This window comes from Clostridium sp. K04, assembly GCF_019734375.1.
In the GTDB taxonomy this organism is placed as follows: domain Bacteria; phylum Bacillota; class Clostridia; order Clostridiales; family Clostridiaceae; genus Clostridium; species Clostridium saudiense.
Genome location: NZ_JAASHD010000024.1, coordinates 1 through 57,671, shown reverse-complemented (window position 1 = coordinate 57,671; position 57,671 = coordinate 1). Strand labels below are relative to the sequence as shown.

Annotated in this window: 62 protein-coding genes; 37 read left to right on the top strand and 25 right to left on the bottom strand. The window is 26.1% G+C overall.

Going from position 1 to position 57,671, the window contains the following annotated elements:
• Positions 1-30: 30 nt before the first annotated feature.
• From HCG70_RS11225 to HCG70_RS11145, 17 genes are all read right to left on the bottom strand, one after another.
• Positions 31-699, bottom strand: a complete 669-nt coding sequence (locus tag HCG70_RS11225) for a PBECR4 domain-containing protein (RefSeq protein ID WP_221697772.1) — start codon at positions 697-699, stop codon at positions 31-33.
• Positions 700-1,146: 447 nt separating this feature from the next.
• The gene (locus HCG70_RS11220) at positions 1,147-1,722 is read right to left on the bottom strand and encodes a hypothetical protein (RefSeq protein ID WP_221697771.1); all 576 of its coding nucleotides are present in this window, start codon (positions 1,720-1,722) and stop codon (positions 1,147-1,149) included.
• A 127-nt stretch (positions 1,723-1,849) separates the two neighbouring features.
• Positions 1,850-3,730, bottom strand: a complete 1,881-nt coding sequence (gene ltrA, locus HCG70_RS11215; RefSeq protein ID WP_186860815.1) for a group II intron reverse transcriptase/maturase — start codon at positions 3,728-3,730, stop codon at positions 1,850-1,852.
• A 695-nt stretch (positions 3,731-4,425) separates the two neighbouring features.
• Positions 4,426-4,761, bottom strand: a complete 336-nt coding sequence (locus HCG70_RS11210) for a hypothetical protein (RefSeq protein WP_221697770.1) — start codon at positions 4,759-4,761, stop codon at positions 4,426-4,428.
• A 57-nt stretch (positions 4,762-4,818) separates the two neighbouring features.
• Positions 4,819-5,112, bottom strand: coding sequence for a hypothetical protein (locus HCG70_RS11205; protein ID WP_221697769.1), 294 nt, complete (start codon positions 5,110-5,112; stop codon positions 4,819-4,821).
• A gap of 451 nt (positions 5,113-5,563) precedes the next feature.
• Positions 5,564-6,496: a GNAT family N-acetyltransferase gene (locus tag HCG70_RS11200; RefSeq protein WP_221697768.1), complete on the bottom strand. Its 933-nt coding sequence runs from the start codon at positions 6,494-6,496 to the stop codon at positions 5,564-5,566.
• An 82-nt stretch (positions 6,497-6,578) separates the two neighbouring features.
• Positions 6,579-7,883: a ParB N-terminal domain-containing protein gene (locus HCG70_RS11195; protein WP_221697767.1), complete on the bottom strand. Its 1,305-nt coding sequence runs from the start codon at positions 7,881-7,883 to the stop codon at positions 6,579-6,581.
• Positions 7,884-7,951: 68 nt separating this feature from the next.
• Positions 7,952-8,701: a ParA family protein gene (locus HCG70_RS11190; protein WP_221697766.1), complete on the bottom strand. Its 750-nt coding sequence runs from the start codon at positions 8,699-8,701 to the stop codon at positions 7,952-7,954.
• Positions 8,702-8,779: 78 nt separating this feature from the next.
• A complete protein-coding gene (locus HCG70_RS11185) occupies positions 8,780-8,998 on the bottom strand; it encodes a hypothetical protein (protein ID WP_221697765.1) in 219 nt (72 codons plus the stop codon).
• Between the two features lie 421 nt (positions 8,999-9,419).
• Positions 9,420-9,935, bottom strand: coding sequence for a hypothetical protein (locus HCG70_RS11180; protein ID WP_221697764.1), 516 nt, complete (start codon positions 9,933-9,935; stop codon positions 9,420-9,422).
• A gap of 69 nt (positions 9,936-10,004) precedes the next feature.
• Positions 10,005-10,163, bottom strand: coding sequence for a DUF3970 family protein (locus HCG70_RS11175; RefSeq protein ID WP_221697763.1), 159 nt, complete (start codon positions 10,161-10,163; stop codon positions 10,005-10,007).
• Positions 10,156-11,361: an exonuclease domain-containing protein gene (locus HCG70_RS11170; RefSeq protein WP_221697762.1), complete on the bottom strand. Its 1,206-nt coding sequence runs from the start codon at positions 11,359-11,361 to the stop codon at positions 10,156-10,158. Before HCG70_RS11170 ends, HCG70_RS11175 begins: the two co-directional genes overlap by 8 nt.
• A 142-nt stretch (positions 11,362-11,503) precedes the next feature.
• Positions 11,504-12,106 carry a Type 1 glutamine amidotransferase-like domain-containing protein gene (locus HCG70_RS11165; RefSeq protein WP_154820764.1) on the bottom strand — a complete coding sequence of 201 codons (603 nt, stop codon included), beginning with the start codon at positions 12,104-12,106 and terminating at the stop codon, positions 11,504-11,506.
• Positions 12,107-12,237: 131 nt separating this feature from the next.
• A complete protein-coding gene (locus tag HCG70_RS11160; protein WP_221697761.1) occupies positions 12,238-12,498 on the bottom strand; it encodes a hypothetical protein in 261 nt (86 codons plus the stop codon).
• 75 nt (positions 12,499-12,573) lie between these two features.
• Positions 12,574-13,548 (bottom strand): hypothetical protein, encoded by a 975-nt coding sequence (locus tag HCG70_RS11155; protein ID WP_221697760.1) that lies wholly within the window; start codon positions 13,546-13,548, stop codon positions 12,574-12,576.
• A 329-nt stretch (positions 13,549-13,877) separates the two neighbouring features.
• A complete protein-coding gene (locus HCG70_RS11150; protein WP_055291723.1) occupies positions 13,878-14,261 on the bottom strand; it encodes a hypothetical protein in 384 nt (127 codons plus the stop codon).
• A gap of 19 nt (positions 14,262-14,280) precedes the next feature.
• A complete protein-coding gene (locus HCG70_RS11145; protein ID WP_221697759.1) occupies positions 14,281-15,462 on the bottom strand; it encodes a ParM/StbA family protein in 1,182 nt (393 codons plus the stop codon).
• A 323-nt stretch (positions 15,463-15,785) separates the two neighbouring features.
• Here HCG70_RS11145 and HCG70_RS11140 point away from each other — a divergent pair, with 323 nt between their 5' ends.
• On the top strand, positions 15,786-16,274 hold the full coding sequence (locus HCG70_RS11140; protein WP_221697758.1) for a hypothetical protein: 489 nt from the start codon (positions 15,786-15,788) through the stop codon (positions 16,272-16,274).
• Positions 16,275-16,301: 27 nt separating this feature from the next.
• On the opposite strand, the gene HCG70_RS11135 is transcribed toward HCG70_RS11140, so the two are convergent.
• From HCG70_RS11135 to HCG70_RS11120, 4 genes are all read right to left on the bottom strand, one after another.
• On the bottom strand, positions 16,302-17,417 hold the full coding sequence (locus tag HCG70_RS11135; protein WP_221697757.1) for a replication initiation protein: 1,116 nt from the start codon (positions 17,415-17,417) through the stop codon (positions 16,302-16,304).
• 731 nt (positions 17,418-18,148) lie between these two features.
• Positions 18,149-18,529, bottom strand: coding sequence for a JAB domain-containing protein (locus HCG70_RS17800; RefSeq protein WP_367881833.1), 381 nt, complete (start codon positions 18,527-18,529; stop codon positions 18,149-18,151).
• Between the two features lie 147 nt (positions 18,530-18,676).
• On the bottom strand, positions 18,677-19,195 hold the full coding sequence (locus HCG70_RS11125) for a helix-turn-helix transcriptional regulator (protein ID WP_221697755.1): 519 nt from the start codon (positions 19,193-19,195) through the stop codon (positions 18,677-18,679).
• A 319-nt stretch (positions 19,196-19,514) separates the two neighbouring features.
• Entirely contained in the window at positions 19,515-19,886 is a 372-nt protein-coding gene (locus HCG70_RS11120; RefSeq protein WP_221697754.1) for a helix-turn-helix domain-containing protein, read from the bottom strand.
• Between the two features lie 235 nt (positions 19,887-20,121).
• Between HCG70_RS11120 and HCG70_RS11115 the strand changes: the two genes are divergently transcribed.
• The 33 genes from HCG70_RS11115 (at position 20,122) to HCG70_RS10955 (ending at position 52,275) form a co-directional block, all read left to right on the top strand.
• Positions 20,122-20,541: a hypothetical protein gene (locus HCG70_RS11115; RefSeq protein WP_221697753.1), complete on the top strand. Its 420-nt coding sequence runs from the start codon at positions 20,122-20,124 to the stop codon at positions 20,539-20,541.
• A gap of 151 nt (positions 20,542-20,692) precedes the next feature.
• On the top strand, positions 20,693-21,580 hold the full coding sequence (locus HCG70_RS11110; protein ID WP_221697752.1) for a hypothetical protein: 888 nt from the start codon (positions 20,693-20,695) through the stop codon (positions 21,578-21,580).
• Between the two features lie 419 nt (positions 21,581-21,999).
• Positions 22,000-24,843: a SpaA isopeptide-forming pilin-related protein gene (locus HCG70_RS17685; RefSeq protein WP_221697751.1), complete on the top strand. Its 2,844-nt coding sequence runs from the start codon at positions 22,000-22,002 to the stop codon at positions 24,841-24,843.
• A gap of 4 nt (positions 24,844-24,847) precedes the next feature.
• Positions 24,848-26,686 carry an isopeptide-forming domain-containing fimbrial protein gene (locus HCG70_RS11100; protein ID WP_260457813.1) on the top strand — a complete coding sequence of 613 codons (1,839 nt, stop codon included), beginning with the start codon at positions 24,848-24,850 and terminating at the stop codon, positions 26,684-26,686.
• Positions 26,687-26,708: 22 nt separating this feature from the next.
• Positions 26,709-27,521 (top strand): class C sortase, encoded by an 813-nt coding sequence (locus tag HCG70_RS11095; protein ID WP_221697750.1) that lies wholly within the window; start codon positions 26,709-26,711, stop codon positions 27,519-27,521.
• A complete protein-coding gene (locus HCG70_RS17680) occupies positions 27,502-28,221 on the top strand; it encodes an LPXTG cell wall anchor domain-containing protein (RefSeq protein ID WP_221697749.1) in 720 nt (239 codons plus the stop codon). Before HCG70_RS11095 ends, HCG70_RS17680 begins: the two co-directional genes overlap by 20 nt.
• A 2-nt stretch (positions 28,222-28,223) precedes the next feature.
• Positions 28,224-28,958: a class B sortase gene (locus HCG70_RS11085; protein ID WP_221697748.1), complete on the top strand. Its 735-nt coding sequence runs from the start codon at positions 28,224-28,226 to the stop codon at positions 28,956-28,958.
• 175 nt (positions 28,959-29,133) lie between these two features.
• Positions 29,134-29,283 carry a DUF6906 family protein gene (locus tag HCG70_RS11080; protein WP_166484756.1) on the top strand — a complete coding sequence of 50 codons (150 nt, stop codon included), beginning with the start codon at positions 29,134-29,136 and terminating at the stop codon, positions 29,281-29,283.
• A gap of 409 nt (positions 29,284-29,692) precedes the next feature.
• Entirely contained in the window at positions 29,693-30,046 is a 354-nt protein-coding gene (locus tag HCG70_RS11075; RefSeq protein ID WP_221697747.1) for a hypothetical protein, read from the top strand.
• Between the two features lie 110 nt (positions 30,047-30,156).
• Entirely contained in the window at positions 30,157-30,315 is a 159-nt protein-coding gene (locus tag HCG70_RS11070) for a hypothetical protein (RefSeq protein WP_221697746.1), read from the top strand.
• 46 nt (positions 30,316-30,361) lie between these two features.
• On the top strand, positions 30,362-30,715 hold the full coding sequence (locus tag HCG70_RS11065) for a hypothetical protein (RefSeq protein WP_221697745.1): 354 nt from the start codon (positions 30,362-30,364) through the stop codon (positions 30,713-30,715).
• Positions 30,716-30,748: 33 nt separating this feature from the next.
• Positions 30,749-31,216 (top strand): hypothetical protein, encoded by a 468-nt coding sequence (locus tag HCG70_RS11060; protein ID WP_221697744.1) that lies wholly within the window; start codon positions 30,749-30,751, stop codon positions 31,214-31,216.
• Between the two features lie 117 nt (positions 31,217-31,333).
• Entirely contained in the window at positions 31,334-32,020 is a 687-nt protein-coding gene (locus HCG70_RS17425) for a hypothetical protein (protein WP_260457812.1), read from the top strand.
• 30 nt (positions 32,021-32,050) lie between these two features.
• Positions 32,051-32,386 (top strand): hypothetical protein, encoded by a 336-nt coding sequence (locus tag HCG70_RS11050; RefSeq protein ID WP_221697743.1) that lies wholly within the window; start codon positions 32,051-32,053, stop codon positions 32,384-32,386.
• 314 nt (positions 32,387-32,700) lie between these two features.
• A complete protein-coding gene (locus tag HCG70_RS11045; protein ID WP_221697742.1) occupies positions 32,701-32,871 on the top strand; it encodes a hypothetical protein in 171 nt (56 codons plus the stop codon).
• A 5-nt stretch (positions 32,872-32,876) separates the two neighbouring features.
• Positions 32,877-33,164: a hypothetical protein gene (locus HCG70_RS11040; protein ID WP_221697741.1), complete on the top strand. Its 288-nt coding sequence runs from the start codon at positions 32,877-32,879 to the stop codon at positions 33,162-33,164.
• Positions 33,165-33,401, top strand: coding sequence for a hypothetical protein (locus tag HCG70_RS11035; RefSeq protein WP_221697740.1), 237 nt, complete (start codon positions 33,165-33,167; stop codon positions 33,399-33,401).
• Between the two features lie 42 nt (positions 33,402-33,443).
• Complete coding sequence (locus HCG70_RS11030) at positions 33,444-35,738, top strand: VirD4-like conjugal transfer protein, CD1115 family (RefSeq protein ID WP_221697739.1); 2,295 nt, start codon at positions 33,444-33,446, stop codon at positions 35,736-35,738.
• Between the two features lie 12 nt (positions 35,739-35,750).
• Entirely contained in the window at positions 35,751-38,576 is a 2,826-nt protein-coding gene (locus tag HCG70_RS11025; RefSeq protein WP_221697738.1) for a pLS20_p028 family conjugation system transmembrane protein, read from the top strand.
• Positions 38,576-38,848 (top strand): DUF5592 family protein, encoded by a 273-nt coding sequence (locus HCG70_RS11020; protein ID WP_055276923.1) that lies wholly within the window; start codon positions 38,576-38,578, stop codon positions 38,846-38,848. The genes HCG70_RS11025 and HCG70_RS11020 overlap by 1 nt, the downstream gene beginning before the upstream one ends.
• 45 nt (positions 38,849-38,893) lie before the next feature.
• Positions 38,894-39,553 carry a hypothetical protein gene (locus HCG70_RS11015; RefSeq protein WP_221697737.1) on the top strand — a complete coding sequence of 220 codons (660 nt, stop codon included), beginning with the start codon at positions 38,894-38,896 and terminating at the stop codon, positions 39,551-39,553.
• A gap of 96 nt (positions 39,554-39,649) precedes the next feature.
• Positions 39,650-39,916 carry an ATP cone domain-containing protein gene (locus HCG70_RS11010; protein ID WP_221697736.1) on the top strand — a complete coding sequence of 89 codons (267 nt, stop codon included), beginning with the start codon at positions 39,650-39,652 and terminating at the stop codon, positions 39,914-39,916.
• Positions 39,917-39,995: 79 nt separating this feature from the next.
• The gene (locus tag HCG70_RS11005) at positions 39,996-41,891 is read left to right on the top strand and encodes a VirB4 family type IV secretion system protein (RefSeq protein WP_221697735.1); all 1,896 of its coding nucleotides are present in this window, start codon (positions 39,996-39,998) and stop codon (positions 41,889-41,891) included.
• A 1-nt stretch (position 41,892) separates the two neighbouring features.
• Positions 41,893-42,606, top strand: coding sequence for a hypothetical protein (locus HCG70_RS11000; protein WP_221697734.1), 714 nt, complete (start codon positions 41,893-41,895; stop codon positions 42,604-42,606).
• Positions 42,607-42,673: 67 nt separating this feature from the next.
• Entirely contained in the window at positions 42,674-43,828 is a 1,155-nt protein-coding gene (locus tag HCG70_RS10995) for a bifunctional lysozyme/C40 family peptidase (protein WP_260457811.1), read from the top strand.
• Positions 43,829-43,911: 83 nt separating this feature from the next.
• Entirely contained in the window at positions 43,912-44,742 is an 831-nt protein-coding gene (locus HCG70_RS10990) for a hypothetical protein (RefSeq protein ID WP_221697733.1), read from the top strand.
• A gap of 300 nt (positions 44,743-45,042) precedes the next feature.
• Positions 45,043-45,450, top strand: coding sequence for a hypothetical protein (locus HCG70_RS10985; RefSeq protein ID WP_221697732.1), 408 nt, complete (start codon positions 45,043-45,045; stop codon positions 45,448-45,450).
• Positions 45,451-45,458: 8 nt separating this feature from the next.
• Positions 45,459-46,592 (top strand): MobP2 family relaxase, encoded by a 1,134-nt coding sequence (gene mobP2, locus HCG70_RS10980; protein ID WP_221697731.1) that lies wholly within the window; start codon positions 45,459-45,461, stop codon positions 46,590-46,592.
• A 22-nt stretch (positions 46,593-46,614) separates the two neighbouring features.
• A complete protein-coding gene (locus HCG70_RS10975) occupies positions 46,615-46,824 on the top strand; it encodes a hypothetical protein (RefSeq protein ID WP_221697730.1) in 210 nt (69 codons plus the stop codon).
• A gap of 58 nt (positions 46,825-46,882) precedes the next feature.
• Positions 46,883-48,841 (top strand): ImmA/IrrE family metallo-endopeptidase, encoded by a 1,959-nt coding sequence (locus tag HCG70_RS10970; RefSeq protein WP_221697729.1) that lies wholly within the window; start codon positions 46,883-46,885, stop codon positions 48,839-48,841.
• Positions 48,842-48,944: 103 nt separating this feature from the next.
• Positions 48,945-49,466: a hypothetical protein gene (locus HCG70_RS10965; RefSeq protein ID WP_221697728.1), complete on the top strand. Its 522-nt coding sequence runs from the start codon at positions 48,945-48,947 to the stop codon at positions 49,464-49,466.
• A gap of 40 nt (positions 49,467-49,506) precedes the next feature.
• Complete coding sequence (locus tag HCG70_RS10960) at positions 49,507-49,890, top strand: hypothetical protein (RefSeq protein ID WP_221697727.1); 384 nt, start codon at positions 49,507-49,509, stop codon at positions 49,888-49,890.
• A gap of 549 nt (positions 49,891-50,439) precedes the next feature.
• Positions 50,440-52,275, top strand: coding sequence for a hypothetical protein (locus HCG70_RS10955; protein WP_221697726.1), 1,836 nt, complete (start codon positions 50,440-50,442; stop codon positions 52,273-52,275).
• 804 nt (positions 52,276-53,079) lie between these two features.
• Here HCG70_RS10955 and HCG70_RS10950 read toward each other — a convergent pair.
• The 4 genes from HCG70_RS10950 to HCG70_RS10935 form a co-directional block, all read right to left on the bottom strand.
• Positions 53,080-53,238, bottom strand: coding sequence for a hypothetical protein (locus HCG70_RS10950; protein ID WP_221697725.1), 159 nt, complete (start codon positions 53,236-53,238; stop codon positions 53,080-53,082).
• Between the two features lie 21 nt (positions 53,239-53,259).
• On the bottom strand, positions 53,260-53,985 hold the full coding sequence (locus tag HCG70_RS10945; RefSeq protein ID WP_221697724.1) for a DUF2726 domain-containing protein: 726 nt from the start codon (positions 53,983-53,985) through the stop codon (positions 53,260-53,262).
• Between the two features lie 236 nt (positions 53,986-54,221).
• Positions 54,222-54,770, bottom strand: coding sequence for a hypothetical protein (locus tag HCG70_RS10940; RefSeq protein WP_221697723.1), 549 nt, complete (start codon positions 54,768-54,770; stop codon positions 54,222-54,224).
• A gap of 57 nt (positions 54,771-54,827) precedes the next feature.
• Positions 54,828-55,007, bottom strand: a complete 180-nt coding sequence (locus tag HCG70_RS10935) for a DUF4177 domain-containing protein (protein WP_221697722.1) — start codon at positions 55,005-55,007, stop codon at positions 54,828-54,830.
• Positions 55,008-55,292: 285 nt separating this feature from the next.
• Between HCG70_RS10935 and HCG70_RS10930 the strand changes: the two genes are divergently transcribed.
• The 3 genes from HCG70_RS10930 to HCG70_RS10920 all read left to right on the top strand — a co-directional run bounded on the left by HCG70_RS10930 (position 55,293) and on the right by HCG70_RS10920 (position 57,593).
• Positions 55,293-55,799 (top strand): hypothetical protein, encoded by a 507-nt coding sequence (locus tag HCG70_RS10930; RefSeq protein WP_221697721.1) that lies wholly within the window; start codon positions 55,293-55,295, stop codon positions 55,797-55,799.
• Between the two features lie 108 nt (positions 55,800-55,907).
• A complete protein-coding gene (locus HCG70_RS10925; protein ID WP_221697720.1) occupies positions 55,908-56,780 on the top strand; it encodes an Rpn family recombination-promoting nuclease/putative transposase in 873 nt (290 codons plus the stop codon).
• 219 nt (positions 56,781-56,999) lie between these two features.
• Positions 57,000-57,593, top strand: coding sequence for a recombinase family protein (locus HCG70_RS10920; RefSeq protein ID WP_221697719.1), 594 nt, complete (start codon positions 57,000-57,002; stop codon positions 57,591-57,593).
• Positions 57,594-57,671: the final 78 nt, after the last annotated feature.

The window sequence follows — 57,671 nt, the reverse complement described above, 5'->3', positions numbered from 1 at the left end:
TATTATTGAACTAAAAATATTAAAGCTTGTCTAATTTAAATTTTCAGAATCTATTGCAACTAAATCTGAAATATCATCATCAAATAAATTATTAAAGATTTCTTTAAAAGGACTATCAAATTCTTTTAATTCATCAATATTAAAATTATCTTTGGCTATATATTCGATAGTTGAATATTCTTTATCACTAAAATTTTTAGATAACATTAATACAATTCTAGCAGAGTTTGAACGTACTTTAGTGTTACAACTTAAACAAGTATTTGGAACTAAATCAGATTTTTCATCAGGAACAAAACCTAAAGCTCCACGAACATTTCCAGCTAAAACTTCAGTAAGCAATCTAGGAGAACAATCTTCTAAATAATGTCCTATCATTCTAACAGAATTTTTAAATTCCATCAAAGTAGGTAGAACAGCAAGTTTAAGTTCTGTAGTACCATCAGTTCTAGGTTCAAAATCATTAATAGATAATTTTTTAGTTGTTGCTTTTGTGTAAAAATGTTTAGAAGAAAGATTGGTCTTAACACCAACAAGGTGTAAAAATTGTTTTTTCTCAAATTTTAATTCCCAAAAGTTATAAGGTTCATTTCTATTTTTAGAAACTATAAGAAAATTTTTGTTAACTAAATTTTTCTTATAAAGATTAGCAGATTTAATTATAGTTTTTAAAACATCATCTTTATTTAGTTTTGCCATATATCCCCCTGTATAAAAAATGGAGTATCTGTACTAAGTACATATACTCCAAATTAACTGATTTTTCTGTTGTCTGCCAACGGCGTGCAATTAAATCACGCAAATCTTTTAGGTTGTTCTGTTGCCTACCAACGACGTGCAATTAAATCACGTAAATCTTTCAGATTATTATGGTGTCAGTACACCCAAAAATCTATTTATATTATAATTATAGCATTACTATAATTATAGTCAACAAAATGCTCAAATTTCTTTATAAAAAATATAAATAAATTGTCCAATTTTTTTCAATAAAAATTATAAATAAAATGATTAAATTTTCTTCAAAAAATTTAATCAGAATACATAAGAAATCTTTTAAAAAAGATTAATCAAAATAGAGAAAATTTTTTAAAAAAATTTTCTCTAAAAATTAATAGGCATAGTTATCTATGACTATTAATTTTTTTAAGCTATTGCCCATATCCCACGTTCTATATTTTTAAATAAATTAGGATTAATTTGAAGGGTTTGCCTTACTTTAGCTTTCCAATTTTGATTATTAGATGTTTTTTTATAACCTTCTAATTTTTTATAGATATTTTCTAAATTAGATTTTCCACCTAAACTTTCCATTACAGAAGCTACAAGGTCTTTCCAAGTTATATTTAAGCTATCCCTTAAATCTATTTTTCCTTGTTTAGTAATCATATAATCTAAAATTAAAGGTTCATCTTTTCTAAGTATTAAACAATATTCATGTGCTATTCTTATGAAATTTTCATTATAATATTTTCTACTGTCGCTCATACAATTAAATTGTTCTTTTATAACTATTTGTTCAACAGTTCCTAGTTTATTCATATCAAGGAGCATTGAGTAAAGCCTTTTATTTTTCTTAATATCAGCCATTAATATAGCCATTCTTCCTCCAACTTTTAAACTAGCGTATTGTTTTGCCAGGCAATAATTAATAGCTTTTATAAATTCTTGATAATCTTTGATATGTGATAAATCATTCTTTAAAGGGGTATCTCCATACATATGACCACTATATTTGATAATAACAATAGGTAACAATCATCTTCAGCATTACCTGTTAAGAGTTGTTTTCCCCTGTTTCACACCGGACGTGCGACTTTCATCGCATCCAGCGTTCCATCAATTTTATTTAATTAACAATTAGCTTTTTCCTATATTTTATTGCGTTTTTGATTGCTTTGTCTGAAAATCCATATTGGCTTATCTTTTCATGTATTAGCTTATTGCATTTACTATGTGTCGATAACAGGTTTTGAACTTTGTTTATTTGTTGTAAGGGAAGGTTTGTGCTTATATGGTGACAGTGAAATTTATCTCCGTTTATTATAGGCTCTCCGCAAATTTTACATCTTCCTTTATCTCTATTGAAAGCATACATTCTATTCATAAAGTACTCATAATTATATATTTCCTTTGATTTGTCATACTTATTAAATTTAATAATTTCAGGAACTTGTAAGATTTCTTCCATTCTAGCTAATGATAGTTGCTTACGTGTTCTTTTTAAATGCAACTCTCTTCCTTTACTAGAAAACGGTGTTTCTTCCTGGTTCTTGTTGTAAGTTTTCTGATATTTACAAAATGCCGGTGATGTTATACCTATTAATTGTTCATTAGGTAATTTGATTGCCGGTATCCATGTTGAATAGTTAGAATGTAATGCTATCAAGTTATTTACTTCACGTGCAGGTTTGAAGATAACTCCTTTTCTCCTTAATGAGTTCATTGCAACTGTCGTTATTCTTCTATGGTATTTAGCTAAACTAAAATATACCATATTGGCTGCACTGTAATAATTTATAATACCCCTTATCTTAGAGTTTATTTTGCTAATACTTTCAATTAAGTTCTCTTTAGTCATTGGTAGTCTTAACATTTTAATGTCTTGAATAATTTCTAGTAATTTCTTATCAATTCTTTCTTGTTGTGGTCTTACGACTGGCTTATATCCTTTTCTCATGCTAGGCTCTTTGATTACCTTGTAAGTGAATCCAACAAAATGTATTGGCTTCTCTTTGATGTTAGTTATCAACGTCTTTTCATCTGATAGTTTTAGCTTTAAATTAGTTTCTAAGAATTTTGAAATTCTGTATTTCCATTTTTCAGCGTGTTCTTTACTATCAGTTAGGAGTATCCAATCATCTGCATATCTTATCAGATATGCAGGTTTAAGGTTTGAGTACCTGTGTAAAGATTGATATTGATTTCTTTTACTTGAATAATTATTTTGGGTAACTTTGTTTTCCCATTCCCTAGTAATCCATTTATCCATTTGGTGTAAGTAGACATTTGCTAGAATTGGACTTATGATTCCACCCTGTGGTGTTCCTAATTCATTTTTCTTACATTCATCCATTATTCCAGCTTTAAGCATTTCTTTGATAATCATTAATATTCTTCTATCTGCTATACCCATGTGATATAGCTTCTTAATTAATATTGTATGATTAACATTATCAAAGAATCTACTTATATCCCCTTCAACTATCCAGTAGTAACCTATTCTGTGGACTTGGTCTTTAACTCTTTCTAAAGCCATATGAGTATCTCGCCAAGGACGAAATCCATAAGAGTGTTGAAAGAATTGAGCTTCGAGAATTGGTTCAATAATTAATCTTACACATTCCTGAACTATCCTATCTTTAATCGTTGGAATTCCCAATGGTCGCTTTTCTTGTTTTCCGGGTTTAGGAATCCATTTCCTACGCACCATATCAGGTTTATAGTTTGTAAAACTATTTTGAATATCAGTTACAACCTCATAATAATCTTTTTGTAAGTAATCTTTATCAATAATCTTTTGGTCTATCCCTGGAGTTTTCGAGCCTTTATTTGCTTTGATATTATGGATAGCAGTCATTATGACAACTTCACTAGACATTATTTCTACCAGTCCTTTAAACTTAGGTATTTCTTTAGATTCAATGCACTTGGATGTTATCCTGTACATTTCATCTTGAATTTTCTTTAGTTCTGTTTCGCTTTTAGGTGCTTTGAATTTTTGAGCCATAAACATTCCTCCTTTCGGATTTTGTTTAGGTTTTAGTCAGGTATGCACAACGGCTTCCTCAAAACTTGCTAATTTGTTAATTATAAAATTGACTATGCCCCTTCGCCATGTAATAGGCTTTCCCTATCTCGAACTACTACGGGCTGCTGCCACCTGATTTCAATAGTCATTTCCTACTATTTAGATACATCACATTCTATTATGCTTAGCATTATCTATCAGGCTTCTTTTGTTCCCTATAATCTAGCTTTACATATTACCTTAGTGTCCGTGTCTACTCCGTCAGCCATTCTTTTATCCTCTGTAGGTGGATTAAGAACTCATATCCTTTTTGGATATAAGCAGTAACAAGGAGAACATAAGCCTTTACTGCGACTGAAATCCCCTTCGGGATTATAAATCTTCAGTTCGATTTACCCTACTTCACGAAGCGTGCCTTCCACGATTCTTCCTAGCTATCAAGCAAATAGCTCCAATACACATAGTAATTTTTTAGCACCCCACATTACTTCTCTACCATCTCAGGTCGATTTTCACGTGTCTTCACCGAGCTTCATACCAACTATTAATAGAAATGGTCAGCATGTCGGAGGATTAGGTTTTAGTGTACCTACATTTACACCATTCAGGATTTTCACCTGTAATTTCAATTATAGAGTTCATGAATTCCTATTATAAGAATTTCATGTCTGCTTTTAGTTCTTGTTTCCAAGAGTGTTGTGCAGAAACAAAACGCACATATCCCAATAAGGTGGATGCCAATATATGAAATTATTTCTTTCTTTAATATCATTTTCTATCAAGTCAAATTTTGAACTTTCTCCTTGTAAGCCATTTAAGTCATAACAATTAGTTACTATATTTAACTCTCTACCAACATCAGCAGTTGTGAAGCTTCCACTCATATAATCACTTATTTCATCAAACTTATAAACTGAATGTAAATCTATTAATAATTTTCCTGTAACATTTCCCCTATATTTATTATTTCCGTACTCTCCCCTATTTGGATAAGAAACTATACTTTTCATTTTGACATCTCCTTTACTTATTATTTATAAAAGGTGTTCCCGAAGAACACCTTTTGATTAGTATTCTTCAGGAAGTAAGATAGTGATTAATAAACTTTTTATTGAATAATCATACTCACTCATAATCCAAATTTTATGTTTATTTATCATATAAACTCCCATAAATATATCTTCATACTTTGAATTGGGATTTTTTAATAATTCATTTTGAAATTCTTTATCTTCATTACATAAAATTCCCCAATCATCAGAATGGAATTTTAATAAAGCTGACATCAAATCTTTATCTTTAAATTCTCCACTTTCAATTAAATAATTAATTCCATTTGTCATAACTACTCTTAACTTCATAGATAGCACCATTCCTTTCATGTTGTTGTTTTTTTGTTGAGCCTAAGACTACATATAGAAGTGAGTTGTAAAGGAAAATGAAGTAAAAATTTTTGGCTGCTATTCCTGGTAAGGATCATGGCCGACAAAAAATTTTATGGAATGGCTTTACAACTTGAATGGAGATATGATAGGCTGGTACATCAAAAAAACAAGATAAAAAAAGAAGTCCTTTGGGGACTTCTTACCTATTTGGATGCACTCCATCGGGACCCGATTATAGCAAAAAGAAGCTTAGATATTCTTTGCTTTAGATTGGTCGCTCGGATAGATGGAACAATGTAAAGTAGTAGAATATCTTAGCTTATTGAAGCGTTATAATTGGGTGATGGGATTAGTGCCTGGAAAAATAACATACTTTTAAAATAAAAATATTTATTATTTAATTTATTAATCTTTATAATTATTAACTTTATAAGTTTTTAATTAACTTATAGCCTTCAATAGTAAAACCATTTTTCTCATAAAAATAGATTAAGCGGTCTTTATGTTCAAAATCTACAGGAGATAAGCTACCTTTTAATTTTGTAATACCATGTTTTCTAGCAGTATTCTCCATAAGTTCTAAAGCTTTGCTACCAAGACCTTGTGAATGATTATTAGGTTGCATATCTATTATGTAAATATAATCACTATTTAACTTATAATCAAATATTCCTTCTTTTCCATATTTAGAAAATGCAGTTATTGTTCCATGCTTATCAAAAGAATTTTTACTATCTAATATATTTACTAGAATTATTTCATTACCAAGTTTATCTATCATTTCTTCTTGGGAAATATCAACATTAGACAACCTATAAGAATATTTAAAATATTCTACATTATAAAGCAAATTATCAATATCTTTATATTTCATATAAATTTGAATATCTTCTTGTAATTCGAGGTTTTTTGAAATAAAGTTTTCTTCTAAAGAAGAAAACTTTATTTCATCAACATAGTGATAAATTCTCCAAGTTAAATCTTTTTGATAAATCCATATTTTAGGACCAGCAGATTTAATATTATATATATCATTAAAACTTATTCTGTAAGCATCTCCTTTTCTTTCAAGTTCTAGTGTAATACTATTAGATACTCCAGTAATTTTATAAGATTTTAGAATATAACTATATTCCATAGTACCAATCATGTCTTTATTAATTGCTAAGTTTATTTCTTGTTCAAGTGAACAATATAAAATTTTATCTAACCATTTAAAATCATTTTCTAAATTTATTTGGCTATCATGTTTATTATTTTTAAAATCATCAATAGCAACATTTTGTGTTACATAAGTGTTATCTATATTTTTCTTGTTATTAATATTATCCTTTATTATATTAATTATATCTTTTATCATTAATATCAACTCCCTTTTATTTAATAGTATATTATAATATTTCAATTTGAAGTTAAAGTGTTCCCGAGGAACACTTTAAACTTTATTTTATTTCATCTTTCAAAGTTCTAAGAATTGAAGTAGCCATCATAGTTTTATCAAGTTGTTCTAATATATCATCAGTTATAACAATTTTATTATCTTTCATTTTTCTATGTTGTTTAAGGATAGATACTAAACCTTGATACACGCTTTTTAAATCTGCTACTAATTTATAATTTTCTTTAAATTCATCAGATTTATCTTTATTCTCTTTAGACTTTGCTTTCATTTCTTCTAATTCTTTTCTATAACGTTCCTTTTCTTCTTTATTAGAATTAGCTTCATTTTTTATATTTTCAATTTCTGCTAAATATTTATTATCTAAATCTTTTTTAAGTTCTTCTCTTAATTGATTTTCAAGCGCCTTTATTTCTTCCTCCGACTTATTTTCACTTTTATCTAATTCACTTTTTAATCTTAAAACTTCATCACTTATAAGTTTCTTACTTCTAAGAGCTTCGTCTTTCTCATTCTCTATTCTTTTTATCTCAACTGATTTTTCATTTTCTATTTTTCTTATTTCAACTAACTTTTCATTTTCTAACTTTTTAAGTTCATCAGCTTTTTCTTGTTCAAGTTTCTTTAGCTTTACTTTTAACTCTGTAGCTTCCTCCTTACTAATTTCAACTTTATTATTTATTATATCTAAAATTACCTTTTGATTTTCTTCACTTAAACTTGCAAATTCACTTGCATTAGCGATTGTAAGTCCACCACTTTTTAATATTTCACTAAGTTCGGGAATAAGATTTTTATTTATTCTTTCATATCTTCCTACTTGTGTTGGAGATAATTTTAAGTCATTGGCAATTATTTCTCTTATCTTTCCTGGAACTTTCTCACCATTTTTCTTTTTAGTTCTATATAGTTCAGTAAGTCTTTTTACTTGTTCAAGTTTCTCTATTTCTGTTAATTCTCTTGTTTGAGCATTAGCTTGAATAAGAATAATTTCACTATCAATATCATTTGCTTCAATAACCTTACAAGGAACTAAAGCAAATATTTTATTACCTTCTTCAACTAATTTTGTAAGAGCTGTATATCTTCTCTCACCACTTATTAACTCATATTTTCCATTATCTAATTTTCTAACTACTAAATTATGGTTTAATCCATTCATTTTTATATCTTCTGCCAATTCATCTACATTAACTATTTCATAGAAATTTTTCTTATTTCTTTCAATATCTTTTATATCTATATATTGAACATTGAAGTTGTTTTTAGCTTCAATTTCATTTGCTTTCTTAACATTTTGTGATACTTGATTTAACATTCCCTCGCTTAATGAAAATTTCTTACTCATATTTATAACAACCTTTCTTTATTTAACTACTTTTTATTGGGGGGTGTCCCCGAAGGACACCTACATTTTTAAAACACTTCTTTACAAAGTTCCTTATAATTAATACTTGCCCTAGCCTTTTTATTGCTGAATACTACTGGACAATCAAAGGTACTTTCAACTACCTTAACATTTTGTTTTATTGTAGTATTAAACATCTTATCTCCTAGTAGATTTTTAAGTTCTTTCTTTATAAGCCTATTTACTGTTGTTGCACTATCCATTGTTATAAAACAACCTTTAAAATTAAGATTTGGATTAAATTCGTCTTTCATTTCTTCAATACTTTCTAGTAAATATTCAAGTCCATCAAGAGCAAATTTATCAATCTTAATAGGAACAAAAACTTCATCAGAAGCACATAGAGCATTAGTTGTAATCATATTTAGACTAGGTGGACAATCTATCAAACAATAGTCATATTCATTATTGATATTTTTAAGAGCCTTTGATAATCTGTTTTGCTGACTTCTTGTATTATCAATAAGAATACTTCTATCAGCAAAGGTTAATTTTATATTAGCAGGTAAAATATCTATATTCTCAAAATCTGTTTTCTTTATTGCCTTATGTATATCTAAATGCTTATCAAGTAAAACATCTGATACAGTTAAATCTTCCATACTATAGGCTTTAAATAGCTTTGTAAGGTTGCTTTGAGGGTCAAGGTCTACTAATAATACCTTTTTACCTTCTTGGCTTAAACAAGCGCCTAAATTAGCAGTTGATGTTGTTTTTGCTACTCCACCTTTTATATTAAAAATTGATACTTTTTTCATAATTAATTCCTTCTTTCTTTAAAATATTTTTATTTGATATTTATTTATATTGTGATGTCCCTGGGGGACACCGATTAATTACTTTTTAAAAACTTGTATGTATCTAACTTTACGAGGTACTTTCTTACCTTTGATAGATACTAAATATTCATGCCCTTGGGAAACATATAAAATATTGAAATCTTTTAATTCCTCAATATCTTTAATTTTCATATCCCCCAAAAGGTCAACTCTCATTTTTGATTTATCAGCTATCTTTTTATCAGTAGCAGATAAGAAAATTTTGTATTGGCACATACTATCAACTCCTAAAATATAAACTTTAAATTAGCACTCCTACCGTCGTGTTGTTGTTTTTTTGTTGAGCCTAAGACTACATATTGGAGTGAGTTGTAAAGGAAAATGGAGTAAAAATTTTGGGCTGCTAACTGCAGATTCAGTTGGCCGACAAAAAATTTTATGGAATGGCTTTACAACTTGAACGGAAATATGATAGGCTAGTGCCTCAAAAAAACAAGATAAAAAAAGAAGTCCCTAAGGACTTCTTACCTACTTGGATGCACTTCATCGGGTACACGCTTATAGCAAAAATAAGCTTAGATATTCTTTGCTTTACAGTGGTCGCTCGGTAGATGGAACAATGTAAAGTAATGGGATATATTAGCTTATTGAAGCGTTTTAAGTGGGTGATGGATAATAGAATCAATTAAATTTCAACTTAGAGGATATCTGCTTTTAAATATTCTAATCCTAAACATTTACATATTATTATTCGGTTATGCCCTTCATATATGTAATATTTACCATCATCTTTTACTAACTTTAATTTTTCATCAAATGAATTATTTTGCATCTTATTAAATAATTCTTCTTTTTCTTCTTCATTTTTAGGAAAATTTTTATCAAATCTCTTTAATAAAGGTAAAGCTATAATCCATGGTAAATATGAATAATTAGGGTGAGTAACACCTATAATATCTTTTAGATAAACTTTTTCACTTTTTATATTTTCTGAAAAAGTTAATGTTTGAGAAAATTTTGTTTCTTTAAGAAGCTCTTTTTCTATTTCAGATTCCCAAAAATCTTTATATAATAAATCTATCTTTTTAACATTTTCAATAAATTCTTCTTCTGAAACGACTATATTAAAAACTCCTGGATTTTCTAATTTGTAAGATATCTCTTTTAAAATTTTATAATTTTCTATCATTTTATTTAAAGTTTCTCTTTTCATAATCCACCCAATTATAATAAATTTTAATTAATTACTTTTTATTTAATTATTGTATAAAGCATATTTTGCTTACTTATTATTAACATCAATATAAACATTGGAATATTGGCTATTTCCAGGCCCTTTATATTCTCTACTTATATTTAAAACTTCAAAATTCTCTTTAATTTTTTCTATAGCAATATCTTTTTCTTCATCATCAGCATAAGTTAATCTAATTTTAATCATCTTTCTTACCTACCTTAACATTTCTATAATACAAAGCACAATAACCATTTCTTACCCTAAGAAATGCGTAAATCTCTTCACCTTCATAAACTGGCTGTTTAATTTCTTTACACCTAGTTTTAGATAACAAAACATCTTTAAATGCTCTATATTCACTTTGCTGGATCATAGGCTTTTTAGTAGTTCTACAATATTCAGCAGTATAGAAACCATAACTATTTAAAACAGGCACTTTCTTTTTTTCCCTCAATACTAGACCTAATTTTTCCTTCATCTTCTTTATTTTTTTCTCTAACTTAACAACCTTCTCATTTTCTTCTCTATATAACCTATAATTTTCATATCTAGCATTTCTTAATTCTTTATTTTCTTCTTTTAATTCAGAGTTTTTTTTCTTTAAGTTTTCTACTTCTTCCTTCAATAAATCATAATCACCTTGTAAAAAACTATCAACATAAATAGAAAAAGATTTAGGGGAATTATAGGATATATCATGTATTTTACACTCTAATAATTCCTGGTATTTAAAATCATCATAATTTTTAATTTCACCATAAAAATAACCTTTAATTCTTTTGGCTCCAATAGGATAAACCCTTAATTTTATAGAATTATTATTAACCCTTACCCATGCTTCATTTAAAAATTCTTTAACTGTTTTTCCGACATATTCTTTTCCATCATATCTATCTTCTTTATTTATCACTTTGTTATAACAGTATAAAGTTGCTTTACAATCAGCTAAACTATCGTGAGCATTATCTAAATAATACCCATAGTACAAACAACAATCATTTAATGATTTCCAAGTGTAGTTTCCATAAAATTCATTCCATTGACCATATATTTCAGCAAATTCTAACATTAAATCATAAATATTATTGTTAAATTTAACTCCATACTTATTTAAGAATCCTACTTCAAAATCTGCATTATAAATAATAATTTCAGCAGCATTAGTTAATATATCACTTAAAATTTCAACATAATCTTCAAAAGGCTTTTTATCTAAAACCATAGCTGGACTAATTTTATGTATTGCTTCTGCTTCTTCCCAACTAGTAATATTTTTAGGTTTACAATATTCATCTATTAAAACATTTCCATCTTGATCTATGGCACTTACTTGTAATATTTCATCATATTTAGCCCTTAATCCAGTAGTTTCAAAATCTAAAACAACTTTTCTATATTTCATAATTTCTCCCCTCAATTTTTTTGAATTGCGAATAAAAAAATACTGTAAATTCATTTTTGAATAATACAGTATTTTTATCATATTTTTAGTTTTCTTCTCTTTATCTCTTAAATAAGCTAATCAATAAACTGGAATTTGTAAACTAATCAATGCAAATTACTTTTGAAAATTTATCATTCACGATAATTGCCTGATGATTGTTAATTGGGCAAATATTCAAATCCGAAAATTCAGCCAATATCTTTTTGGTAACTTTCTTAAATGGTGCAGTAAGATAATGTGGAAGGACATAAAAATCAACTAAATTAAGACCCTTATCATCTTCTTGTGAATAATCCTCTGGTTTCTCATCCATTTGTTCAATATATGTGATTGTTGAAGCACATATAATTGCACCTGCTGACTCACCAATCATTAGTTTTCCATTCGTCATTTCTCTCTTCAGCAATTCATCGGCTCCCGATTTTCGTAATTGGTCAATAAGAAAAAATGAATTTCCACCAGTAAAATAAATAATATCTGCTTCTTCGAAAACAGATTTAATTGTTGAATATTCCTCCTTTGAAATATCAATTTCTGTTAATATTGATCCTATTTTTTTGAATAATTTTCTAGCGGAACCCACATAACCTGTATAGCCTTCGTGAATTGAAGCTGTCGGAATAAATGCAACTTTCTTATTTTCAAGTTCTTCTTTTATCAGATTTCCTACACTTGAAAAGTGTGAACATAAAAACAATTTCATCTATAATCTCCTTTGTAAATTCTAATTTATTTATCTGTAACTTAATATTATTATAACATCTTTATCCAATGCTGTATTATTCAATTTTCAAATAACATTTCTGTCGCACTTATTTCAAATTATGTTCTAATTTATTTATCTACAACGACTGATCTCCCAATGCCTGGATCATGTTTTATTTTTATAAAATTACAAACTAATGTTAAAGATGACACTTCTATAATTTCATCAGTAAACACATTTCTTATTTTAGCTTCAAAAGTATTTGTAAATTTAATGAAATCCCAAGCACTTCCTTCGTAAATTTTAGGATTATTTGCAACCGATTTAATACAAATTAACACAATATTATTTAGGGAATTATTTTTATTAGAATTATCAAGAATATCCATATAACCTCCATCTAATTTTTAATATAAACAAATTTCTTCTCATAAATTTTTCTCCATACTAATTCTGCAATATAATTACTCAATATCTTTTTTCTTCATATTTTTTAAATCTTTATTTTCTTTAGTTAACACCTCTATTTCTAAATTTTTAGAAGATATTACATTATTCAATGATTCTTTTATTGAGTTTAATTCATCTGATTTAAACTCAACATTTTCCTTTAATGTTTCCATAATATTATTAAGTTTCGATATTTCATTTTCATATTCAGCTTTTAATTTATCAAACCTTAATTGGCTTATTATAGCTTCATTATCTTTAATAGCTTCAATTTCAGTTTTCTTTATAGAATTAAAAGTATTAATAGTTCCTTGTAGCATTTCAACATTAACTTGTAAACTTGCATTTTTCCCTTCTAAAATTACTTTCTGCTCTTTTATTAATGCTATTTCTTTTTCCATATTCTCAATAGCCTTAGAACTATTTAAAATTTCCTTATTTTTATCTTGAATGATCTTATCCTTTTCTTTTATATCATTATTTAATTCAACTACAGTTTTATTAAGGTTTTCTATTTTTGAATCTAGTTCACCTTTTACTGTATTAAATCCAACTACAATAGCATTAGAATTACTTAGCTGCTCTTCCAGTTCCTTATTTTTTAATTCTAATTCCTTAACTCTATTAGCTAACTCAATATTAGCTAATTCTATCTTTTTATCTGAAGCATCTTTAATAGTTTCAAGCTCTCTATTTTTAGACATAATTTCTAATTGAGCCTTTGTAACAATTTTATCTATAGCTTTTATTAAAGTTGATGAAGCACCACTAATAGATTGTAATTCTAAACTACAGTCTAAAGATTGTAGCTTTAATGCTTCATTTGAGTTTTTTGTAAAATTCCAAAATATTTTTTCAAATAATTTAGTTTGAGATATACCTTCATCATCAGCCATACTTTTAAATTTTTGCTCAACATAATCACTAGGTCTAATTCCTAATGGTGCTTTTTGCTTCTTTTTCTCTTTTATAGTTTCTTCTTTCATCATAAGCCCTCCAATATTTTTATCTATACTTATATTATATCACTATTCGCAAGAGCAGTATATTGTTTTCTAAAATTAATATACTAAAATAAATTAGTATATTAATAGTATATTTGTATTTTTAATATACTATTAATAAATATTAGTATATTAATCAAAATTGATGTGAATTTAGTTTTGTTTTTCTATAAATTAAAAGAAAAAATAATAAAGTGTTCTCAGAGAACACTTTATATTAATTTATTGTTATTATATAAATTTCATAAAATAAGTAGTAAAAAAGTGTTCCCAAGGAACACTTTTTTACTATTTTCTTCATAAAATCATAATTTCTATTTATAACAATCAGGAATATCTTCAGTTACTAAAGAATCATCATCACAACTAATTTCATTACTATAATTTACTTCATTAATAGATGGAATAATTTCAGAATTAGTATTAGTAACATTATGTGTTACATTTGTGTTACTTGAGCTTGTATTAATATTTTCACTATTATTTGCTTTTAAAGATATAGCATTATTAAAAAGTAACTCATTAAATTTATAAGAAATATCATCAGTATTATTTTCAGAAACATATTTATAAATTAAATACCTTACAGTTTCAGAAAAATTAGTTTGATTCTCTATAAACTCTTTAATAATAGGACTATCAGTTTTTTTAAGTCCAAATGAATATACAGATCTTTTCTTTTTTTGAGTATCAGCCATAAAATTTCACCTACCCGAATTACTTATTTTTAGATTGAATATACTTAGATTTTAAAACTCCGAAAATTTTACTGTTAGCAAAATTGTATAAACCTTTAGCTTCTAAAGTAACAGCGTATTCTTTTGGAATATAAAGAAGTTTAATCTCAGCTCTATCACAGAAATTCTTTAAGTTTGCTTCTAAATAATTTCTCATAAAGATAGAACCACCACCATATACACAAACAACATCAATTTCATTATTAGCTTTTTGAATTTCAGTTTTAATATGATGTAATATTTCTTCTGATTCTTCATCTATATATTGTTCTACAATTTCCATAGCATCATCATGGAATTTATGACTATTATCAATTAATATTCTTGAATAATCTTGTCTACTAAATTTGCTTAATCCTTTTAATGCTTTAAATTCCTCAATAGCTTTATCTATAGCATGACCTATTCCATTATTAGTACCTTTTATAAAGTCTGGATTAAATTCTATTCCCTTAGTTATAGGAAATTCAGAAGTACCTTCACCTATAGCTGCATGAAGAACTCTAGCATCTTTAAAATAATCATTATTTAGCTTACTATTATTTTTAAGATTATATTCTTTAAATATATTGTTATCACATTCTTTTAAAGCGAAAATGCTTGTTACACCTTCAGGTATTACTTTAACAAATTCAAAATCTATTTTAACCCTAGCTATTGAATTACCAACATGAACTGTTACTATATGTGATTTATTTAAGAACTTATCTGCAAACTCTAATGACTTTTTATGTGAATAGTAACTAATAGGTAAAGCAGTTGTCATATCAACCTTTATGTTAATAATATCATCAAAATTATTAAATTTATTATAGTATTCCCTTACTCCAAATCCAGCAATTTGAGATAAAGTATTAACCATTACTATATCACTTTCAATTTTATTATTATCTATTCCAACTTCAATATTTCTAACTTTTTGCCCTGATTTCAAAGCATAATTTCCAATATAATATATACCTGATGGATCTTCACAAGTAACTATTAAATTATCAGAAATATTTTCTAAAACATATTCCTTGTTTACTTCATCTAAATTAGGTAACTTTCTAACCTTAGCAAAAACATTAGGTTGAGCTATTGAAACACCGTTAATTATTAAATCATGCTCACTATTCCCGTTATCATTTCCTACTTTTAATATAATTTCTTTATCATTCATCCTAAATCCCTCCATACAATACGTTATTAATAAAAATGTATTACAAATATATTTCATATTTACATTGTAATATATTCGTAATACAAAATCAATACAAAATATATAAATATAATAAAAATGTAATGCGAATATAATAAAAATATATTTCAAATGTAATATATTTTTCGATTTTAATGCAAATGAAATACAAATGCAATGATAATGTATTACATTTGTATTAAAAATACAATAACATTGTATTATCAATATTATGTTAATTTTTAACATATATATGTTATAATGATAATATGGTATGTTACAAATATATTTTAAGGAGAATTTGTATGGTTGATATAAATATTGATGAAATTGTTAAATATGTAAATAAAAAACTAAAAATAGGATTAAACGTAGGTCAAATAGAAAAAGAAATGAAAGTTGGAAAAGATTCAATAAGAAAAAAGCTAAATAAAAATGGATATAAATTTGATAATAATAAAAGACAATATATAAAAATAAAAGAAAATAATGATAATACTAAAGAAATACCAAATGTTAAAAAAACAAAAGAAGATATTATTAAAAATGATAATAAAACTAAAAGTGTTCCCGAAGAACACTTTTTAACACAAGAAGAAATAAAGATATTAAAAGTTATTGCAAAAAATTATAATAAGACGAATACAGAGTATAAACTGGAAGGTGAAATAAAAGCTAGATCATTTAAAACATATAAGAATGTAGTAGATAAATTTGTAGCGTATTGTAAAGAAAATAAATTATGTCAAAAAGATTGTATAGCAATAGCATTATTAGATTTTATGAATAAATAGCAAAAGTGTTCCTAGGGAACACCTTTGCTATTTACTTTCTAAAAAATTTTTCAAACAAATAGGAAGCTCATTAGTTTCATCTATTGTTTTATCATTATCGCTACCATATAACAAAGTATCTTCAATTTCTTTTAATTTTTCTTCAGAAGTACCAGGCTCGAAATTAACAAAAGATTTTGGATTTATATTTGGATCATTTTCTTTTATATTTGAAAGAACAGAAGTTAAATATTTTACTGGAGCTCCAATCTTTTTCTTTTTATTATTTTCCCCCATTATACAAATAGCATTTTCTAATAATTCGGTTCCATATTCCTTTTCAAGTTTTTCTAATGTACTTATTGCTATTGGTTTCATACCATATTCCTTAAATATTTTTTCATAAGAATTATCTTTGCATGGAGCATTGGCTTCTACTATTACATCATCACTGCTAAATTCATATTGTCTAGTTTCAAAATCAGTACAAGTAAATTTAATTTGTGTTACTCTTCGTCCTGATTTTAACTCTTCATATTCAACTTTCATATTTAATTTTTCGTTTATTTCTTTTATAGCTGGTTTCAATACTTTCTTTTTAAAATTACCATAAACATCATATGAAGTTCCAGGGAAAATATCACATACTTCTTTAATTTGTTCAACTAAGTATGTTTTAGTTACAGAAATATTATTTCTGCTCCATATTCTTAGCATCTGATATATTTTTTGTGTATAAAATCCTTTTGCCTGTCTAACCATCTTTAAATCAATTGGGCTATACCCAAATTCTGTATAAGTCATTAATGCCATATAAACATTTTCGCTCATACTACAAGTAAAAATATCTAAATCATTGTCATAAATATACTCAGCTATTAAGGTTGCTGAGTAATCCCTTCTCCCTAATTTAAATTTAATATTTACCCCTATAAATTTGTCTAATACTTTTTTAATTTCTTCAATCGTTGTTTTATCATTATTAGTTATTATGCTTTTAATTTCCTCTCTGCTTAGTTTTGCAGTTCGCCAATTTAAATCCTTTGTTATTTGACATCTTTGTAGTAAAGTATCATATAATTTAAACTCAGAACTAGTTATAGTTTTATTAGCACTAGCCAATATTAAACCATTTGGTTTAAATAAAATCTCGTTATTATCCATTTTCTAACCTCTCTATTTTAAAAGTATACTATAAATATACAACTAGTACCATTTGCCAGTCAAGTACTAATTAAATCCCAAAAGGTACTAATTAAATCCCAAAAGGTACTAATTAAATCCCAAAAGGTACTATTTAAGTCCCAAAAGGTACTATTTAAGTCCCAAAAGGTACTATTTATCCTTCCTAAATATAGTAAAATAGCCATTTGTAGCTTGTCTAAATACATTAAATACATTAAAAACTTTAAATACATTAAACTACTGTTGAATTATTATGTAAAATAATAATTATTTTTTCATAAATATAATACGGAAATATGCTATAATTTATTTATCTATATATCGTACAAAGATGGGTACGGTGGTTTGTACATTTTTCCACCTTGGCTATTGGTGATTTATCACTAATGAGCAAAAGGTGGTGGTATTGGAGATGCAGGAGATTATAATAATCGGGGTTATAGTATTAGCTCTAATTAGAATGATATTGAAACATAACAAGGACTTTTCATTGGAATTACAGGTAAAGATACTTGGTTTGAATATAAAAATCCAAAGCAAAGAAAAAAAGCACCCATCTAGCAAATAGCGTGCTTTTTTCTTAATTTAAAAATCATTAAATTTCACCAATAGCCCGAAAGCTAAAAATGTTCTGATTAGGTTAGTGTTAGTAGCACTAACCTTTTCTTATTTATATTATATCAAAAATATAGTTAAAATAAACAAAAAAATTAAATAATATTATGTTTTTTAAAACTAAAAAAATTATTATCTCCAATAATAATATGGTCTAAAAAATTAATACCAAGAATCTTACTACTTTTATTAAAAAGTAAAGTTTCTTTAATATCATGATTACTTGGAGTAGGATCACCACTAGGATGATTATGAACTAGAATTATACTAGTAGAATTAGTTATTATAGCAGTTTTGAAAACTTCAGAAGGTGTAGTATTCAAAGTATTAATAGAACCAATTGAAACAATAGATATTGATGATATGTAGTTTTTTGAATCAAGAGTGATAGATAGTAAAAATTCTTTATCATAATTATTAAAAAATTTTTTTATATAATTATAAGTATCAATAGATGAGGAAAGTTTTTTTCTCAAAAAGGAAAGTTTTTTGTTTTTTTTAATACAGTTTCTTGAATATAAATTTTTTTCATATAAAATCTCCTTATATATAAAATTTTTCAAAAATATTATATAAGAGATAAAAAAGTAAGATAATATTTTTACATTATCTTACTTTTTTTATTAAGGAATATATTCATCATTATCTTCAGCTATTTTATGTTGATACATTGAAAAATCTTCATCATAATATACATTCTCATCGTTTTCTTTTAAATTAGTATTACTAATATTATTTTTAATAAAATCACTTTTATTAGGGTTATCAATATTAAATTCAGCTAGGAAGTAATTTAGTGAATCAATATCAATTTTTGACAGTTTATTTAAAATAGGTAATATTTTCTTATTGTAGATTTGAATTTCTTCAAGCAAATTAAGAGATTTATTAGAGTTAATTAAATCTATATTAAAGTCATTAGTATCAGTACGATTTATCTTATCATTAACTAAATCATCAAGGGTACAATTCATAATATCCGATAATTTAATAAGAGTATATATATTAGGGTCAATTTTTCCAAGTTCATAATATGAAAGCGTTGAACGAGAAATTTCTAATTTATCAGCAAGTTCTTGTTGGGTTATTTTATTTGATTTTCTAAAGTTTTTAATCTTATTACCTAATATAGTCCATTCCATTTTTAAAACCTCCTATATATAGTTTTATCAATATTTGATTAATAAAACTATAAAAAAGATTTTTATGACAATAAATAAGTCAAAAACTTAAAATTTGAGTAATATATTGACAAAAATATTTATTTTATGTTATTATTTGAACATAGTATTTTCAAAAAAATAAAAGTATTATATAAATTTGAAATTTAGGAAATATAGGGAATGAGGGAATTTTCCACCCTAACGGTTTGGGTGAATCATACACTTTTTTGGAATAAAGTAAAATTAATATAAATTTAAAGGTAAAAAATAGCAAGATAATAACCAGTATATTATCTTACTATTTTTCATAATTAGAGGATGGTTTGCTTTTAAATTCAGAATCATCAACAATATATTCATTATTTTTTGAGATTAAAGGTAAAATAGAATCTATTTTATTTCTAATACTCAATAGCTCAAATTCAATATTAATTGAATTTAAATTTATAAGTTTTGATTGTGATTCATTATCAAAAACTAAGTAATCTAATGAAATATTAAAATTTTCAGATAGTTTAATTAATGAATTAAGTGAAGGAGCAATTTTCCCGGATTCATAAGCAGAAATAGCTTGTTTAGTAGTTTCAAGTATTTCAGCTAATTGACTTTGAGTTAAATTATTAGATAATCTTAATTTTTTTAGTTTTTCTGGAAAATTTTCTAAATACATATATATCACCTATTATATTTATAACCTAATTTGATAAGGAAAATAAGTATAAAACAATTAAGTAAATAAAAAAGTTACTTAAGTAATCAAATAATTGACAGAAGTATTTGTTTTATGTTATTATTTGAACATAGTATTAAAAAATAAAAGTGTTATATAAATCAAAAATTTAAAGGAAATGGGAATTTTCCACCCTAACGGTTTGGGTGAACTATACACTTTTTTAGGAGGGTTTATGGTTAATAAGGGAAGTTGGAGAGAAGATGATAAAATATTAATAGAAATGTTTAATAATGGTTGTACAGCTTTAGAGATTTCTATAAAATTAAATAGAACAAAAGAATCAACTCAAAAAAGAATACAATATTTAAAAAAGAAAAAAATTATATTTGAACTTGATAGAAAACTAAAGCAAATAGAATTAAGAGAAATAAATAAGGCAATAAACTATGAAAATAGTAAACTTATGAGTGATAGTTCATTAATTAAATCAAGTTTATCAGCGTATAAAAATAATTCTAAAGGGGATTTAGTTTTAGATACAGAAAAGGCTAAAATAAATGGATATGAATATACTTACGATATGCCAAATAAATTAAGAAATAATGAAGGTAGGGAGTATGATAAAACCTTTATATATAGAAAAACAAGTTAATAATTTACAGGACTTTTTAGTAAAGGGATTACAAAAATATAAAATGCAAATTTTAATAATGGGACTGTAAGTTTATCAAGGGGAGTTTTTCTCCCCAATAAATAAAAGTGTTCCTCGGGAACACAAAATAATATAAAGTCAGAGGTGTATTATGAATTTTGAAAAAATAAAAGAAATTTTAAAAAATAGGAAAGTACAAATAATAGCAGGAACAGTAGCTGGAGTTTTATTATTAACAGTAGCTGGAACAATAATATTAAATAATAACAATTTAGAAAATAAAAATATCGTTGTAGAAAAAGATGATAAAAAAGCTTCTAATAAAGAAAATAATGAGATAAAAGAACAATTGGAAGAATTAAAAAGTATAGATACATCTAATATGTCAGATGAAGAAAAAAAGGAGTTGGAAAATAAAATAGCAGATACGGAAAAGAAAGTAGCTAATAATAATTCTGAATCAAGTGAAGAAGTTAGCTCTAATACTTCAACATCAAAGTCAAATTCTTCTTCAACAACTATATCAAATAGTGGTACAAGCAATAGCACAAATATAGGAGATAATTCTAATAGTAAACCATCTAGTGGAAGTTCTTCTAATTCAAATACTAGCAATAATACAGGAAGTTCTAGTAATGGTTCAACGGGTGGAAATACTACTAATAAAGAAGAAACTCACACTCATAACTGGATACCAATTACTAGTGTAGTACACCATGAGGAGCAAGGACATTATGAGAAAATTTTGGTTAGTGAAGCTTGGACAGAAGAAGTTCCAATTTATGAAGATAAGGAAGTTATGATATGTAATGATTGTGGAGTAGAATTAAATGCATCTAATTGTTATGACCATGTAGAAAATCATTTATTAAACGGTGGAAAAGGAAGTTGGAGAGAAGAATGGAAAAAGGTTCAAGTAGGAAGTAATAAAATAAATCATGATGCAATATATCAAGATAAATGGATTATCGACAAAGCAGCTTGGGATGAAACAGTTACTACTGGATATAAATGTAGTGGTTGTGGAGAAACTAAATAGTATGATTTATAAAAAGATAGAAAAGTTTTTTGATAAATATTTTGAAATTATATTAAAAATAGTATTAATTATAAATGCAGTTATGATAGTGATTTTATTTTGCATGATAAATACTTAGAAATTAAGATGTTTCATATAGTAATAAAAATATTAAAAAGTGTTCCCGAAGGACACAAAATATTAATAAGTTAATTTGATTAAAAAACACCTAATTATAGGTGTTTTTTTAGTACAAAAAATTATGTAACATAAAGAACTTCAACTATTAAATATAGTTGGAGTTTTTTAATTGCATAATTGAAAGGGGGAATTGCAATGGATACTTGTGTAATGTGTGGAGCTATTGTATTAAATGGGAACCATGTTTGTAAGTATTGTAGAGAGAAGATTGAAAATGAAAAAAATAAGGAGGGATGACAGTGAGAAAACTTAAAAGAATTTTAAGTTTAGTTCTAACTATGTGTATTTTTATAGGAATGGGTAGTGATATAAAAGCACAAGCACAGACTATAGAAGAAGTTGCTAAGTTAGAAATTAAAGTTAAAGGTGAAGGTACTGTTATTGTTAATGATGGCTATTCAGAATATTCTTTGGAGGATAATGATGTATTAAGAGCTAATGCAACTGTAAATAGTGATTTGAAATTAACAGTAACTCCTAATGATGGCTATTTAATATCATCTGTAAGTGGGGTTGATTCTCAAGTTGGAGAAAATGGAAACAGTAGGATATATGAAGTTAGTACAAAATTAGATGGTACTTTTATTGATGTAAGCTTTGAAAAAGAAACTAAAGAAGAAGTTGAAAATGAGATTAAAGAAGAAACTAAAGAAGAAGTTAATAATACAAAAGAAGAAGTTGAAAGTGAGATTAAAGAAGAAGCTAAAGAAGAAGTTAATAATGAAATTAAAGAAGAAAAAAGTGTATCTGAAGAAGCCAAGAAGTTTATTGCAGAATATGAATCAGGTAACTATGATTCTTCAGAATCATTAGAATTTAGAAAGTCTTTAGTAGCTACTAATAATTTAGAAGATTATGTAGATGAAGATTTCTTCTTTAAAGAAGATTATTTACAAGAATTAGAAGATACTTATTTAGGGGATTTACTTACTCTTATAAGATTATCTTCAAACTCTATTACATCTACAGATGAATTATTCGATGCTTATTATAAAGTAGATGCTAGGTATAGTTTAATACCATCTGTTAATAGGATGGTTAGATCAAGTTTCGATAGTTCTTCATTAAACTTAGCTATGGCTAGAAGTGTAACAGTTATGAGACCTAATCATAGTAATATTTCTGCACCAGAAAATAGTGTTACTTACTATGAGGGTGGGTATTTTATGGGACAAACTGGTGTGTATTCTGTTAATGGTAGAGCAGCGTTTTGTGCTGACCATACTAAGGCAGATCCTCCATCGGGAACTTTATTAGCTAATGTACATGAAGAAACTAATGACCTTATTAGAAAGATACTATACTATGGTTCAGAAGGACCAGCTCAAATAGGTGGTTGGACTTACAATTCTTTAAGATTAGGTACTGCAATGGCAATATCTAATATTAGACATGGTACTAGTAAAACTATGGGGGTTAGGTTGACAAATGCAGTTGCAGGTTTAGCATCTCCACCATCGTCTTTTAAGGCGTATATTGGAGATCCGTCAAATTCTTATTATCAATCTATTGCTTTTTGGGAATACAGTCCTAAGGGTTCATTGCAGATATCCAAATCTTCTGCTGATCCATCTATAACAAATGGAAATAGTTATTATGATATAACTGGGGCTGAATATGGAGTATATACTGGTTCTAATGCAACTGGTCAAATAGCAACCCTTACAATAGGTTCCAATGGTTGGTCTCAAGAGATATCTTTAGATGCAGGAACTTACTATATTAAGGAAATTAAGGCTCCTAAGGGATATGCATTAGATAGCAATATTTATCCAATAACTGTTACTTCGGGGAGTAGGGCTACAATGAATTTTACTGACAGACCACAAACTGACCCAGTTAGTATTATATTAAGTAAAGTAGATGCTGACACAGGGAATGCATCTCCTCAAGGTAATGGTACATTAGCTGACGCTCAATTTACTATTAGATTTTATGCAGGAGAATATAATGATGGTATTAATCCAGGAGATTTAGGAATAGCTCCTACAAAGACTTGGATACTAAAAACAGATTCTAACGGACGTTGTAGATTAAATGATGCTTACAAGGTATCGGGAGATAGTTTTTGGTACAATAGTCAAGGATTACCAACGTTGCCACTAGGTACTCTAACAATTCAAGAGACTAAAGCACCTATTGGATATAAGATAAATTCAGAAATTTTTATAAGAAGAATAACACCTAATGGTACGGCTGAAGGTGTTAGTACTTACAACGAACCAATAATAAAAGAAGATTCTTTAAATTTTGTTATAAAAAAGGTTCAAAGTGGAACTTCAACTTTAATACCTAATGCTAAGTTTAGACATACTTTACCTGATGGTACTACAGAAGAATTACAAACTGGTTCAAACGGTGAAGTAGTTATTAGAGGTTTAACTCAAGGTATTCATAAAATAGTTGAATTTGAAGCTCCTGAAGGCTATGAAGTAAATAAAAATGAATTTGTGTTTGAAGTTAAGTCAGATAATACAATAAGTGTTATTTCTAATACAACTAATATGGGTATGAGTTATTCAGAGTTTGAAGGTGATGGAATTTTAACAGTAAATGATGAGGTTAATCCATTTAGTATAAGATTAACAAAAGTAAATGATAAAGGGGCAGTTCTTGAAGGTGCTGAATTTACTTTATATTCAGATAGTGATTGTAATAATGCAATAGAAACACAATTAAGTGATGGAAATGGTAATCTTAAATTTAAAAATTTAAAACCAGGAACAAAATATTATATGAAAGAAACGAAAGCTCCTGAAGGGTATAGAATACCAGTAGATATCTTAGGAAGAGTTCATGTTTATGAAATATATGTAGAATCAACACCTGTTAATAATGTGTTTGATTACTATATAGACGGTGTTAAATACACAGTAAATGATACAGATTCTAGTAAGGATATATATTTAGCTGGAAATAAATCAGATAGAGAAGTAAATATAAAAGTTGTAAATATAATAGGTATGAAGTTACCTAAAACGGGTTCATGGTTAATGATACCTATATTATTAATTGGAGTAGGATTGATGTCTTATTCAGTTTTTTCAAACAAAAAGAAAATGAAAGTAGATAAAGGGGAATAGGGTAATGATAAGCAAGAAAACAAGAAAAATATTTTGTTCAGTATTATTGGCTGGAATAATAGTAGGTCAAATGAGTTCAATAAAGGTTTTTGCAGAAGCAAATACACAAAGTATAGTAGATGTAAGAGCTGAAGTAGGAACTCCAGGGGGAGTAGCAAATTTAGGTAAAGGAAGTGCACAAATAACTATTTCAGGAAATAGTGGACAAACATTAGTAGGGAAAAAGTTTAATGTGTACAAGCTATTTGATGCTGAAAACTCAGCAGGGTTAGAATCAATTAATTATACAATAAATCCTACTTATAAAACTCCATTACAAAATGTAGTAGGTAAGAAATTAAATAAAGCAGCAGCTCAAGTAACTGAATATGAAATAATTGATTATATTCAATCTTTAAATACTAATAAAGTTGAAGGTGCTCATGCAGATCAAACTTTAGAAGGTAGATATAGTGATTTCAGATACTTTGTAGAAGAACTAAGGGATGAAATTAAAAAGTTAAATATTAAAGGTGATGTTGTTAATGTAAGTGAAACTAAGGCTGATAATAGCATAGTTATTGCAGGATTAGACTATGGGTATTATGTTGTTGATGAAGTAACGGCTGTAGATGATACTCATTCAGCAAGTTCACTTTGTATGGTGAATACTGCTAATCCAAATGCAGAAGTACAAATAAAGTCAGATTATCCTTCTGTAATAAAGAAAATACAAGAAGATGATAATAAAGATAGCATAGGAAATAGTGGCTGGAATGATATAGGGGATTATGAGATAGGTCAAACGGTTCCTTATAAATTTGAATCAAATGTACCAAACATGAATGGTTATAATACTTATTATTATTGTTGGCATGACAAAATGAATGAAGCTTTAACTTTTAAGAAAGATACAGTTTCTATTACTATTGAAGGGAAGAATAAGAGTTATACTTTAAATCCAGGAGAATTTAATATAGTTGAAAATCCAGGAAAAGGAGAAACTTTTAAAGTTGAAATTACTGACTTAAAAGCTATAGTAGACAGGGAATTTAATAATAAAAATGCTTTAGGTGAAAATGAATATGGACAAAAGGTTATTTTAAGATATGATGCTACTTTAAATGATAAAGCTGCTAACGATACTGGTAGACCAGGTTTTGAAAATGATGTTAAGCTTGAATTTTCAAATAACCCTGATGGTGACGGACAAGGTGAAACTGGTGAAACTCCTTGGGACACAGTAGTGTGCTTTACATTTAAGGTTGAAGGTTTAAAAGTTAATGATCATAATTTAAATCTTGAAGGAGCTAAGTTTAGATTATATTCAGATAAAGATTGTAAAAATGAAGTATATGTTAAAAAATCTGCTGATGGATATATAGTAATTAATAGAGACAGCATTGGTGGAAGTGATCATACTGGTGGTACTAAACCACAAGATGCAGTAGAAATGGCATCAGATGCCAATGGCGTATTTAACATAATTGGATTAGATCAAGGAACATATTGGCTTAAAGAAACAGATGCCCCTGATGGATATAGACCATTATTAGACCCAATAGAAATTAATGTAGTACCAACTTATACAACTGATAGAAACAATTACATTAAAGGTGATGGAGCAACTGACAAAACATTAAAGACATTAGAAGCAACTGCTAAGATTAAATCTTTCTATTCAGGAATATTTAATACTGAAGATTTAAATTTAACTACAGATGTAAATGAAGGTTCAATGAACTTAACAGTAGTGAATAAAGTTGGAACTAAGCTACCTATAACTGGTTCACCAATGACTTTATTAATGGTTAGCTTAGGAACTGGAATTATGACTTACTCAATTAGAAGAAAGAAAAACTAATATATAGATAGGTAAAATTGTTATGGGAAAGAATAATATATTAAAAAAATTAAGTTTTTTATTAGGATTAATATTATGTTCTTACCCTTTGATTAGTGGGATAGTTCAGCAACAGGCTCAGAAAGGGACTGTTGCTACATATCAACAGATGATAAATAATTCATCTAATTCTTCTCTTGAAGAAGCATTATCAAAGGCAAAGGAGTATAATGAAGTTTTATTTGAATCACTTACTTCTTTAAGTAGTGATAAGCTAAGTATTTTAAGTGAAGAAAATTATAATACAACATTGGATATAGGAAATGGAATTATGGGAAGCATAGAAATTCCTAGTATTAATGTTAATTTACCTATATACCATGGAACTACTGATGAAGTATTATCTGCTGGTGTAGGACATCTTAATGGAAGTAGTTTACCTATAGGTGGGGTTAATACTAAAAGTATATTAACAGCTCATAGAGGATTGCCAAGTTCTAAGTTATTTACTAGATTAGATGAATTAGTAGAAGGCGATTTATTTTTTATAAGAGTATTAAATGAAACATTAGCTTATAAGGTCAATGATATACAAGTAATAGAGCCTGAAGATGTTGCTGGATTAGAAATTGAAGAAGGAAAAGATTTAGTTTCTCTTATAACTTGTACTCCATATGGGTTAAATACTCATAGGCTTGTAGTAACTGGTGAAAGAACTGAATATGAACCAGCTATATATGAGAGTATAGAAAGTAAAAATATGTCTATTAGAGAATATGTATTTTTAGCAATCCCATTTGTATTTTTAACAATAATTCTTGGAAGGAGGATTAATAGTGTTAGTAAAAAAGCTTAAAGTATTGGTATCAACATTAATATTATTAAGTGTACCAATTAGTGTTATTGCTTCACCGAGAGCTATAATTAGCGATTCTGTAATAATTGATAAAGGAGATGGAAGTGTAGTAATTCCACCAAGTGAGGTATTAAATGAAATACTAAATAATGAGACTTCTTTATCAAATAAGGGAAGTATAACTATAAAATTAGCAGATGCAAAAAATAATCAAAGCAAAGAAGGTGTTGAGTTTTCAATATCTAAGATAGCAGATATTGAAGATGGGCTTTACAAAGTAAAGGAAGATTATAAGGGTGTAGAAGTTGATTTAAATAATATAAAAACTGCTAATGATTTAGAATTAGCAGCCGAGCTATTTAAGAAAGTAGCAAAAACAGATAATTTAATGAAAACTAATGCTAGTGGAGAGTGTAATATTGAGGATTTAGATGTGGGAGTATATTTAGTATATGCTAAGAATATAGCAAATTACGATAATATAACTCCTTTTATAGTTTCAATTCCTTCATGGAATGAAACAGATAAATCTATGTCTTATGATATACAAGTAATACCTAAACATACTGAAATAATAAAAAAAGATAAGACTAAGGTTCCAGCAACAGCATATGATGGAAATTCAATTTATTTAGTTTTAGGAGGTATGGGTTTAATAGGTAGTTCAACTTTATTTTTTAAGGCAAGAAAGAAGGAATAATTTTGAAAAAGATAGTAGCAAGTGTTTTATTAGTAATTTCTATAATATTTCTATTTAAAGGCTTTATAGATTGGAAATATAGAATAACTAATAAAGTAAATAACGATAGTATTCGAGAGTTGGTAACTAACGAAAATGAGGAAGATCCATTAAATAGAATTATAGATTTTCAAAAATTAAAATCTATAAATAAGGATGTAGTAGCATGGATATACATTCCTGGAACGAAAGTGGATTATCCCATACTAGTAGGTGAAAGTGATGAAGAGTATTTATATAAAAATATAAATAAGGAGCATACCCCCCTAGGTTCCTTATTTGGTTTTAGTGGTACAAACTTTACAAAGGGTAATACTTTCATATTCGGACATAATATGGCTAGTAGTCAAATGTTTGGTGAACTTAGAAAATACTTATCTTCGGACTTTTTAGAAGAACATAGATATATATATGTATATACGGAAAGAAAAGCTATGAAATGTGATATATTTTCAATTTTTATTGCTAATGAAAATGATGATGTGTTTAGTGGTCAATATGAACTAGGGACTGTAGAATATATAGATTTACTTTCAGAATTGGTTAATAGAAATAATTATAGTAATAATAACTTGAAAAAGGATATTATAGAATATTCAACTACACAAGTTTTTAATCTAATAACTTGCTACGGAAGAGAAGGTACTTCTGATAGATTACTTGTTAATGGAATAGTTGTAGAAGAAAAAATAAGATAAATGATAAAGGTGTTCCTAGGGGACACCTTTTAATTATAAGAAAAAATAATATAAATATGAAATAAAAAATGTATCCCCGAAGAACACTTTTTATTATTAAGTAAGTTAACTAAAGTGAGCAAATTTATGCTTATTTTAGTTAATTTATAAAAGGCAATTTAAGGGAGGTAACAATATGAAGGGAAAGAATCCAACAAGACAACAAAAAAAGATAATGCAGGAAAGAAGATTAAATCCGAATAATTGGTTAGTATTAAAAAATCCAACAAGTGAATTACATATCCAGCATAGAGAAAGTAAGAAGATAAAAATATTATCTATTTAGGTGTACTATATGGAAAATAAAATGATAAAGTGGATAAATAATTATATAGATAAAAAAATGAAAGAAGGAAGAAAATTTATTAATAAAATAAATATTAAAGAAAAAAGTAGATATTAAAAGAAATGAGTGAGAATTATGATGTTTATGAGTGTTATAGCAATAGTTTTATCAGTATGTGGAGTTGCAAGTGTAGCTTGTGTTATTGTAGGAGCGAAATCTGAAAAAAATATTTAAAAAGTGTTCCCCAGGGACATATTTTTGAAGGAATAAATTTGTTAATAAGATAAAAAGATGTCCCCGAAGGACATCTTTTATTATTAGGTAAGTTAAATAAAGTAAGTATTTTTATACTTATTTTATTTAGGTTATAAGGTAAATAAAATTAAAATACATATTTGGAGGAAAAGACATGGAGACAATAAAGGTAGCGATAAGAATTACCGAGGAAATAAGAATAAAATTAGAAGAGTATATAGTTATGAATGGGTTGCATAGACAAAGAATAAAATACAATCAATTAGCAGAGCAAATAATAAGGGATTGGTTGAAGAATCCAAAGTTAAATAAAGAAAAAATAATTTATGGTACATCAAGTAAAACTAGGGGAGGTAGGGTAAGTATAAACTTAACGGAAGAAGAACATATAAGAGCATATGAAATATATGTAGCTGAATACATAAGAGAGTGTAGAAGTTTAAATATATTATTATATAATGTTTTGTTGCAGTTTGTTGATAATAATTTTAGTGATTTTGAAATATAAGAAAGTAGACCAAACGGAATATTAAGTAACGGAACAAAGTGAGTAAGTTAATGTGTAGTGCGGTAGAAGTTTAAAGTGTTCCTTGGGAACACTTTTGGAAAGGAAGTAATATGGGAAAGGCAGATAAATATATAGAAAAACAAAAGTGTCAAAATAGTCAACTTAACCCTTTTAAAAACAGAAAGAAGTATGATTTTACAGAAATGATAGAGCATAGTAAAAATCAAAATAGATTCGTAAATAAAATCATAAATAGAAAATTAAAGTAGTGAATAATTTTATCTTTATGAAGATGTTAAAGATGAATTAGAAGAAATGGTTTTTCTTGTTACAGATAAGATATTTTTAATAGAAGCTGATACGAGTGATGAATTTAATGAAAAATATAATAATTTCATTTTAAAAGCACAAGAGAGTAAACCTAAAAGAATTTATTGTCAACCTAATTATATTCGTATTAAAAGTAAGAGTGAAATTCAGTTTGCTAATAAAAAATATACAATGATTATAAACTATGAAGAATTTATGTTAAAAAAAGAATATAGCAATGAAGAATATCTAAAAAGAAAGGAGCAATTTGAAATGCTCTATAAAGAATATAGAGAATATTTAAGTGTTTTTTGTAAGAAGCATAATACAACTGTTAATGAAATTTTGAAATGGTTATAGATTTTATATTAAGTGAAAGTGAGAAAAATAGAAATGAAAAAGTATAGAATAGCATATGATAATTTATTTTTACCTAATGATTTAGAAAATGGTATATATTATAACAATGAAAAAATTACAGATATTTCTATTTACATGGTATTTAGAGTTATAGATAAATCAACTGGTGAAGAAGTGTATTTTCAAGACGAAGATTTAATCGAACAAAAGTTAGAGTATGCAAAAAATAAATACTGTTATGTAGATAATTTTTATAAATGTGTAATTGATGAAAATGAGATATTTAGAATGATACCAAATGAAAAATTATTAAAAGAAAGCAATTATATTGTTTTATATGAAATTGGAGATTGTTTTAAATGGTTAGGTTCAGATAATCCAGTATTAATTAAATATGAGGAATTTGTAGATATTTTAAAAAATAACTTATCTGAATTTAATAATTCAGATAATAAACCTACTCAAAGTACTGCTTACTATGTAGTAGAGATTAATAAATAATTAAAAAAGAGTATAAAGAACTTATTAAAACATTAGGTGGAGGGGAGATATGTGTATAAAAGGATTAAAAAGTAAAAGATTTGATTTGCTATGTTGGTGTGATCCTAAAACACAACAGTGATTAAATGTAATATAGAGCCTATAACAATAATTTTAGATGAAATAACAAAATTTCAATGGTATATTTCAGAAACAATTAATGAAAGTGGAAATATTATTGAAGGAGAAACGTGTGAATCATATGTGGTATCAACAAAAAGAATAAAAGAAAAAAATTATTGTGGTAAGTATTTGTATTGTGAGTATTTAAATAATAAATTAAATGTATATGAAAAAACTGAATATATACTTTTGGAAGCAAGTGTTGATATTATGATTAATAAAGGAGTTATATTTGATGATATTTCTGAATTTGATGAAAAAGGATATATAGTTAATGTAACTAATAAATTAGAGATAGCAAAGGAGTTATTAAATAATACAAAAAACATATATTTAAGGCTTTTCATTGAAAAATATATAACTAATTTTAATGAAATTCAAAGTAAGAATAATTCTTTATTAGAATATTTAGATTTTGATAAATGTATTGAGTATATTGATAAATCTAAATTTGATATTACTGAATGGGGGCTGTGGGAAATACCACTTTCAAATATTTATATATTCTATAATAAAAATTCAAAACAATTATTTGATTTAATTATTGATGATAAAAATATAATTCCAGCATATATAGATGAAAAATCTAACTCAATTAATGCAAATTCTATTCAAGAAGCAATAGAAAAGTATAAAAAGTAATTTATAATTCATTGAAAGTGAGTGAAAATAATGAACAAAAAAATAGAAGTGAATAGTGAGATTAAAGAAGTAAAAAGATTAATAGAAGAGAATGAAATTAATAAAGCAGAATTTAAAGCTTTTGAATTAGCTGAATCTATATTTCCATATAAAAATAATGGTGATCCATATTTTACCAATGAATGTGTAAATGTGATAAGTAAAATTATTATGAAAGAATATAAGAAAAGTTGTAAAGAGGAAATTAATGTAGATTATATTATAAATAATTTTGAAGAGTTATCAAAAGAAGTAATTGATGTGCCGGAAATGGTGAAAGCAACATTAAAGGCTGAGATATTAGAAAAATTAAAATCATTAAGATAAAGGTATCCCCAGGGGATACCTTTTAATTATGCAATTAATATTCTATTTAATATAGATGAAAGGTGTGTTATATATGAATATAGATAAGACTAGGTTAACAATAATGAATGGATTAGAAGTGAAAAAAGGTATATTAGATAATTGTAAAATAATAGATTGTAAAAATGAAAAAGTAAATTATGAAAGCTAAGATAAATAATTTAATTTAGATAAAGGTGTTCTTCGGGAACACCTTTTTATTATAAATATTTTTAGAGAAGAACTTCTGACAGGCAATAGCCGAGAGTTTTTTTTTATTGAAGGGAGGTGATTATATGGCGGGAGAAAAGCTTGATAAAGATATTAAAGAAATTGCAGTTGCGATAATTGAAGCAAGTGGAAAAACTTATGAAGAATGGTTAAATGAACAACATAGGAATGTTATATTTACAAATTCAAAGTTATTGAAGGAAAGTCTAAATTTAAGAAAGGAAATAGGTAATTAATTGTATTGGAAATTAAGATTAGAGGAATTTCAAAAGCAGTAATTAGTAAAATTGATGAAAAAGCAAAAGAATTAGGATATAAAAGTAGAAATGAATTTTTAAAAACATATTTAGAAAGACAATTTTTATATCTTGATAAATTAGTAGAATATGAAGGAAAATATGAAATTCTACTTGATAAAGTTCTTAAAGTATTAGATTACAATACTTTAGCATTAAATAAATTTTGTGAAGAAAATCTTATAGATGTAGAAGAAATAGTAAAAGAAGATAGATTTAAGGAGGAAGAATAAATGGATGTTGTACAACAATTAGCAAATATGGGAAATGAATTTATTGGATGGATGCAAATTTTAGGTGTAGTTGGAGCAGCTATAGCTTTTGCAATAGGTGGATTTATTCAGATATTTGGTGGAGCAGAAGGATTAAGAAAGGCTAAACCTTGGTACATAGGAGCTGGAGTGGGACTTATTTTTATATTAGGTTCTTCTGCAATAGCTGCTTTCTTAGAATCAAAAATAACATTTTAAAAAAGGGGAAGTTTAAACTTCCCTTTTTTTATAGGAGGATATATGAAGAAGTTTATTTCAGATGTAAAAAAAGAATTAAATGATTTATTAGCAGAAAAAGAAGCTAATAGAGAAATGAAATTAATAAAACGATTAGCAGATAAAAAGATACTATTATCTTTTATAATAGGAGTATTTTTAATAGTAACTATTTTTGTTAATTTAATTTCTAATTCTATAGATGGAATGTTTTTAATGTTAGCAGGAGGAGAAAGTAATTTTAATATTTTATTTAATTTATTTATGCCTAATTTGGGATATCCATTATTGTATTTATTTGCATATGGAATAATGACATTAGTATTGATTAAATTTATTTTTAATTTTAGAGCATCATTTAAGGATATAAGTGAGGGGCAAAAAGGGACAAGTAGATTTACTACTATGGAAGAAATAAAAGAGCAATATAAAAGTGTTTATGAAGTCGAAACAGAAGAAGAAAGAAAACAGGGAGGTTATTCAGGAAAAGGTGGGGTTATTATTTCAAGGGATAAAGATATACTTTTTATAGATGATAGCCCAACTAATAATATGACAATAGGAACATCTAGGAGTGGAAAAGGTGAATTATTTGTATTTCCTACTATTGATTTATATTCGAGAGCTGAAGAAAAAGCTTCATTAATAGTTAATGATCCAAAGGCTGAGTTGTATGGTGCTTCAAAGGAGATACTTGAAGCTAGAGGATATAGAGTAGAAGTTTTAAACTTAATAAATCCATTAAATTCAATGAGTTATAATCCACTTCAATTAGTAATAGATGCTTATGAGAAAAAAGATTACAGCACTGCTCAAAGTTTATGTAAAACATTAACTCATATGCTTTATTATAAGCCTGATACAAAAGACCCTTTTTGGCAAAATTCAGCTATGAGTTTAGTTAATGCTTTAATTCTTGCAGTTACAGAGAAATGTTTTGAGGATTGCAAAATATATTATAAAAAGATAGATGAACTAAAAAATAGTGATAATAAAAGTAAGGGTAAATTAATAAGTAACCTAGAAAAAGAAGTTGAAAAAATAAAATCAAAAATAACACTTTATACAGTTGCAAATATGCTATCAGAATTAGGTTCTAAGACAGATATTAAAGGTAATAATGAATTAGATAAGTATTTTTCAAATTTACCAGTAGAATCAGTAGCAAAAATGCAGTATGCAACGTCTAACTTCTCTAAAGGAGAAGCTAGAGGATCTATATTTAGTGTTGCAATGTCAGAGCTTAACATATTTACTATGGATGAAATAGCAAAGTTAACATCTAAAAATTCTATAAATTTAAAAGATATAGGTTTTAAGTCAGAAGATAATAGACCAGTAGCTTTATTTATGACGGTTCCAGATTATGATACATCAAATCATGTTATAGCAAGTATATTTGTTAGACAGTTATATTATGTCTTAGCAAAAGAAGCTACCTTCAATATTCCTGCTAAATGTGATAGAGAAGTCATTTTCTTATTAGATGAGTTTGGAAATATGCCAGCCATAGAAAGTATGGCTAACATAATAACAGTTTGCTTAGGTAGAAATATTAAATTTAATTTAATTATTCAAGGTATATCACAATTAAAAAAATTATATGGAGATGACTATAAAACTATATTAGGAAATTGTTCTAATAAGTTTTATATATTTACCAATGAAGTAGAAACGGCTGAAGAGTTTTCAAAGTTATTGGGAGATAAAACAATTACAACTTATTCAAGGAGTGGAGAAATACTTGATACAACTAAACACCAAACAGAAAGTGTTGATGGAAGAAAATTATTAACTACAGATGAATTAATGCACTTAGAAGAAGGTGAAGTTGTTATTGTTAGAGGAACTAAAAGACGAGATATTAATGGAAAGAAGATTAGACCATTTCCTATTTTTAATACGGCAGAGCATACTCTTAAATATAGATATGAGTATTTAGGTGATTTCTTTGATAATACAAAAAATCTTATAAATAAAGAAATACCAACTCTTCATAAGAGTGTAGATTTAAAAGAGTTAATACTATTTAAAGACGATAAAGAAGAAAATACTATACAAAATAAGCCAATAACAGAAGATGTAGAAGCGATTAATGAGTATATAACAAAAGAAAAAGATGTAGAGCTAGGAAGAATATATACGCCTAAAGACCTTGATAATATTAATCGAGAAATAGAAATGAGAAAGAAAGGTGTTGAAGTTTTTAATGAAAACTCTATGTGGAGCAATTTATATAAGGTAGCAAATGAAATTAACAATGAAAAGTTAAATAGTTATATAAAAATAGGAGAAGAAGAAATAAAAAATATGAAGTAGGAGGTGTGATTTTTGGACACTCTTTATACATTAATTGAGAATGGAGTTCTTGAACTAGGAAATGTATTTGAAAGTTGTATTAGATGGTTAGGTTGGGGATTAGTAACCTTACTTGCTAAATTAGTCAATGGAATTGAAAGTACATCTAATAAGGTATATACAATAAATGGATTTTTCAATAGTTCAGAAGTAAGTCAATTAATAGATAAGTATGAACCTTTAGTTTGGACTATACTTGCTATTTCAATAGGTATACTAGGGTTCAGAATTACATTTAATAGGCAGCAAAATAGAAATGAGTTACCATCAAATATATTATTTTCAGTATTAGTAGTAGTATTACTTTCTACTTTTATGACAAAGATGAATGAGATAACTAAAATAGCGATAAGTAGTATAAATAATACTAATCAAAGTATAACAGATACATTAGTTAAAGAAAGTTTATATGATATATATTATTTGGATGACAATAATTTTAATTTAGCCGGAGAAACAAATAATATAAGTGCAGATAGTATATATAATATAGATATAAATGAAGCTATAGATACAAGTGAAGTTAAAGATTCAGATTTATTCAAGAAAAAGATAATTTTCGAAGAAAATGGAGATAAAAAATTAGTTAAGCTAGAGAAAGGATGGTTTTCAATAGATGAAATGTATTATAGATATAATATTGATTTTATATCAGTAATCATCTCTCTTGGAGCTATTGGAGTAGCATTTGTTTGTATTATGTTAAAAGTTATAAGGTTATTATTTGAATTAGCATTTAATAAACTTTTTATAACATTACTAGCATTTGCAGATATTAGTGATGGTAAAAGGTTGAAAGAAATGGTAAAGCATATAATATCCATATTTATAGTTATATTTATTACTGCTGTATTAACTAATATGTATATGTTATATAATTCATGGATAACTAAAAGTCTTGTTGCTAATGGATTAGGTAATAATGGAATATTAAAAATATTATTTATTGTAGGTGGAGCAATAGCAGTTATAGATGGTCCTAATTTAGTAGAAAGAATACTTGGAATAGATGCAGGGTTAAAGAGTTCATGGGGAACTTTAATGGCTGGATATGGAGTAGCAAAGGGAGCATTAAATTCAGGAAAATTATTAGCTGGATTATTACCTAGGTTAGGAAATGGATTTGCTTTAGGTATGGCTGGTGTTGGTGGAGCTATGTCAGGAATGTTTGACGGAAAAGATAAAAATAATATACCTAATAAGGAAAATGATTCAGATATTAAAAAGCAAGATAAAACTGTAGATAGTCAATCAAGTCAAATGAAAGCGAGTAAAGACAATGAAGCAGATTTAAATACTATAAATGATAAATTTAAGGATATAGATGAACTTAAAAATAATTCAGCTAATGATATTAATATGCAAAATAAAAATGGAGATAAACCAGGAAGCTTAGGTGGAGAAAGCTTACAAGAACAAATGAAAGCAAATAAAAATAATTCAGCTAATTTAAATGCTTTAAATGATAAGTTTAAGGAAATAGATGAATTAAGAAACAATCCAAATAAAGATTTTGGTAAGAATAACTTAGAAGATAATGATTCAAAAGGATTAGATGGAAAGACTGTACAAGAAGGAATGAAGTCATTTAAAAATAATGAAAGTAATTCAAATTCACCAGGTGATAAGTTTAAAGATATAGAAGGTTTAAGGAACAATCAAAATAATGATCTTGATAAGAATAACATAGCAGCTAGTAAAACAAAGGGATTGGATGGACAGACTGTACAAGAAGGAATGAAGTCATTTAAAAATAATGGAAGTAATTTAAGTTCATTAAATGATAAATTTAAAGACATAGAAAATCTAAGAAATAATCCAAATAAAGATTTTAGTACAAGTAATATAGAAGGTAATAAATTAAAAGGATTAGAAGGACAAACTATTCAAGAAGGAATGAAGTCATTTAAAAATAATGGAAGTAATTTAAGTTCATTAAATGATAAATTTAAAGACATAGAAAATCTAAGAAATAATCCAAATAAAGATTTTAGTACAAGTAATATAGAAGGTAATAAATTAAAAGGATTAGAAGGACAAACTATGCAAGAAGGAATGAAAGCTGTTAAAAATAATGGAAGTAATTTAAGTTCATTAGATGATAAATTCAAAGACATAGAAAGTCCAAGAAATAATCCAAATAAATATTTTAGTACAAGTAATATAGAAGGCAATAAAATAAATGGATCAGAAGGACAAACTATGCAAGAAGGAATGAAAGCTGTTAAAAATAATAGAAGTAATTTAAGTTCATTAGATGATAAATTCAAAGACATAGAAAGTCCAAGAAACAATCCAAATAAAGATTTTAGTACAAATAATATAGAAGGTAATAAAATAAAGGGATCAGAAGGACAAACTATGCAAGAAGGAATGAAAGCAGTTAAAAATAATACAAGTAATTTAAATGCTTCAGAAAATAAATTTAAAGATATAGGAGATTCAAGAAATTCTATAAATAAAAATAATACAGATAGTGTAGGAAGGGGAAATGCAACAGAAAATATAAATACTAAGGAGATAAAATCTAATACTGAAGATAAAACAAATGTAGTATCAAATAATAAAGGTAATGTAGCTAATGAATCTACAAATAATAAGAATAACTCTGAAAATAACAATGCTGGAAGAAAAGAAGTTAAGGGAGAAATGGAAGATAGGACTATTGGTCAATATATGAAAGACAAATTACAAGGATCAAGATTTGTTGATAACATTAATAGGGCTTATAGCTTAGGATACAATACTACAAGTAAATGGGATATTAAAAATAAAAATAAGAAAGGAAGAAAGAAATAATGGCTTACGTTTTACCAAAGGAAATTTCATCATCAGTTAAATTAACAAAAAACCTATATGTTTTTGATTTAGTTTTTATGGGAATATTTATGTGTGTTGTATGGATATTAAATTTCTTAGTATATCCTCCATTAAGAACTTTTTATTATATTTTTATGGCTATTATGGGACTTTATTTTAGGAGTAATAGTTCAATTAATCCGAAAAGGAGAAAGTACCAAAGTATATATTATGCTTTGGTTAGAAATAGAAAAGCTTATATAAGAGAATAGGAGTGGTAGAAATACCATTCCTATTATTTTGGGAGGAATTAAAGAATGTCAGTAAGAAAATTTGATGATATTAAAATAGAAAAGGAGAAAAAGAATATAAAAGTAAAGCTAACAAAAGAAGAAAAAAAGATAAAGAAAGAGGAGAAGAAACAAAAAAAATTAGAGTTAAAAGAAATAAGAAAAGCTAACAAAGATGTATTAGCTTCTACTAAGGAGCTATTAGGTTTTATAGATGTAGATGATGATGACAGCATAATAATGAAAAATGGATATTTAGATATATTCCAAATTGATAGTAAGGATATATATTCTTTAACTGATGTTGAAACTACAATGAATATATATAATTTTATAGCCTTTTTAAGGTCATATCCATTTGATATAAAATTAATAACTATGAATTTCCCAGTTAATACATTAAAGCAACAAGAGTTTATCAAGAAGAAAATAAAAGAGTGTGATAATGAAAAATATTATTATGAATTAATAGAAGAGTTAGAACAATTAGTGTATTTAGAATCAACTAGGCAAAATAGAGAATTTTATATCATGATATTTATTAAAGATACTGAAGAGAAGGACAGTATTAAGAGAACATTGTTTAGAAGTCAAAATATAGCAGTTCAACTTATTCCATTAACTGTAGAAAAGAAATTAAAAATATTATTTAAATTAAATAATCCCAACACAAAACTTATTAACTAAGGAATAAATAAAAAAGAAACATAATATTACTTAATTTGATATTTTTAGATAAAATTTGATATAATTTTAGTATATAAAACTTAGGGGGGATTAGAGATGTATATTAAAAAGAAGGATAATAGATTAGAGAAGTTTGATATTGAAAAATTAGAAAGAAGTATTAAGAATTCAGCGAATGATATAAAGTTTGAATTAAATATTTCAGATTTAAAGCTTTTATCAAATGAAGTAATAAAAAAATTAAAATTAATTCATGAAAAAGATAGTATAACTAATAGTTATGAAGTAATAGGATTAACTATTGAAATATTAAAAGAAAATAGATTTGATTTAATAATACCTAGTTATTTAAATTTAATATAATAGATGAATTACATGAATAATAAAAAAAAGACTAATTAATTAGTCTTTTTATTTTGCTTAAAATTAAGGAGTGGATCATATGGCATTGAGAAAAAAGATAGAATACAATCCATATTTATTAAAGGCTATTCAGCCAGTAGGTGGAATTAGCTTTTCAGATAGAGCAATAATAAAAGGCGATGGATATGAGAGTTGTATAAGAATATATGAATTTAAAACAAGAGTAGAGAATTTTTGGCTTGAAGATTTAACAGATTTATCTAATGTAATAGTAACAGTTGATATTTCAACAGAAAATCAAAATAAAATCTTAGATCAGATAGAAAGGTCTATATCAGAGCAATATACAAGAATAGATGATGCAGCAACTAATATTGATAGGATAAAGGCTTCAGCCGAAGTAGAAAAATTACAAGGGTTAGTAGATGATATAACTCAACATGAAGAAGTTATTAAGTTAGTAACTATTAGATATTATGTATCAGCTTTAACATTAGAAGAGTTAGATATAAAAGTTAAAGAAGTATTAGAAGCTATAAAAAATAAGGGATATAGGGGTGCAGTATTAATTAATGAGCAAGAGTATGAGTGGAAATCATTATTTGAGAGTGCAACCAATCAAAGTTATTTTAGAAATAAAAGAGTTGGAGAGCCAATACCTTCTATTTATTTAGGTGGTGGTTATCCATTTCATTTTACGGAGTTAAGTGATCCAACAGGAATGTATTTAGGGACAACTAGAACTGGTGGAAATGTACTTTTTAATATATTTACAATGAATGACTTTAGAAAATCCTATAATGCTTTAGTAGTTGGACTTATGGGAGCTGGTAAGTCTACGTTATTAAAGAAGTTATTGAAAAATACTTCTATATTAGGGGATATGGTTAGAGTATTTGATATAGCAGGTGAATTTAGGGACTTGGTACTAGAACGAGGAGGTAAAGTTATAGCATTAGATGGAACTGATGGAATTATAAATTTACTTCAAGTGTTTGCAACTATTATTGATGAAGATACTAATGAAGTATTAGAAGAACAAAGTTATATGAATCATTTAAATAAGGTAAGTATGATTTATAGATGCCTTGCTCCAAGTGCTGAACAATCTGAAGTAAGAGAGTTTGAAAGGATATTAAGAGAATTTTATAAATATTATGGAATAGAAATTAGTAGAGCAACAACTTACAAGGCTAATGAATATCCAATAATGGAAGATTTACTGGAATATATAAGAAAAGAACTTTATGAAGATTTTGAAAAGAAAATAGTTAGAAAAACATTATCAGATACTAAGAGAGAAAGACTTGAATATATAGAACTTAATATAGGAAGTATGGTTGATGATTATGGGAAGTTATTTAATGGACACACTACATTAGAGAACTTCTATGATGAACAAATAGTAAGTTTTGAAATTAAAAATTTAGCACAATTTGATAAAAGAATATTCAACGCCCAAACATTTAATATAATGACAATGCTATGGAATAATGCCTTAAAAAAAGGATCAGTAGCAAAGAAATTATATGATAATAGGGAAGTTAGTTTTGAAGATAGTCAAAAATTCTTTGTATTGATAGATGAAGCTCATAAATTTATAAACTCGGATAATTTGATGGCAGTTGATTATGCTATAGCTTTTGAGAGAGAAGCGAGAAAATATTTTGCTGGTCTTATGTTTGCAACGCAAAGTATTAGAGATGTTGTTCCTGAGAATATTAGTAGTGAAGCGTTACATAAGATTAAAACTTTATTTGAATTAACTCAATATAAATTTATAATGCAACAAGATAATAACTCTAAAGAAGCTCTTAAAGAAATATTTGCAGGGCAAATAACAGAAAGTGAAATTGAAAGAATACCAACTTTTAAAAAGGGAGAATGTATTTTAGCTATAAATGGATACAAGAATATTAAATTAAATATAGAAATTACAGATAAAGAAAAGAAATTATTTGCTGGAGGTGCTTAATATGAATAGTAAAAAAATAAAATTATTAATTATAGGAGTAATAGCAATTTTTATAACTATCGGTGTAGGATTTGGAATTAAAAATTATAAAAAAATAAATGAGGAAAAAAAGAATACATCCCAAATGATAGATAAAAATTCAAATAGTTTTAATGAGAAAGATGAAGAAGAGTATAATGAGTATCAGTTAGATGATGCCTTAGAAGGCTTTGATAAAAATAATCAAGTAAATTCAGAGGATATAGTAGTAGAAGAAGGATTTACAACAAGTATAGGATCAGGTAATACGGACGAAGAAATTAGATATAACAATAAGTTGTTAAGTGAAAGTAAATTCTCTCTAAAAGAGAGAATTAAAGCTAAAAATGTAGCAGAGAATTTTGTACAAGCAATTACAAGCTTTGATATAGAAAAGCCAAAGGAAACAGTAGATTTAGCAGTAAAGTATGTAGCAGATGCACTCAAAGAAGAAGTAGAATCATTATATATGTATTTAGGTAAAAATGAAAGTATAAAAAAATGTATTATCGATGAAGTTGAATCTTATGAAGTTGATAATAAGTATGATAATGATTATATTATATTTAATGTAAGGGTAGGTTGGAGTACCATAGATCAGTATGATCAAATATCAAATGATGGTCATGACAGTTATGAGGTTAAATTATTAAAAATAAATGATGATTATAGAGTTGTTGAATATAGTATTGATTAATATAAAGGTGTCCTACGGGGACATCTTTTTTCTTAAAAATAATTTTTAGTAGAAATGAGTGATAGGTTTGTCTAAAGAAAAAAAGTTATTAAAAAGTAGCATAAAAATAATTTTATCATTCAATATATTTACGATAATTACTCTACTATTAATAACAGCAACTATATCTATTATAATAAATCAAAATTCTATAAGCAGTAATGGAAATGGTGGAATGATAACTGATATAGGAGTAGCTGGAGTACCACAAGAATATGTTAATTATTTTAATGAAGCTTCCACTATATTTAATATACCTAATTGGTGTTTAGCAGCAGTAGCAAAACAAGAAAGTAATTTTAATCCTAATACCTCCTATGGAGGTGCATATGGAATAATGCAAATACAAAAAGTAGATCCATCAAGTGGAAAAGATTTGTGGAAATACTTAATTGATATGGGATTAGGAGAGATATATTTAGCAAATGGATATACATTTAATGATAGTGAAGAAATGTGGAATATATTTTTAAATGATCCAAGGGCTCAAATTTTTGCTGGAGCTTATGAGATAAGATATTATGGTAATTATGTTTTGTATAAGCAAAATAAAGTACCTAAGCTTAATTATAATAATAATGAAAATATGGACTTAGTGAAATGGAATAGTGATGAAAATGATAGTGATTTTAGAGAAACACTAAGGAGAATTTTTGCTTGTTATAATGGAGGTCCATCTTATGGTATGAAAGTAGATTTAGATAATGCACAGTTTAATTATCCTAATAAAGTTTTTCAGTATGCAATGGAATTTAGAAATGCTGGATTAAATCAAAGTAGCAATCAGATAATAGAAACAGTAATCGAAGCTGGTATGAAGTGGGTAGGAAAGTCACCTTATGTATGGGGAGGAGGAAGAACAGAAGCAGATGTAATAGCAGGTAGATTTGATTGTTCTTCATTCGTTCATTATTGTTATGCAAGTGCTGGTATTCAACTTGGAGATAGAGCAAGTGTAGTTACATTTTCTTTAGTTAATATGGGACAAAAAGTTGATGCAAGTGAAATGCGAAGGGGAGATTTAATATTTTTTGACACATATACAGTTGATGGGCATATTGGAATTTATCTTGGAGATAATAAATTTCTACATGATGGAACTTCAACAGGAGTAACAGTTTCTGAATTAAGTGGTTATTATAAAGATAAATTTAATGGTAAAGTAAGAAGAATAGTTAATTAAAAGAGTGAGAAAAAAGTAAAGGAATATTAAATAATAATTTGTGGAAATAAATTAAATTTAATAAAAGAAAGTTTGGTGATCTTATGATAAGTAGAGATGAAATGCAAGAAAAAGTTGATATTGTAAAGGGAAAAATAGAAAAAAATAAAACTGTTCCTTATTATTTTTTAGCTTCAATATTTGTATTGGGAGCTTTATTTTTTTTCTCATCAAATTTACTTTTTAATAAAGAATTAAATTTGATTACTACAGAAATAAATCAAGAAATGTATCTTAATAATATTGGTTTTTCAATAAAAGATAGAAAATATAATCCTAATAATGGGTTAGTACAATTTACAATAAAATTAAAAGAAAATAGTTTAAATAGTGATTTAGATTTAGATTTTACTATAAGAGAAAAAAATAATCCAACAGAAATAATACCTTGTGAAGTAGTACAAATAACTTATAGTGATTATATTATAACAACAGAAATAAGTGGAACATGGGAAGCTTTATCTTTAACCATAAAAGAAAAAAGTGAGGTTAGTGATAATAAATATGTTAAATTTTATTCAGATATAAGAGATATAAAAATAGATGATACTCTAAAAAAGAAGAGTAGAAATGAATATACAAAAGAAGTAATTGATAATGAAATTAATGATATAAAATCCAAAATAGAGGAACTAAATTTAGATATATCAGATAAAAAATCAGAGATAGAAGATATAAATAATAAAATAAATTTACTTGAAGAAGATAAAAAATATCAAACAGAAAGTGAAATAGAAGCTACAGAAAATACTATAAGTTCAAATAAAACATCTATAGCAAATTTAGAAAATGGGATAAGAAAAAATGAAAATAGTATAAAAGAACTTGAAGAAAAAATTAATAAACTTGAAGAAAAGAAACAAGATTACAGATAAAAAATAGTATTGAAGTTTTCAATATTTGGTATAGATAAGGTACTGAAATGGTATTGACAAGGTATTGAATTGGAAAAGATTTTGTACCCTGTGAAACGCTAGGCTTTGCCTAGCTCCCAAAAGAATTTGGGGACAGTTTCTCTTTATGCTCTTATAAAATATCTACAGATGTAATTTCCATTGAAGATATTTTATAATTCCTTTTTGGTGTTTGATTAAACTTTTTTAAAGTTTATGGGTGAGCGATAGCTAGGGCAAAGCCCTTTTAATAAAATAAAAAAAGAAAGGAAGTTAAATAATATGGCTAGAATAAAAAAGATGTTTGTAATTTCAAAGAAAAATTTAGAGTATATAGAAGAAGTTAAAGAGAAGAATAATTTAAAATATAATAGTGAAGCATTAGATTTAATTATAAGAGAGCATAGGCAAAATTCAGATATTACAACTGAAGCTATGATTAAATTAATAGCGAAGGAAGTATCAGAACAAATTAAATTAGACTTTAAAGGAATTAAGAAAGCTAGTAATGATACAGATAGAAATACTCAAATACTATTAGAAATGATTAATGGATTTTTTGTAATTTCTGAGTATGGAAGGTTAGCAACAACAGAAGATGTTATTGCTCCAGCATTAACTAGAGCTAGTGAACTTGTTGATAAGAGAAAAGAAGCAAAAATAGTAAAAGGGTTCGATAGAAAATATTAAGGTGAAATATGGTAGGAATAGTTCATAAACGAAAATGGGTTAAGTCGAGTAGTGAAAAATTTTCAAGTTATATAAATTATATTGATAGAGAGGAAGCAGTAAGAAATTATAAACTTGATGAATATTCGCTATTTAATGATTATATGGGAAATCCTAAAAAGTGTGGAAATTTATTTACAAGTGATAGAGATTTTTTGAGTGAAGATGAAAGTAAAAAATTAAAAAGATGTTTTTCTATTGCACAAGAAAATGGAAGTTTTATGTGGCAAGATGTGTTTAGTTTTGATAATGAATGGCTTGAGAAACATGGAATGTATGATAGGAGAACAGGTGCATTAGATGAAAAGAGATTAATGGGAGCAGTACGAAATTCCATGACAGAAATGATAGAAAGAGAAAATTTTGATAGCTTAATTTGGAGTGCGTCAATGCACTTTAATACAGATAATATTCATATTCATATTGCAAGTGTAGAATTAAATCCAACAAGATATACTAAGGAAGATGGATTTATGCAATATAAAAATCTATATAGAATGAAGAGTAAATTTGCTAATACTCTTATTGATAGGAGTAATGAGCAAAAGAAAATTAATGATATTATGAGAAATAATATTATTAATGGTAAGAAAGAAATATCTTTTAATAAAGATATAGAAATGAAAAGATTAGTAACAGAGATAATAAAAAAATTACCTGAAGATAAAAGACAATGGCAGTATGGATATAATTCTCTTAATGAAGTTAAACCATTATTAGATGAATTAACTTCTTACTATATAAAAAATTATAAGAAAGATGATTTTGAAGAATTAATTAAAAGTTTAGATGCTGAGGAAGAATATTTAAAGGAAGTCTATGGGGAAGGAGAAAAGTATTTTTATAAAAATTATAAGAAAAATAAGATAGATGAATTATATTATAGAATGGGAAATGCACTTCTTAGAGAAATAAAAACTGAAGTTATTAAGAAAAATGATAATAAAAGTTTTATAAAAAATTATTCATATACCAATTTAGTATTAACGGCAAAAGATATAAAAAGATTAAAGAAAGTGTTTGATAAAGACTTTGAAAAAATAAAAAATGAAATAGCTTATGAGAGATTACAAAGAGAAATTGAATATTCTCATTCTATGTAAACTTGAAGGGAGGTGAGGCATTATGTTTAATAATTTAGGAATAATAATAGAAGCATTAAGTGATACTGAATTAAAAGTATATAATAGTGTTGAAAAAAAAGATGTTATAGTTAAAGCTTCAAAAGATTATGTATCATCAATAAAGGCAGAGTTAAATGATGAAGATGGAGAAACAATGATCGTTGAGTATGATTTAGAAACTAAAGTTGTAAATGAAAGTATTGTAGATTAGCACCAGGTAAAATACCTGGTGTTTTATTATTAAATTTTTTAGGAAAGGAGAAAGAGAAATGAAAAAAACATATAATAAAAAATCAAAAGAAGATAAAGAAAAAGAAGTTAATGAGCTTTTGAAAAAAGCTAATGAAGGAATAGAAAATTACTTCACAACTCCAGAGCATTTCAAAGAACTTGCTAGTTATATGAGTAAATTTTATAACTATTCATTTAGAAATATTTTTCTGATTCAAGAGCAATTTGAAGGAGCTTTAGCTGTTGGTTCATATGCTTTTTGGAAAGAGAAAGGATTTACAGTTAATAAAGGGGAAAAGGGAATAAAAATATTGGTTCCTAATAAACTTAGTGATTATTTTATTAATGAAAAAGGCGAAGAAGTTAAATTAAGTAAAGCAACACTTGAAGAAAAAAGCTTAATAGAGCAAGGAGAAATTGAAGTAAGAAAGGGTAAGTTAATATTTAACCAAGGATATGTTTTTGAAGTTACTCAAACTAATGCGAAAGCGAAAGATTTACCTAAGATTTTTCCTGGAAGATGGCTTGATGGAGAAGTTAATAATTATAATTTGATGTATAAAGCTATGGAAAATATAGCGAATAAAATAGGAGTTAAAATTATAGAGCCTAAAAAAGAATTAGGAGCAGTAAAAGGGGTTAGTTATCCAGTAACAAAAGAAGTGGCTTTAAATCCTAGAAATACTCAATTGCAAAATGTTAAAACATTAATTCATGAATTAACCCATGCAAAGCTGCACACTATGGAAACAAGAGATAATTACACTACAAATGCAAAAGAATTTCAAGCAGAAATGGCCGCATACGTAGTATGCAGCTATTTCGGATTAGATACATCAGAGTATTCATTTAGATATATAAAGAATTGGACTAAGGGTGTTGAGCTGAAGGACAAAGAGAAGTTGATAAATGAAGTTAGAGAAACAGTAAAAGAGTATATTGAAATTATAGAGGAAACATTAATTAATAATAAGGATAAATCTTTATTATTAGAAAATGAAAATATAGTAGAGAAAGAAATAAAAGATGAAAAATTAAGAAATTTTCTAGGAAAAGATAGAGTTGTTATAAATGAAATTACTAGAGATGAATTAGAAAAAATAATAAATGAAAGTAATTCAAATGTTTTTCTGAAAAGAGATGAAGAATTAAGTATAAAAAATGAAGTAGTAGCAATGAAAGTTAAAGGGAAATATAGAGATGTTTATATTGGTACAGATTATAAATTAGATAATTTAATATATGTTGATGATAATAAAAATTTATATAGGATAAAAGAAAATATAGAGTATGATAAAAGCTTGTATGGAATAAAGGAGCAAGAAATTATGAAAGATTTAGAAGAAAAAAGCATTGAAAGTGATGATTGGAAGTTATCAGATAGAGATCTAGATAGTGTTAGTTTTAATGTAATGAAAAATACTATAGAAGAGTTAATGAAAGAAAATTATGGGGATTTTGTAAGAGCAATTATATCTATTGAATCAGGAATTGAGGATTTAGATATATTGGATAATATACATGAAAAATATATGGATAGTGATTTTAAACTTATAAATGATAAGTTTGAAGATTTAAAAAATGAAATAGAAAGAGAGAAATTAGATGTGAGAGATGAAAAAAAAGAAAAAGAGATTTGGAGAAAAATAAGAGAGCATGAAGAATGGATAAAAAGTAATGGTCTTAGAGGGCAACAATTAAACTTAGAAAATGAAAATCTAAGTGGTATGAGATTAATTAATTTAGATTTAAGGGATGCAAATTTTAAAGGTGCAGATATGACACAATGTGTAATATTTGCTGATTTAAGGGGAGCTGATTTAACTGGAGTTAAAATAAATAATAGCGAGTGGATTGGTTCTAATATAAATAATGTAACAATTGAAGCAAATAAATTAAATCTAATAGAGTATCAGATGGAGCAAGAGAAAGATGTACATTTAGCAAGTATGGACAAGCTAAAAACAAAAACAAAAGAAAAAGAAATAAAGATGTGAAAATATTCAGATTAAATTTAAAATATACCAGGATAAATTTATTTATTTCTGGTATATCTTTATCTAAATATATTGAAAATACGAAAGTTTATGGAGAAGTAGAATGAAGTATTTAAAAGATATTTTTAATTTAAAAAATAATAAAAAATATAAAATTACAATAATAATTTTAGTAGTAATTATACTTATATTACAAACAAGTTTATCCATTAATAATAAAAAGATACAAGTATTAAATGCAAGAATAAATAAACTGCAAATGGAGAATAAAAAAGACAATGAAAAGTCAGAAATAGCATCAAATATAGATGAAGTTATTGGTACAGAAAAAGAGCAAGAGGATAATTTAAATATAGATGAAGAATTTGAAAATAAAAAAGAAAATATATTAGAAAGATATATTGAAGTTGGAGAAAAAAATAATAAAAAGTATTCATCAGAAATAATAGCTGGAAAAGAGGTATTAGTGTTTGAAACAATGAATTTAGAAATGACTGATGGACAAATTGAAAAATCGCTTAAAAAGATAAATAGTGATGAATTTGGATTTAATATAGTTAAAGATAAATTAGGAAATAAGCCATACTATAAAATATATTTAATAGAAACTAATATAGGCTCATAAGAGCCTATATAAATAATAGGGAAATAGGAGGGTGAAATTTTTGGTAATAACTGGAAAGAGTTTTAATAAAAGTGATGTTTTTAATTTTACTTATGAAGTAAAAAATTTAATTGAATTATTAAATGGAATAGTGATCCAAAGTCAAGATAAAGAGAAATTGAATAAGATTATTTTTCAAAAGGAAAAAATTGAAAAGATGATAGTATTTTTTGAACCTAATATTTATGAAGAATATTCTGAGAAAGTAAAAATATTATACTTACAAATGAAGAAGGCTAAGGAAGAATATAACAGGGTTGTTAAAGAAAATTGTTTTAAAGAAGTTATTGAAGAATATAAAAATAAATACGATAAAGCAGTAGATGATTATAAAAATGGCAAATTAATACGAGATAAAATAAAAGAAGAGTTAAATAAAATATAATTTTTGTAGCAAAATAAGAAGTGATAAATCACATATAATAAGAAAATAAATGAATAGTTAAAAAGCAGTAAATTTAAAATTTACTGCTTTTTTTCTCCAAATTATATTGTATTAATTTATAAAATATAATATAATTTAGAAAAAAGAAGAATTTCTTCTTCATATTTTAATTCCGAACGATAAATTAAAATGTCGCCAAACATTTTAATTTATATAACTGAAACTGGTAAAGCAACTACCAAGAGACAGAGTGTTGGAACTTTAAATTCATTTTATGCTTATATTCTAGCATAAGGTGAAAATTTGTGCAATATAAAAAAGTTGACAAATTTCAAAAAAAATAGTTCAAAAATGAACAATTTTTTTGAATTAGATTTTTATTGTATATAATTTAAGTTTTGATATATAACTCTTAGGTATTTTACCTAAGAGTTTTTTTATTGTTTTTATTAGCTAAAAATATTACAGAGCAATTTAAATTGATAAATTGTGGGGAGGGGGGAATTATACCCAAAATCACAAATTATCGGACGAAAGGAGGGAAAGGCTTTGAAGATAAAAGGTAATTTTATAGAGCAAATGTTTATATATAATTTTATAAATAAAAATGGCGAAGTTCAAAAATATTTTGGTATTAACGAAGTAGTTTCAGGAGAATTTTCTCAAAATAGAGCAGAAAAAAAATATGAAACACATATAGAAAAAGCATTAGAATATCCTATAAAAAATAGATGGAATAAAGAACTTAGTCATATGAGCCTTCAAAGTTTTTGCACCTTCTTAAATAAACAAAATAGAAATTTAAGAACTGAAGAATTAGATGATAGATATTATCCATTTACACTTGAGTTTGAATCATCAAAAAATAAGGAACAGGTTGATGTATTATTTGAAGTAGCTGAATACCTTCAATATTTAATGAAGGAATTAAGTGTAAATGAAGAAGATTTTACTATTATAATAAATAATTCAAAGTCAGTTTATATAATGGTTAACCCAAGAGTATTTGGACTTAAACCAAGTAAATATGTACATAAAATATATACAGAAATGTATAAAAAAATAAAAGAAGAACTAGGCTTAAAATTTGTAGATGAAAGCGTAGTTAATTCAAGCTACAGATTAATAAAAACTCCAGGATCTTATTATAAAGGTGGATATGTTAATTATGTTTCAGTAGATGAATTTATGCACTTAATGACAGGTCATTTAACAAGAGCAAAATTAACTAAGAAACAAAGGGACATAAGAAACTTAATGTTACCTGGTATTCAATCAATTGCAATGACAAGACTTTATGAAAAGGCAAAAAAGAAAGTTGAAAAATCTATAAAAGAATATAAAAATAAAGGGAATAAAATTTTAAATTTACCAGGTAACAAAGAAATTACAAGAGAATGTGTAAAAACATTAATAAATATGCCGATAATGGATAAAGGGAATAGAAATAATTTCTTAGTAAGTATTGCATTAGGTCTAAGTGAAGCTAATTATAGTGAAGATGAAATTAAAGAAGTTCTAAGAAGAAAAGCTATAGAATGGAAACATGATGAAAATTTAAGAGCAGTTGAAAATAAGTATAAATCATTAAAAAGAAATGGGACAAATTTTTCTTGTGATAAAGCAAAAATGATTTTTGAAGAAGAAGGATTAAGCCTTTGTTGTAATGTCTGTAAAAAGGCAATAAATAGTATCTATATTTCAAGAAATATAGTTGAAGCTATTTATAACAACAAGGGGGCAGTACGCCATTTTAAGGCTTATTTAGAACTAGAGAAACAAAATCTTTTTGGAAGATATTTTAATATAGATGAAGTTGGAATAAAATTAGCAACTTTAAAAGAACTAGTAAAGAAAGTTAATGGAACATTAGAAAAGAAAGAGGGATTATTTAAATTAACTATAAATAGAGGAAATGCAATATATAGATTACCACTTAATTATATAGAAAATGCAGTTGATGTATTAGATCAAAAAATAGGCAAAGTATTAATGCTAATAGTCAAAGCATATTCAAGCAACTCATATGGAGTATTTATAAGTTTAGGATTAGAAAAAATTGCTCAATATCTATCTTTTAAGAATTATAGAAGTGTATATAAGTTTTTTAAGGAATTAGAGAACATAGGTTTTTTAACTAAAAATAAAAATGGAATAACATTATATTATAAGAGTAGAAAAGTAGTAAATTTAGAAGAAGAAAGAGAAAATAGAAAAGAAAAAGTAGAAACTAGAAAAGAAATAAAAGTAGTAAATGGACTACAATTAAAATTTGAATTTGAAAAAATAGAAGCTGGTACAAATCTACAAGAAAGAAACGGAGAAATTTATATTTTTAATAGAATTGAAAATGATAAAGATCAAAATAAAGGATCACCACCTTGAAAGTAGAAACACAATTAATGTTCGTGTTTTATGGATATAATTTTTATGGCCATAAAACTTTTAATTAAATATTCCAGGATAAAATTAATAAAAATACGAATAAAAATATAATTTATAGTAATAATGTACAAGCTATCTATAAGGCTATTTAAGGAATTTAATATTTAAAGGTATTATAATACTAAAGCCATATAAATAAGGGTTTAAACAAATGAAATAATGATATAATTAAAGGGTATAAAAGTTCAACAAAAGCAATTTCCAAAATAAGTAATATTTTCGGATTGATGAAAAATTTTAACAATAAAGTTCACCCTAATCTATTGAATTTACTAGATTTAAGCAATATTAAACTTTTTTTCATTTAAATATAATATTTTTATATAGTTCCCCGTAGGGGACTATCCATATTGCTATTAAATATTACTCATTATACTAAAATTATATACTAGCAAATTTTGTATTAATATGTGAGTTTTATTTACGAGGATATTATATAAGATATATAATTTATTATAAAAAGGGGTAGTGTTTGTGAAAAAGAAATTTAAAGAATTATTGGAAAGAGAAGAAAAAGAGAAAGCCGATAGATAAATCTTTTTATTATTCAGGAAAAGAAGGTTAAGGCTGAAGAGTAGCTTAATTTATTTTTGAAAAATAGATAAAAGTGATCTTAAACAATATTATGCAGAAAAAGATGATGAATCATTATTTAGTAAAATAATAAGAAGAGAATTAATATAGTATATTTTTATTAAAGTAAATTAAATATCTTAACTTGTAATTATATAAAAAGAACTCGATTTAATTATCAAGTTCTTTTTTTGCTTCTTTGTATTGTTTTTCAGTATAAGGAATATTATTTCCCTTCAAAACTTCTACATATCTATCTAGGTTTATTATTTTTTCACCTTGTCTTGTTTTGAAGGGGTTATTTATATCGTGAGGTTTCCATTTATACATATTTATCTCCTTAAAATGAATTTAAATAACTTTATAATCGATTGATTTACTACACCTACAACCTAATGAATGAAAGCCAGAACAACCTAAAAATTTTTCTCCAGTTTTTTTATTGGATTTTTTAATCATTTCGCTTCCACATTCAGGACAGTAAATAGAAGATGTAGTTAATAGATTAATAAGCTCACTTTCGATAAAATCATAATTGCAATTATCGGGTTTTAATCTCAATAATTTTATTCCATTTCTTTCGAGCAATGAAGTTTTAAAAGCATCTCTTATTTTTTGACTATCACTTAATTCATGATGTGATCCATCTATTTCAATTGCTACTAAAGGAACAAAAGATTTTTCAGATAGTAATAATACATCTATATGATAAGAAGAAAGTTGTTTTAAGTTTTGGTTTTTAAAATCATTAGTAGGTTTAAAAAGTTCTCTTAATGAAACATGAGGTAATATTTCAACTTTGGCAGATTTATTTTTTATGAAATCATTAATATAAAAATATACTTCTTTTTCTAAAGAACTATCCCAAAATTTTTTTTCTTTATAATAATATGTACTTTTCTTTATACTTTCAATTTTTTCTTCAGTAGATTTATAATTTTGTTTTACATTTGAATTATTATTTTGTTCAATATTAATCTTGTAAGTTTTTTGATTTAAGTTTGATGAAGATTTTTTTAAAGAGTTATTTTTATATAGCAAATAAGCTATTATAATACAAACAATTAGAAATTCCATATGTACCCTCCAAATATCAATATTATTAATATTAATATTTATCAGAAATTTTTTCAAGTTTCAGAATCAAAACCATTAGATAAAAAATAAAAATGTAAGTTATGGAAATTTTTTGAGTTTTATATTAAAATAAAAGAGAGCATTAAGAATAATTAATCTATTATGAAGCAGTATAAAAAAATGAACTTAATTAAAATTATCTAATTAAGTTCATTTTTTTATATTAGTATATATCATTAAACTTTAACTAAACTGAAAGATTCAGAATATAAACTAGGTATAGTTGTATAATATGTGTATTTATATTCATTATATTGATATACGTCTACTTTATGCCTTTCAATTTTCATTTTTTTATTAATTTTTACAATATAATAATTGTTATCGGCTGGAAACTTAACATAAGTTCCTCCAACAGAAGAAGTTTTAGAGGCTTGTCCTATACTAACAGAAAAACTAGCAATTCCCCAACTTACACCAACGCTAAAACTTTGGTTACTACCTTTTGCAGTATTAATATATAATCCCCCTCCATTTGGGAAATTATATCCACCAGGATTCTGACCACTTGGAGTTACAGTAACGGTCTTATATTCAGTATTAACAACTGTTACCTTTTCATTCTCTCCATAACGAGGATTTAACTTTTTTTGTTCATTTGCGTATTCTTCTGACACAACTTTTTCTTTTGGTAGTTGTGATGCGAAAACAGGTTGAACTTGTGTTGAAATAATTGAAGAAATAAGTAAAATTGAAGTAGTTGATTGAATAAAAAGTTTTTTCATATTAATTCCCCCTAATTTATATATTATATTTTAAAATAAAAAATAGGCTTATAAATTTTATTCAAATTTTTCAAAAACTAAATCATTTGATGTAATTTGACCATATGCTCCACTATTCTTAGGAATAGCAGCAACAAATCTCCAACCTTCTTTACTGTATTTATCTATAAGTTCCCTATGATTATCAGTTTTAAACACTCCCCCAACAGTTGATTCAACATAAATATATTTATACAAGATTAATCACCTCTTTAATTTGAATAAACTAGTTAGTTAAATTCCACTACTATAATAAATATCTTCATAATAATTTTAACATAAATAGTAAAATGTTGCAATAAAAAGAAGAAAAGTTTATAGATGGGATACAGTGATAATTTGGGGTACTAGATTTTTTTAATAGTATTTCTTTTTTATGAATTAAAATACTTGACAAAAAATAGAAAATAGCTTATTCTTAAAACAAGCTATTATTCAAGCTATTATTTAAGTTATTTTAATTTTAAAAAGGAGGGTTTAATTATGAGTTTGAATTTATGGAAAAAAAAGAAAGATGAAGTGGTTTGTGCATTTAGAGTTTCTGGAGTAGTTCCAAAGGGAAAAGCTCCGAAAAATTTAAATAATAGACTTACACCAGCAGAGGTAGTAATGGCACATGATAAAATTTGTGATGAGTGTGGAATGGTTGCTTGGGGCACCAATACTACATTCAATGAAGCTAGATGGGGAGAGATAAAGGAAATATTATTTTTCGCAAATAGTATGGGGAATAAATTTGCTTGTTTAGCTGATGTAGAATATATTATTTCAAGTGAAGAACCTAAAATATTTCCAATTGATGTTTATGGTGATGTAGAAGCAAGGGAATGGAAAGGGGTACCATATAAGACCTTTTTAATTCTAAAAAACTTTAGGGAGTTAGATACAGAAAAAGAATTAAATGAGTTCGTTATGATTAGCGATGAGAATATACTATTTGGAGAGCAATGGCTTAAACCAAGATTTAGAATAGCTTACTTAAAACACTAAGTCTTGTGATATTAATAGATTTTACTTTATGGCTTTTTAAGTTACTTTATATTATCAACATAGTATAATATATATAAGCCATTATATTTTGTAAGGAGTTGATTTAGGGTGACTAGATTAGAAATATTAAGTCCAAAGGTAGATTTTGTCTTTAAAAGAATATTTGGAAATGAAAATAACCCAAGAATACTAATATCATTTTTAAATGCAGTAATAAAACCTAAAGATCCAATACAAGCAGTGCAAATTATGAATAATGATATAGATAAAGAATCTATTGAAGATAAATTCAGTAGATTAGATATTAAGGCAAAAACTAATAAAAATGAATTAATTAATATTGAAATTCAAATTAAAGATGAACATAATATGGTGAAGAGAAGTATATATTATTGGAGTAAAATGTTTGAAAGTCAACTTACAGAAGGAAAAAAGTATGATACATTAGCAAAAACAATTTGTATAAACATATTAAATTTTAAGTGCTTAAAGACAAAAGAAGCACATTCAATATATAGATTAAAAGAAATTAATACAAATGAAGAGTTAACAGATCTTCAGGAAATACACTTTATAGAACTACCTAAACTGCCAAAGAATGAAGAAATAAAAGATGTATTTGATGCCTGGATGGAATTTATAGAAAATCCTATAAGTAATAAACTTGAAAAAGCTGAAATGACTATACAAGAAATTAAAGAAGCAAAAAATGAATTATTAAGATTAAGTGCAAATGATAAAGAAAGAATGAAGTATGAAGATAGAAGAGCGGCTTTATTAGATAAAGTAAGCGCCCTTGAAAATGCGGAGGAAAAGGGGATAAAAATTGGAAAAGAAATTGGAAAAGAAATTGGTAAAAAGGAAGGTGAACAAAATAAAGCTATAGAAGTAGCTAAAAATTCTTTGAAAGCTGGACTTGATATAGATACTATTAGTAGTATTACAGGATTAGAAAGAAGTGAGATAGAAAAATTATTATAGATAAAATGGTATTAGTTGATACTCTTCAATTAATGCCGTTTTATTTTTTATTTTTAGTTTCAAAACTTAACACTTTTGGACTAAGGGTGTTTTTTGCTTGACATAGATTTTTAATAAACGATAAAATAATACTTAATAAAAGGTCAAAAGTCATGGTCAAAAGTAATAGCATAAATTTATCATTTTTGGACTACTTTTGACCTTAATGGAGGAGAAAATATGAATTATGGATATGCAAGAGTTAGTACAACAAAACAAGGCTATGGAAATTCTTTAGAAGAACAATTATTACAATTATTTGAAGCTGGTTGTGATGAAGTTATAGAAGAAAAATTTTCAGCAAAGACAAATGATAGACCACAACTGAAAATATTATTAGAAAAATTAAAAGAAGGAGATACCTTTACAGTTACTAAATTGGATAGGTTCGCCAGAAGCTTAATAGATGGAACGAAATTAGTACAAGAGTTACTAGATAGAGGTATAAAAATAAATATACTTAACATAGGGGTAATGGATAATACGCCTTCAAGCAAATTAATAAGAAATATATTTTTATCTTTTGCTGAATTTGAAAGAGATATGATTTTAGAGAGAACACGAGAAGGAAAAGAAATAGCCAGGACCAAAGAGGGGTATAAAGAGGGTAGACCTAAAAAGTTTACTAAAGAGCAAATAGGCTTAGCTTTGTCTATGTTATCTGTAAATGGTGGAGATAAAAGTTATAAGGATGTTGAGAGATTAATAGGTATTAGTGTAAGCACATTAAAGAGAGAAAATAATAAGCGTAAATTAGAAAAGATAAATAATTAGTAAAAATAAGGGGCTGTATCAAAATAAATTTTGATACTAGCCGATAAGAAAAGGAGGATTCGAATTTGAATCCTCCTT

Coding starts and splice junctions, on each gene's coding strand:
- HCG70_RS11225 (WP_221697772.1), bottom strand. CDS start 699: ATGGCAAAACTAAATAAAGATGATGTTTTAAAAACTATAATTAAATCT.
- HCG70_RS11220 (WP_221697771.1), bottom strand. CDS start 1,722: ATGTATGGAGATACCCCTTTAAAGAATGATTTATCACATATCAAAGAT.
- ltrA (WP_186860815.1), bottom strand. CDS start 3,730: ATGGCTCAAAAATTCAAAGCACCTAAAAGCGAAACAGAACTAAAGAAA.
- HCG70_RS11210 (WP_221697770.1), bottom strand. CDS start 4,761: ATGAAAAGTATAGTTTCTTATCCAAATAGGGGAGAGTACGGAAATAAT.
- HCG70_RS11205 (WP_221697769.1), bottom strand. CDS start 5,112: ATGAAGTTAAGAGTAGTTATGACAAATGGAATTAATTATTTAATTGAA.
- HCG70_RS11200 (WP_221697768.1), bottom strand. CDS start 6,496: ATGATAAAAGATATAATTAATATAATAAAGGATAATATTAATAACAAG.
- HCG70_RS11195 (WP_221697767.1), bottom strand. CDS start 7,883: ATGAGTAAGAAATTTTCATTAAGCGAGGGAATGTTAAATCAAGTATCA.
- HCG70_RS11190 (WP_221697766.1), bottom strand. CDS start 8,701: ATGAAAAAAGTATCAATTTTTAATATAAAAGGTGGAGTAGCAAAAACA.
- HCG70_RS11185 (WP_221697765.1), bottom strand. CDS start 8,998: ATGTGCCAATACAAAATTTTCTTATCTGCTACTGATAAAAAGATAGCT.
- HCG70_RS11180 (WP_221697764.1), bottom strand. CDS start 9,935: ATGAAAAGAGAAACTTTAAATAAAATGATAGAAAATTATAAAATTTTA.
- HCG70_RS11175 (WP_221697763.1), bottom strand. CDS start 10,163: ATGATTAAAATTAGATTAACTTATGCTGATGATGAAGAAAAAGATATT.
- HCG70_RS11170 (WP_221697762.1), bottom strand. CDS start 11,361: ATGAAATATAGAAAAGTTGTTTTAGATTTTGAAACTACTGGATTAAGG.
- HCG70_RS11165 (WP_154820764.1), bottom strand. CDS start 12,106: ATGAAATTGTTTTTATGTTCACACTTTTCAAGTGTAGGAAATCTGATA.
- HCG70_RS11160 (WP_221697761.1), bottom strand. CDS start 12,498: ATGGATATTCTTGATAATTCTAATAAAAATAATTCCCTAAATAATATT.
- HCG70_RS11155 (WP_221697760.1), bottom strand. CDS start 13,548: ATGATGAAAGAAGAAACTATAAAAGAGAAAAAGAAGCAAAAAGCACCA.
- HCG70_RS11150 (WP_055291723.1), bottom strand. CDS start 14,261: ATGGCTGATACTCAAAAAAAGAAAAGATCTGTATATTCATTTGGACTT.
- HCG70_RS11145 (WP_221697759.1), bottom strand. CDS start 15,462: ATGAATGATAAAGAAATTATATTAAAAGTAGGAAATGATAACGGGAAT.
- HCG70_RS11140 (WP_221697758.1), top strand. CDS start 15,786: ATGGTTGATATAAATATTGATGAAATTGTTAAATATGTAAATAAAAAA.
- HCG70_RS11135 (WP_221697757.1), bottom strand. CDS start 17,417: ATGGATAATAACGAGATTTTATTTAAACCAAATGGTTTAATATTGGCT.
- HCG70_RS11125 (WP_221697755.1), bottom strand. CDS start 19,195: ATGGAATGGACTATATTAGGTAATAAGATTAAAAACTTTAGAAAATCA.
- HCG70_RS11120 (WP_221697754.1), bottom strand. CDS start 19,886: ATGTATTTAGAAAATTTTCCAGAAAAACTAAAAAAATTAAGATTATCT.
- HCG70_RS11115 (WP_221697753.1), top strand. CDS start 20,122: ATGGTTAATAAGGGAAGTTGGAGAGAAGATGATAAAATATTAATAGAA.
- HCG70_RS11110 (WP_221697752.1), top strand. CDS start 20,693: ATGAATTTTGAAAAAATAAAAGAAATTTTAAAAAATAGGAAAGTACAA.
- HCG70_RS11100 (WP_260457813.1), top strand. CDS start 24,848: ATGATAAGCAAGAAAACAAGAAAAATATTTTGTTCAGTATTATTGGCT.
- HCG70_RS11095 (WP_221697750.1), top strand. CDS start 26,709: ATGGGAAAGAATAATATATTAAAAAAATTAAGTTTTTTATTAGGATTA.
- HCG70_RS11080 (WP_166484756.1), top strand. CDS start 29,134: ATGAAGGGAAAGAATCCAACAAGACAACAAAAAAAGATAATGCAGGAA.
- HCG70_RS11075 (WP_221697747.1), top strand. CDS start 29,693: ATGGAGACAATAAAGGTAGCGATAAGAATTACCGAGGAAATAAGAATA.
- HCG70_RS11070 (WP_221697746.1), top strand. CDS start 30,157: ATGGGAAAGGCAGATAAATATATAGAAAAACAAAAGTGTCAAAATAGT.
- HCG70_RS11065 (WP_221697745.1), top strand. CDS start 30,362: ATGGTTTTTCTTGTTACAGATAAGATATTTTTAATAGAAGCTGATACG.
- HCG70_RS11060 (WP_221697744.1), top strand. CDS start 30,749: ATGAAAAAGTATAGAATAGCATATGATAATTTATTTTTACCTAATGAT.
- HCG70_RS11050 (WP_221697743.1), top strand. CDS start 32,051: ATGAACAAAAAAATAGAAGTGAATAGTGAGATTAAAGAAGTAAAAAGA.
- HCG70_RS11045 (WP_221697742.1), top strand. CDS start 32,701: ATGGCGGGAGAAAAGCTTGATAAAGATATTAAAGAAATTGCAGTTGCG.
- HCG70_RS11035 (WP_221697740.1), top strand. CDS start 33,165: ATGGATGTTGTACAACAATTAGCAAATATGGGAAATGAATTTATTGGA.
- HCG70_RS11030 (WP_221697739.1), top strand. CDS start 33,444: ATGAAGAAGTTTATTTCAGATGTAAAAAAAGAATTAAATGATTTATTA.
- HCG70_RS11020 (WP_055276923.1), top strand. CDS start 38,576: ATGGCTTACGTTTTACCAAAGGAAATTTCATCATCAGTTAAATTAACA.
- HCG70_RS11015 (WP_221697737.1), top strand. CDS start 38,894: ATGTCAGTAAGAAAATTTGATGATATTAAAATAGAAAAGGAGAAAAAG.
- HCG70_RS11010 (WP_221697736.1), top strand. CDS start 39,650: ATGTATATTAAAAAGAAGGATAATAGATTAGAGAAGTTTGATATTGAA.
- HCG70_RS11005 (WP_221697735.1), top strand. CDS start 39,996: ATGGCATTGAGAAAAAAGATAGAATACAATCCATATTTATTAAAGGCT.
- HCG70_RS11000 (WP_221697734.1), top strand. CDS start 41,893: ATGAATAGTAAAAAAATAAAATTATTAATTATAGGAGTAATAGCAATT.
- HCG70_RS10990 (WP_221697733.1), top strand. CDS start 43,912: ATGATAAGTAGAGATGAAATGCAAGAAAAAGTTGATATTGTAAAGGGA.
- HCG70_RS10985 (WP_221697732.1), top strand. CDS start 45,043: ATGGCTAGAATAAAAAAGATGTTTGTAATTTCAAAGAAAAATTTAGAG.
- mobP2 (WP_221697731.1), top strand. CDS start 45,459: ATGGTAGGAATAGTTCATAAACGAAAATGGGTTAAGTCGAGTAGTGAA.
- HCG70_RS10975 (WP_221697730.1), top strand. CDS start 46,615: ATGTTTAATAATTTAGGAATAATAATAGAAGCATTAAGTGATACTGAA.
- HCG70_RS10970 (WP_221697729.1), top strand. CDS start 46,883: ATGAAAAAAACATATAATAAAAAATCAAAAGAAGATAAAGAAAAAGAA.
- HCG70_RS10965 (WP_221697728.1), top strand. CDS start 48,945: ATGAAGTATTTAAAAGATATTTTTAATTTAAAAAATAATAAAAAATAT.
- HCG70_RS10950 (WP_221697725.1), bottom strand. CDS start 53,238: ATGTATAAATGGAAACCTCACGATATAAATAACCCCTTCAAAACAAGA.
- HCG70_RS10945 (WP_221697724.1), bottom strand. CDS start 53,985: ATGGAATTTCTAATTGTTTGTATTATAATAGCTTATTTGCTATATAAA.
- HCG70_RS10940 (WP_221697723.1), bottom strand. CDS start 54,770: ATGAAAAAACTTTTTATTCAATCAACTACTTCAATTTTACTTATTTCT.
- HCG70_RS10930 (WP_221697721.1), top strand. CDS start 55,293: ATGAGTTTGAATTTATGGAAAAAAAAGAAAGATGAAGTGGTTTGTGCA.
- HCG70_RS10920 (WP_221697719.1), top strand. CDS start 57,000: ATGAATTATGGATATGCAAGAGTTAGTACAACAAAACAAGGCTATGGA.